Annotated in this window: 50 protein-coding genes (1 of these 50 only partly in view); 26 read left to right on the plus strand and 24 right to left on the minus strand. The window is 70.7% G+C overall.

Translation table 11 applies throughout. The annotated features are described in order from the left end of the window. The 3 genes in view from ACIPV1_RS17860 to ACIPV1_RS17870 are tightly spaced (each overlapping or abutting the next) and all read left to right on the plus strand, a layout consistent with a single transcriptional unit that may run on beyond the window. Positions 1-1,036, plus strand: partial view of an MFS transporter gene (locus ACIPV1_RS17860; RefSeq protein WP_123339283.1) — the 3' portion only. It extends 356 nt beyond the left edge of the window; only the last 1,036 of its 1,392 coding nucleotides appear in the window; the start codon falls outside the window, past its left edge; the stop codon is at positions 1,034-1,036. Continuing rightward, the gene (locus ACIPV1_RS17865) at positions 1,033-2,739 is read left to right on the plus strand and encodes a dihydroxyacetone kinase family protein (RefSeq protein ID WP_123937163.1); all 1,707 of its coding nucleotides are present in this window, start codon (positions 1,033-1,035) and stop codon (positions 2,737-2,739) included. Before ACIPV1_RS17860 ends, ACIPV1_RS17865 begins: the two co-directional genes overlap by 4 nt. Continuing rightward, the gene (locus ACIPV1_RS17870; protein ID WP_123937164.1) at positions 2,736-3,497 is read left to right on the plus strand and encodes a triose-phosphate isomerase family protein; all 762 of its coding nucleotides are present in this window, start codon (positions 2,736-2,738) and stop codon (positions 3,495-3,497) included. Before ACIPV1_RS17865 ends, ACIPV1_RS17870 begins: the two co-directional genes overlap by 4 nt. On the opposite strand, the gene ACIPV1_RS17875 is transcribed toward ACIPV1_RS17870, so the two are convergent. Continuing rightward, positions 3,490-4,332, minus strand: a complete 843-nt coding sequence (locus ACIPV1_RS17875; protein WP_159573904.1) for an NAD(P)H-binding protein — start codon at positions 4,330-4,332, stop codon at positions 3,490-3,492. The two genes, ACIPV1_RS17870 and ACIPV1_RS17875, sit on opposite strands and share 8 nt — an antisense overlap. A gap of 79 nt (positions 4,333-4,411) precedes the next feature. Here ACIPV1_RS17875 and ACIPV1_RS17880 point away from each other — a divergent pair, with 79 nt between their 5' ends. After that, positions 4,412-5,143, plus strand: a complete 732-nt coding sequence (locus ACIPV1_RS17880) for a TetR/AcrR family transcriptional regulator (RefSeq protein ID WP_260154498.1) — start codon at positions 4,412-4,414, stop codon at positions 5,141-5,143. Here the strand turns inward: ACIPV1_RS17880 and ACIPV1_RS17885 are convergent. The 3 genes from ACIPV1_RS17885 to ACIPV1_RS17895 form a co-directional block, all read right to left on the minus strand. Further along, positions 5,140-5,814 (minus strand): response regulator transcription factor, encoded by a 675-nt coding sequence (locus ACIPV1_RS17885; RefSeq protein ID WP_123937166.1) that lies wholly within the window; start codon positions 5,812-5,814, stop codon positions 5,140-5,142. The two genes, ACIPV1_RS17880 and ACIPV1_RS17885, sit on opposite strands and share 4 nt — an antisense overlap. Next, positions 5,811-7,022 (minus strand): sensor histidine kinase, encoded by a 1,212-nt coding sequence (locus ACIPV1_RS17890; RefSeq protein ID WP_402726953.1) that lies wholly within the window; start codon positions 7,020-7,022, stop codon positions 5,811-5,813. The genes ACIPV1_RS17885 and ACIPV1_RS17890 overlap by 4 nt, the downstream gene beginning before the upstream one ends. Before the next feature lie 343 nt (positions 7,023-7,365). Next, positions 7,366-8,136: an alpha/beta fold hydrolase gene (locus tag ACIPV1_RS17895; protein WP_123937168.1), complete on the minus strand. Its 771-nt coding sequence runs from the start codon at positions 8,134-8,136 to the stop codon at positions 7,366-7,368. 50 nt (positions 8,137-8,186) lie between these two features. Between ACIPV1_RS17895 and ACIPV1_RS17900 the strand changes: the two genes are divergently transcribed. Further along, a complete protein-coding gene (locus ACIPV1_RS17900) occupies positions 8,187-8,600 on the plus strand; it encodes a MarR family winged helix-turn-helix transcriptional regulator (RefSeq protein ID WP_123937169.1) in 414 nt (137 codons plus the stop codon). Between the two features lie 90 nt (positions 8,601-8,690). After that, positions 8,691-9,482 (plus strand): NAD(P)-dependent oxidoreductase, encoded by a 792-nt coding sequence (locus tag ACIPV1_RS17905; RefSeq protein WP_123937170.1) that lies wholly within the window; start codon positions 8,691-8,693, stop codon positions 9,480-9,482. 353 nt (positions 9,483-9,835) lie between these two features. On the opposite strand, the gene ACIPV1_RS17910 is transcribed toward ACIPV1_RS17905, so the two are convergent. From ACIPV1_RS17910 to ACIPV1_RS17920, 3 genes are all read right to left on the minus strand, one after another. Next, entirely contained in the window at positions 9,836-10,522 is a 687-nt protein-coding gene (locus ACIPV1_RS17910; protein WP_123292885.1) for an SDR family NAD(P)-dependent oxidoreductase, read from the minus strand. A 99-nt stretch (positions 10,523-10,621) separates the two neighbouring features. Beyond that, a complete protein-coding gene (locus tag ACIPV1_RS17915; RefSeq protein ID WP_123937171.1) occupies positions 10,622-10,942 on the minus strand; it encodes a DUF6355 family natural product biosynthesis protein in 321 nt (106 codons plus the stop codon). Between the two features lie 10 nt (positions 10,943-10,952). After that, entirely contained in the window at positions 10,953-11,324 is a 372-nt protein-coding gene (locus ACIPV1_RS17920; protein ID WP_402726954.1) for a DUF6355 family natural product biosynthesis protein, read from the minus strand. A 170-nt stretch (positions 11,325-11,494) separates the two neighbouring features. On the opposite strand from ACIPV1_RS17920, the gene ACIPV1_RS17925 reads away from it, so the two are divergent. Continuing rightward, on the plus strand, positions 11,495-11,701 hold the full coding sequence (locus ACIPV1_RS17925; RefSeq protein ID WP_402726955.1) for a hypothetical protein: 207 nt from the start codon (positions 11,495-11,497) through the stop codon (positions 11,699-11,701). Between the two features lie 57 nt (positions 11,702-11,758). On the opposite strand, the gene ACIPV1_RS17930 is transcribed toward ACIPV1_RS17925, so the two are convergent. Further along, positions 11,759-12,409, minus strand: coding sequence for a helix-turn-helix domain-containing protein (locus ACIPV1_RS17930; protein WP_235035995.1), 651 nt, complete (start codon positions 12,407-12,409; stop codon positions 11,759-11,761). Then, on the minus strand, positions 12,406-13,923 hold the full coding sequence (locus tag ACIPV1_RS17935; protein ID WP_123937173.1) for an APC family permease: 1,518 nt from the start codon (positions 13,921-13,923) through the stop codon (positions 12,406-12,408). Before ACIPV1_RS17935 ends, ACIPV1_RS17930 begins: the two co-directional genes overlap by 4 nt. A 234-nt stretch (positions 13,924-14,157) precedes the next feature. On the opposite strand from ACIPV1_RS17935, the gene ACIPV1_RS17940 reads away from it, so the two are divergent. The 6 genes from ACIPV1_RS17940 (at position 14,158) to ACIPV1_RS17965 (ending at position 20,466) form a co-directional block, all read left to right on the plus strand. After that, positions 14,158-15,651 (plus strand): APC family permease, encoded by a 1,494-nt coding sequence (locus ACIPV1_RS17940; protein ID WP_402726956.1) that lies wholly within the window; start codon positions 14,158-14,160, stop codon positions 15,649-15,651. A gap of 80 nt (positions 15,652-15,731) precedes the next feature. Beyond that, on the plus strand, positions 15,732-17,771 hold the full coding sequence (locus ACIPV1_RS17945) for a primary-amine oxidase (RefSeq protein ID WP_402726957.1): 2,040 nt from the start codon (positions 15,732-15,734) through the stop codon (positions 17,769-17,771). 1 nt (position 17,772) lies between these two features. Continuing rightward, positions 17,773-18,399, plus strand: coding sequence for a hypothetical protein (locus ACIPV1_RS17950; protein WP_402726958.1), 627 nt, complete (start codon positions 17,773-17,775; stop codon positions 18,397-18,399). 563 nt (positions 18,400-18,962) lie between these two features. Beyond that, on the plus strand, positions 18,963-19,145 hold the full coding sequence (locus ACIPV1_RS17955; RefSeq protein WP_123292879.1) for a hypothetical protein: 183 nt from the start codon (positions 18,963-18,965) through the stop codon (positions 19,143-19,145). An 18-nt stretch (positions 19,146-19,163) separates the two neighbouring features. After that, positions 19,164-19,700 carry a MarR family winged helix-turn-helix transcriptional regulator gene (locus tag ACIPV1_RS17960; protein WP_123292878.1) on the plus strand — a complete coding sequence of 179 codons (537 nt, stop codon included), beginning with the start codon at positions 19,164-19,166 and terminating at the stop codon, positions 19,698-19,700. Between the two features lie 151 nt (positions 19,701-19,851). Further along, positions 19,852-20,466, plus strand: coding sequence for a TetR/AcrR family transcriptional regulator (locus ACIPV1_RS17965; RefSeq protein ID WP_123937177.1), 615 nt, complete (start codon positions 19,852-19,854; stop codon positions 20,464-20,466). 133 nt (positions 20,467-20,599) lie between these two features. Here ACIPV1_RS17965 and ACIPV1_RS17970 read toward each other — a convergent pair whose 3' ends face one another. Further along, on the minus strand, positions 20,600-21,736 hold the full coding sequence (locus tag ACIPV1_RS17970) for a Gfo/Idh/MocA family protein (RefSeq protein WP_194647186.1): 1,137 nt from the start codon (positions 21,734-21,736) through the stop codon (positions 20,600-20,602). After that, on the minus strand, positions 21,712-22,512 hold the full coding sequence (locus ACIPV1_RS17975; protein ID WP_402726959.1) for a sugar phosphate isomerase/epimerase family protein: 801 nt from the start codon (positions 22,510-22,512) through the stop codon (positions 21,712-21,714). The genes ACIPV1_RS17970 and ACIPV1_RS17975 overlap by 25 nt, the downstream gene beginning before the upstream one ends. A gap of 255 nt (positions 22,513-22,767) precedes the next feature. Here ACIPV1_RS17975 and ACIPV1_RS17980 point away from each other — a divergent pair, with 255 nt between their 5' ends. The 5 genes from ACIPV1_RS17980 to ACIPV1_RS18000 all read left to right on the plus strand — a co-directional run bounded on the left by ACIPV1_RS17980 (position 22,768) and on the right by ACIPV1_RS18000 (position 27,860). Then, positions 22,768-24,066, plus strand: coding sequence for an MFS transporter (locus ACIPV1_RS17980; protein WP_123294465.1), 1,299 nt, complete (start codon positions 22,768-22,770; stop codon positions 24,064-24,066). A 4-nt stretch (positions 24,067-24,070) separates the two neighbouring features. Then, the gene (locus tag ACIPV1_RS17985; protein WP_131920713.1) at positions 24,071-25,303 is read left to right on the plus strand and encodes an MFS transporter; all 1,233 of its coding nucleotides are present in this window, start codon (positions 24,071-24,073) and stop codon (positions 25,301-25,303) included. 10 nt (positions 25,304-25,313) lie between these two features. Next, positions 25,314-26,636, plus strand: a complete 1,323-nt coding sequence (locus ACIPV1_RS17990) for a carboxylesterase family protein (RefSeq protein ID WP_402726960.1) — start codon at positions 25,314-25,316, stop codon at positions 26,634-26,636. 114 nt (positions 26,637-26,750) lie between these two features. Beyond that, entirely contained in the window at positions 26,751-27,341 is a 591-nt protein-coding gene (locus tag ACIPV1_RS17995) for a TetR/AcrR family transcriptional regulator (RefSeq protein WP_123937179.1), read from the plus strand. Positions 27,342-27,419: 78 nt separating this feature from the next. After that, on the plus strand, positions 27,420-27,860 hold the full coding sequence (locus tag ACIPV1_RS18000; RefSeq protein WP_402726961.1) for an NUDIX hydrolase: 441 nt from the start codon (positions 27,420-27,422) through the stop codon (positions 27,858-27,860). Between the two features lie 4 nt (positions 27,861-27,864). Here the strand turns inward: ACIPV1_RS18000 and ACIPV1_RS18005 are convergent, their stop codons facing one another. From ACIPV1_RS18005 to ACIPV1_RS18015, 3 genes are all read right to left on the minus strand, one after another. After that, positions 27,865-28,581, minus strand: a complete 717-nt coding sequence (locus ACIPV1_RS18005; RefSeq protein WP_123937180.1) for a hypothetical protein — start codon at positions 28,579-28,581, stop codon at positions 27,865-27,867. Beyond that, positions 28,578-28,766, minus strand: coding sequence for a hypothetical protein (locus ACIPV1_RS18010; RefSeq protein ID WP_123937181.1), 189 nt, complete (start codon positions 28,764-28,766; stop codon positions 28,578-28,580). Before ACIPV1_RS18010 ends, ACIPV1_RS18005 begins: the two co-directional genes overlap by 4 nt. Positions 28,767-28,842: 76 nt before the next feature. Then, on the minus strand, positions 28,843-29,211 hold the full coding sequence (locus tag ACIPV1_RS18015; RefSeq protein WP_123937182.1) for a VOC family protein: 369 nt from the start codon (positions 29,209-29,211) through the stop codon (positions 28,843-28,845). A gap of 54 nt (positions 29,212-29,265) precedes the next feature. Between ACIPV1_RS18015 and ACIPV1_RS18020 the strand changes: the two genes are divergently transcribed. Both ACIPV1_RS18020 and ACIPV1_RS18025 read left to right on the plus strand, forming a co-directional pair. Then, the gene (locus ACIPV1_RS18020) at positions 29,266-29,904 is read left to right on the plus strand and encodes a nucleoside/nucleotide kinase family protein (protein WP_123937183.1); all 639 of its coding nucleotides are present in this window, start codon (positions 29,266-29,268) and stop codon (positions 29,902-29,904) included. Positions 29,905-29,941: 37 nt separating this feature from the next. Then, positions 29,942-30,769 carry an SDR family oxidoreductase gene (locus tag ACIPV1_RS18025; RefSeq protein ID WP_123937184.1) on the plus strand — a complete coding sequence of 276 codons (828 nt, stop codon included), beginning with the start codon at positions 29,942-29,944 and terminating at the stop codon, positions 30,767-30,769. A gap of 120 nt (positions 30,770-30,889) precedes the next feature. Here ACIPV1_RS18025 and ACIPV1_RS18030 read toward each other — a convergent pair whose 3' ends face one another. From ACIPV1_RS18030 to ACIPV1_RS18045, 4 genes are all read right to left on the minus strand, one after another. Next, positions 30,890-32,230: a CynX/NimT family MFS transporter gene (locus ACIPV1_RS18030; RefSeq protein WP_311394732.1), complete on the minus strand. Its 1,341-nt coding sequence runs from the start codon at positions 32,228-32,230 to the stop codon at positions 30,890-30,892. Beyond that, a complete protein-coding gene (locus tag ACIPV1_RS18035) occupies positions 32,227-32,883 on the minus strand; it encodes an HAD hydrolase-like protein (protein WP_123937185.1) in 657 nt (218 codons plus the stop codon). The genes ACIPV1_RS18030 and ACIPV1_RS18035 overlap by 4 nt, the downstream gene beginning before the upstream one ends. A gap of 193 nt (positions 32,884-33,076) precedes the next feature. Beyond that, on the minus strand, positions 33,077-33,772 hold the full coding sequence (gene nucS, locus ACIPV1_RS18040) for an endonuclease NucS (protein WP_111083752.1): 696 nt from the start codon (positions 33,770-33,772) through the stop codon (positions 33,077-33,079). 9 nt (positions 33,773-33,781) lie between these two features. Continuing rightward, complete coding sequence (locus ACIPV1_RS18045; RefSeq protein ID WP_402726962.1) at positions 33,782-35,158, minus strand: MFS transporter; 1,377 nt, start codon at positions 35,156-35,158, stop codon at positions 33,782-33,784. 118 nt (positions 35,159-35,276) lie between these two features. Between ACIPV1_RS18045 and ACIPV1_RS18050 the strand changes: the two genes are divergently transcribed. Then, a complete protein-coding gene (locus tag ACIPV1_RS18050; RefSeq protein ID WP_402726963.1) occupies positions 35,277-36,404 on the plus strand; it encodes a LacI family DNA-binding transcriptional regulator in 1,128 nt (375 codons plus the stop codon). A 59-nt stretch (positions 36,405-36,463) separates the two neighbouring features. On the opposite strand, the gene ACIPV1_RS18055 is transcribed toward ACIPV1_RS18050, so the two are convergent. Both ACIPV1_RS18055 and ACIPV1_RS18060 read right to left on the minus strand, forming a co-directional pair. Then, a complete protein-coding gene (locus tag ACIPV1_RS18055; RefSeq protein ID WP_402726964.1) occupies positions 36,464-37,060 on the minus strand; it encodes a TetR/AcrR family transcriptional regulator C-terminal ligand-binding domain-containing protein in 597 nt (198 codons plus the stop codon). After that, complete coding sequence (locus ACIPV1_RS18060; RefSeq protein ID WP_402726965.1) at positions 37,057-38,148, minus strand: amidohydrolase family protein; 1,092 nt, start codon at positions 38,146-38,148, stop codon at positions 37,057-37,059. Before ACIPV1_RS18060 ends, ACIPV1_RS18055 begins: the two co-directional genes overlap by 4 nt. A 48-nt stretch (positions 38,149-38,196) precedes the next feature. Between ACIPV1_RS18060 and ACIPV1_RS18065 the strand changes: the two genes are divergently transcribed. Continuing rightward, entirely contained in the window at positions 38,197-39,135 is a 939-nt protein-coding gene (locus tag ACIPV1_RS18065) for an amidohydrolase family protein (RefSeq protein WP_402726966.1), read from the plus strand. On the opposite strand, the gene ACIPV1_RS18070 is transcribed toward ACIPV1_RS18065, so the two are convergent. Next, positions 39,101-39,739: a TetR family transcriptional regulator gene (locus ACIPV1_RS18070; RefSeq protein WP_123294477.1), complete on the minus strand. Its 639-nt coding sequence runs from the start codon at positions 39,737-39,739 to the stop codon at positions 39,101-39,103. The genes ACIPV1_RS18065 and ACIPV1_RS18070 overlap by 35 nt on opposite strands. A 116-nt stretch (positions 39,740-39,855) precedes the next feature. Between ACIPV1_RS18070 and ACIPV1_RS18075 the strand changes: the two genes are divergently transcribed. Both ACIPV1_RS18075 and ACIPV1_RS18080 read left to right on the plus strand, forming a co-directional pair. After that, complete coding sequence (locus ACIPV1_RS18075; protein ID WP_123294625.1) at positions 39,856-41,595, plus strand: CocE/NonD family hydrolase; 1,740 nt, start codon at positions 39,856-39,858, stop codon at positions 41,593-41,595. Beyond that, entirely contained in the window at positions 41,592-42,248 is a 657-nt protein-coding gene (locus ACIPV1_RS18080; RefSeq protein WP_123294478.1) for a hypothetical protein, read from the plus strand. The genes ACIPV1_RS18075 and ACIPV1_RS18080 overlap by 4 nt, the downstream gene beginning before the upstream one ends. A 106-nt stretch (positions 42,249-42,354) precedes the next feature. Here ACIPV1_RS18080 and ACIPV1_RS18085 read toward each other — a convergent pair whose 3' ends face one another. Then, positions 42,355-43,158, minus strand: a complete 804-nt coding sequence (locus tag ACIPV1_RS18085) for a MerR family transcriptional regulator (RefSeq protein ID WP_185094124.1) — start codon at positions 43,156-43,158, stop codon at positions 42,355-42,357. Next, positions 43,151-43,687, minus strand: coding sequence for a VOC family protein (locus ACIPV1_RS18090; RefSeq protein WP_123294480.1), 537 nt, complete (start codon positions 43,685-43,687; stop codon positions 43,151-43,153). The genes ACIPV1_RS18085 and ACIPV1_RS18090 overlap by 8 nt, the downstream gene beginning before the upstream one ends. A 245-nt stretch (positions 43,688-43,932) precedes the next feature. Here ACIPV1_RS18090 and ACIPV1_RS18095 point away from each other — a divergent pair, with 245 nt between their 5' ends. Both ACIPV1_RS18095 and ACIPV1_RS18100 read left to right on the plus strand, forming a co-directional pair. Continuing rightward, positions 43,933-44,487 (plus strand): hypothetical protein, encoded by a 555-nt coding sequence (locus ACIPV1_RS18095; protein ID WP_123291680.1) that lies wholly within the window; start codon positions 43,933-43,935, stop codon positions 44,485-44,487. A 23-nt stretch (positions 44,488-44,510) separates the two neighbouring features. Further along, on the plus strand, positions 44,511-44,969 hold the full coding sequence (locus ACIPV1_RS18100) for a hypothetical protein (RefSeq protein ID WP_402726967.1): 459 nt from the start codon (positions 44,511-44,513) through the stop codon (positions 44,967-44,969). On the opposite strand, the gene ACIPV1_RS18105 is transcribed toward ACIPV1_RS18100, so the two are convergent. Beyond that, positions 44,959-45,303: a hypothetical protein gene (locus ACIPV1_RS18105; RefSeq protein WP_402726968.1), complete on the minus strand. Its 345-nt coding sequence runs from the start codon at positions 45,301-45,303 to the stop codon at positions 44,959-44,961. The genes ACIPV1_RS18100 and ACIPV1_RS18105 overlap by 11 nt on opposite strands. Positions 45,304-45,639 lie beyond the last annotated feature (336 nt).

Below are 45,639 nucleotides of genomic sequence, written 5' to 3' on the forward strand. Positions count from 1 at the left end.
CGTCCTGCGCTTCATCCTCGGTGTGACCGAGGCGGGGCTGTTCCCGGGCGTGATCATGTACCTGTCGGAGTGGTTCCCGAACAAGGTGCGCGTGCGGATGTTCGCGATCTTCTACCTGGCGCAGCCGTTCTCGCAGATGATCGGTGCCCCGTTGTCCGGCGGTCTGCTGAGCTTCGGCGACCAGGCGACCCCGTTCCACGGCTGGCAGGTCATGTTCTTCGGCGAGGGGATCCTCGCGGTGCTCGCCGGCATCGCGGCCCTGGTGTTCCTGACGAACAGTCCGCAGCAGGCGAAGTGGCTCGAACCGGGCGAGAAGCAGTCGCTCACCGCGGCGATGGCACGCGAGGACACCGCCCGCAGCGCGGACGGCCCGACCGGCATCTGGAAGGCCATGGCGAGCGGCCGGGTCTGGTACTTCACGATCATCTACTTCTGCCTGCAGGTCGCCGTGTACGGCACGACGTTCTACCTGCCGCAGCAGGTCTCCTCGCTGCTCGGGCAGGACGTCGGGTGGCAGGTCGGCCTCGTGACCGCGATCCCGTGGCTCGTCGGACTCGTCGCCTGCTACCTGGTCGGGTCGAAGGCGGACTCCGTCGGTCGCCGTCGTCGCTGGGGCACCATGTTCTACATCACGACCGGGCTGTCGATCCTCGGGTCGGCGTGGGCCGGTGCGAACGGGCAACCGATCCTGGGCATCGTGTTCATCACGCTGGCGGTCGCGAGCTTCCTGGCCGTCGGCCCGATCACCTGGGCGTACCCGACGGCGTTCCTCACCGGGGCAGCCGCCGCGGCGGGCATCGGCCTGATCAACTCGCTCGGCAACCTCGGCGGGTTCGTCGCCCCGATCATGCGCACGGCGATCAACGAGGTGGTGCCGACCGACAGCGGTGCGTTCGGGATCGTCTCGCTCGGGGTCCTGGCGTTCGTCGCGGCCGTGATGATCTTCTGCACGAAGTTCTTCCGGGGGTCGAAGGCGGATGATCTCCTCGACACCTCGCATGTCCGCACCACGACGTCGAAGGAGACGAACGCGTGACCAGACTGTTCAACGACCCGGCGGACTTCGCCGACGAAGCGACCGACGGCTTCGTCGCCGCGAACGAGCGATGGGTGCGGAAGGTGCACGGCGGCGTCGCCCGCGCCACCACCAGCCCCGACGGCACGGTCGCCGTCGTGATCGGTGGCGGCTCCGGCCACTACCCGGCGTTCGGTGGCCTCGTCGGGCCGGGCCTGGCAGCCGGTGCCGCGATGGGCAACCTGTTCGCCAGTCCCAGCGCCCAGCAGGTCGCCGGTGTCGCGCGGGCGTCCGAGCACGGCGGCGGGGTGCTGCTGAGCTACGGCAACTACGCCGGTGACGTCCTGAACTTCGACGCCGCGGCCCGCACGCTCGAGGCCGACGGCATCCCGGTCCGGACCGTCCGCGTCACCGACGACGTGGTGAGTGCGCCCGCGGACCGCCCGCAGGAGCGGCGTGGCATCGCGGGCGACCTCTGCGTCTTCAAGGTCGCCGGTGCCGCCGCCGAGCAGGGCCGCAGCCTCGACGAGGTCACGGCCGTCGCCGAGCGCGCCAACGACCGCACGCGGTCGTTCGGCGTCGCGTTCTCCGGCTGCTCGCTGCCCGGCGCCGACGAACCCCTGTTCACGGTGCCCGAGGGGCGGATGGCCATCGGCATGGGCATCCACGGCGAACGTGGAATCGACGAGACCGACGTGCCGACGGCGTCCGAGCTGGCGTCGCTGCTGGTGACCCGACTGCTCGACGAACTGCCGGAGAGCGTGACACCCGACGGCGCGCGCGTCGTCCCGATCCTCAACGGGCTGGGCAGCGTCAAGTACGAGGAGCTCTTCGTCGTCTACCGCTCGGTGCAGCAGCGCCTGGCCGACGCAGGGGTGGTCATCGTCGAGCCCGAGGTCGGCGAACTCGTCACGAGCTTCGACATGGCCGGCGTCTCGCTCACCCTGTTCTGGCTTGACGCCGAACTCGAGGAACTCTGGGCAGCAGCCGCGGACACCCCCGCGTACCGCAAGGGCGGCGCCGTCCCGCGGGAACGCGTCGACCCCTCCACCGTGGAGGCGGACGCCGAGGGCGTCGCCATCGGCGCGGCGAGCGACGACTCGCGCGCAGTCGGCGAGCAGGCTGCGGCCGGCTTCGCCGCAGTCCGCACGCTCCTCGACGAGCACGCCGACGAGCTCGGCCGGATCGACGCCGTCGCGGGTGACGGCGACCACGGCATCGGCATGCAGCGCGGGGCGCACGCCGCAGAGGCCGCAGCCGCGGATGCAGTAACCGCCGGCGCAGGTGTCGGTTCCGTCTTGCGGATCGCTGCAGACGCCTGGTCCGACAAGGCCGGCGGCACGTCCGGTGCGATCTGGGGAGCCGCCCTGGAGGCACTGGGTCGCGTCCTCGGGGACGACGAGCGTCCGTCGGCCGCCACAGTCCAGAGCGCGGTGCACGCCGCCACCGAGGCGGTCCTCGCGTTCGGCGCGACCGTCGGCGACAAGACCATGGTCGACGCGCTCGTGCCGTTCGACGAGGTGCTCCGCACCCGGGTCGACGCGGGAGCGTCGCTCGCGGACGCCTGGGCCGACGCCGTCAGCGCCGCTCGCGAGGCCGCCGACGCCACCGCGTCGCTCGTGCCGAAGATGGGCCGCGCACGCACCCACGCCGAGCAGGCCGTCGGCACACCGGATCCCGGAGCGGTGTCGTTCGCGCTCATCGTGGAGACCCTCGCACCGTGATCACCATCGGGGTGTCGCTGAAGACGTACTTCTCGCACGCCCGGACCCTGGAGTGGTCGGGGGCCGTCGCCGAGATCGCCCGGAGGCACCCCGCGACGCGGTCGGGAGCGGCCTCGCTGTTCGTGGCGCCGACGTTCCCGGCGCTCGTGCCCGTGCGCGATGTGCTCTCCGGATCGGGGGTGCTCCTCGCCGCGCAGGACCTGTCGTGGGCCGACGAAGGAGCGTTCACCGGCGAGGTCTCCGGCGCCGAACTGCGGGAGATCGGGGTCGACCTGGTCGAGATCGGGCACGCCGAACGACGTTCCCTGTTCCACGAGGACGACGCGACCGTCACCGCGAAGGTGCACGCGGCCTTCCGCAACCACCTGCGCCCGCTCCTCTGTGTCGGGGAGACGACCCGGGCCTCCCGGTTGGCGGAAGCCGTGGCGGACGTGACCGCGCAGCTCGACCGTGGTGTCTCGACGGCCACCGCGGACGGTCTGGCCGGGGCGCTGACCGTCGCCTACGAACCGGTGTGGGCCATCGGCGCGCTAGCACCGGCGCCGGACGACCACATCGTCGCGGTGCTCGCGGGGATCGAGCAGCACCTCGCCACGCGGCCCGAGCTGCGCGGCAGCACCGTGCTGTACGGGGGCAGCGCCGGGCCCGGTCTGCTCACCCGTGGGCAGGGGCGGCTCGGCGGGTTGTTCCTCGGTCGGTTCGCGCACGACCCGGCTGCGGTCGAGGCGATCCTCGACGAGGTCGCAGCCCTCAGCTGAACTGGTCCTCGACCGCGCGCGGTGCACGTCCGAGCAGTTCACCGAGCAGGGGATCGGTGCCGGCGAACAGGCCCTGTGCTGCAGCCTCGTACATGCCGAGCAGGAACCCCACCATGTGCGGGTCCTGTCCGGCGGCGACCGCGCGAGCTCGCCACTCGTCCTCTCCGAGGGCCTCGAAGCCGATGGTCCGGCCGGTGCGCTCCGATGCGGAGCCGGCGAGGTCGGCGAAGGTCGGGGCCGCCGGCGCGGTGAGCGTCACCGGGCCGTCGAAGGGCTGCTCGGCGAGCAGGATGCGAGCGGCTGCCTCGGCGGCGTCCTCACGCGCGGTCCACGACACCGGGCCGTCGACGGGCACGGACACGGTGCCGGTGGTCTGCCACGGTCCCATCAGCCACGTGGTGCTGTGGGCGTAGAAACCGTTCCGCAGGCTCGTCCACGGCAGGCCGGACTCGCGGAGCAGGTCCTCGGTCGCGGCGTGGTGGGCCGCGGGGACGAACGGCGACCGGTGCGCTGCACCCTGGTGGCTCGTGTACAGGACGCGGCCGACGCCGGCGGTCACGGCCGCGGCCACGGCGGAACGGTGCAGCGCGACGGCGTCCGCACCCGGGTCGTTCGACGAGACGAGCAGGAGCTGGTCGGCACCGGCGAAGGCGCGGGCGAGCGTGTCGGGCTCGGCGTAGTCGCCGCGGCGGACCTCGACGCCCTGGTCGGCGAACCGCTGGCCCTTCGCCGGATCGCGGGTGACGACCACGAGTTCGCTCGGGTCGACCTGTCCGAGCAGGTGGTCGGTGGTGGCGCCGTTGAGTGCGCCCGTGGCGCCGGTGATGACGATCATGGGATCTCCGAATCAGTGGTAACGGCCAAGTTGTATCGACGGTAACACACTGATAGCAGTGATCCGTTATCGTTGTTCCGTGATCGACCAGGGAACCCAGCGCGAGGAGACACGAGCGCGCATCGTCGAGGTCGCCGGCTCGATGCTGCGGGAACTCGGCGCGGCAGCGGTGACCACCCGCGCAGTCGCCGACGGCGCAGGCGTGCAGGCACCGACGATCTACCGGCTGTTCGGCGACAAGGACGGGCTGCTCGAAGCGGTGGCTGAGCACGCGATGACGACCTTCGCTGCGGTGAAGGCGGACGCGGTGCGGGCAGCGCGTGACGGACGGACGGACCCCGTCGACGACCTGCGCGCCGGGTGGTCGATGACGATCGGGTTCGGGCTCGCCAACCCGCACCTGTTCGTGCTGTTGAGCGACCCCGAGCGTGGTCGGCGCTCAGCAGCGGCGCGGGCCGGCACGGCGTTGCTCGCCGAACGGATCCAGCGCGTGGCCGAGGCCGGGCGGCTCGCCGTGCCGGAACGACGTGCCGTGGAACTCGTGCACGCGGCCGGCACCGGCGCCGTCCTCGCTGTCCTGGCCGCCCCGGTGGACGAGCGGGACCCGTCGCTCGCCGACGACGTGCTCGACGCCGTGCTCGGCCGGATCCTCGTGCCGAGCGCGTCGACGACGGACGACGGCGGCGCGGGCGGCGACGCCGTGACGAGCGCCGCGATCACGCTCCGTGCTGCTGCACCCCGGCTGGATCGGCTGTCGGCTGCCGAGCGGACGATGCTCGCGGAGTGGCTCGATCGGATCGCGACCGGCTAGGACCCGTCGCGGTTGCCCGCCAGCCCGTGGTCGTGCGCGTAGACCACGAGCTGCACGCGGTCCCGCAGCGAGAGCTTGCCGAGGATGCTCGAGATCTGCGTCTTCACGGTCGACTCGGTGACGTACTCCTTCGTCGCGATCTCGGCGTTCGAGAGCCCGCGCGACGCCCAGCCGAACACCACCCGCTCCCGCTCGGTCAGCGCCTGGAACTCGGGCGGCTGCGGCGCCGGTGCCCTCGCGACGTCGGCCCCGAACAGCTGCGCGAGGTCGTTCGGGGCGATGACGGAGCTGCCCTCGTGGACCGCCCGGACCGCCGCGAACAGGAACGTCGGGGTGGCGTCCTTGAGCAGGAACCCGCTCGCACCGAGCCGGATCGCGGTCGCGGCGGCGGGGTCGAGGCCGAACGTGGTGAGCACGACGACCCGGGGGAGCGGGCCCTCGACGGCGCCGGAGAACAGCTGCCGGACGGTCTCGACGCCGTCCATGCCGGCCATCCGCATGTCGAGCAGCATCACGTCGGGTCGGAGCTCCCGGATACGGTCGAGGGCCTCGGCGCCGTCGGAGGCCTCGCCCACCACGTGCATGTCGTCCTGGGCGTCGAGCACCACGCGCAGACCGGCGCGGAACAGCGCCTGGTCGTCGGTGAGCAGGATCCTGATCGGTTCGGTCATCGGACGGGTCCCCCTTGGACGTCGAACGGGATGCGGGCGCGTGCGGCGAACACGTCGTCCAGCGCGGCGGCGTCGAAGGACCCGCCGAGTGCGGTGAGGCGGGTGTGCATGCCGTCGATCCCCCGGCCGGAGCCCCCGGTGGTGCCGTCACCCACGATGTTCTCGACCTCGAGCACGACGTCGGCGCTCCGCCAGGTCTCACGGACCACGACGGGCAGCCCCGGAGCGCCGTGCCGGAGCGCGTTGGTGAGCATCTCCTGCAGCACGCGCCGGGCCGCCGTGCCGGTGTCCGGGCGGAGCGGGACCGGGACGCCGCGCACCGTGCGGTCGACGTCGACTCCGGCGTCGCGGATGCCCTGCACGATCTCCTCGAGCGAGCCAGGATCGGTCGTCTCCCCGGAGCCGTCGATGTGCCCGAGGACCTGCCGGACCTCGAGCAGGGAGCTGCGGGCGGTGCTGGCGATGGTGGCACTGACCTCGCGGATGCGGGCCTCGTCGGCCAGGAACGGCACCGAGTCGGCCTGCGCGATGATCACCGCGAGCGAGTGGCCGACGACGTCGTGCACGTCACGGGCGATGTCGGCGCGGATGCGTTCGGACTCCGCGACGTCGATGGCACGGGTGGCGGTCGCCTCGGCTTCGCTGGCGACGGCCTCGGCGCGCGACGCGGCAGCCTCGGCATCGGCTCGACGGACGGATTCGCGGTCGCGCGACCGGAAGGCCCGGACGGCGACGCCGCCCGCCCACACCCCGAGGAGGGCGGCGACCGGTGCGGCCATCGCGAGGAACGCCTGGTCGCGGGGGCCGTTGAGCAGCACCAGGTACCGGAAGCCGGTGACGGCGAGGTAGAACGTCGCGCCGACGCCCGCGACGAGCGCGAGCACCCCGGAGAGGATGACCTCGGTCCGGGTCCCGACGACCGCCGCGGTGCCGATGACGACGAAGATGGCGAGGTCGACGAGTGACGGGCGCTCGCCGCCGCCGACCTGGATGATCCCGAGGACGACCACCATGAGCATCGCCGCCGACGGGGAGACCCGACGGAGGGCGATCGCGCCGGCGGCAGCGAGCACGGCGAAGAAGCTCGCGTGCTCGAGCTCGACCTCGAGCGGTAGCAGGAAGACGAACGCCGCCAGGACCGCCCACGCCACGTCGACGACGATCGAACGGGTGGCGAGCGGCCGGATGAACGTGCGCCGGTCCGTCACGGCTCGATCATCGCATGCCGCCCACGCCGGGCAGCGCGGACCGACGTCACGCGCCCGGGGTCATGGCGGCGAGTGCGATGACGGTCGTGGCGACGATCGCGGCGCAGAGCAGCAGCGTGGCGATCGTGTGTTTCGTCGAGGACTCCATGTCACCAGACTCGCGGTCCGGAGTCGCCGGGGCATCGGGCGCAGGGGCGAAGCGCTTCGTCCCTGCGGGTGAAGCGAGGGGCGAGCACCCGGTACTCGGCGTCGACGAAGACACCCGCAGTTGGGCGACAGGTCGTCCTGCACGGTCCCCGCGCGGAGCCGCGTTCCTTCCGGTGTGTGCCGCCGTGCGTGCTGGTCAGCTCAGGAAGGCGTCGATCGCGGCCCAGGTCGCTTCGGGTGCTTCGAGGTGCGGGAGGTGGCCGGCGGCCGGGATCTCGGCGTAGGTCGCACCCGGTACCGCCGCGGCGACTGTTCGCCCGTAGGCCGGAGTGACGACGCGATCGCTTGCGCCCCAGACGACGAGCGTCGGCACGTTGACCGCATGAAGTCGGCTGAGCAAGGTCGGGTCGCTCATCGCCGCGCCGGCGACCGCTGCCATCGTGCGACCGTTGGACTGCTGTACCGCTCGTTGCTCTTCGGTGGAGTCGGCGGGATCCGTGTACCCGCGCTCGGGGTCGTGCCACGCGACCTCGGCCAGGCCGCGAGCATCGAGGGCGAAGAAGTCGGCGATCGGCTCCCCGTCGACGATGGCGCCAACGGTGTCGATGACCACCACGGCCCCGATGAGGCCGGCGAACCGCTGGTCGGCTGCGGCCTGGACGGCCATCTCGAGCGCGATCCATCCGCCGATCGAGGACCCGACCACGACCACGTCGCGGTCGCCGTGTTCGGTGAGCCGCGCGAGGTACGCGTGGGCGAGCTCGGCAACGGAGGTGATCGACTCAGGGCGCGCGGTTCCGTCCCAGCCCGGGTGGGTCGGGGCGAGGGCGTGCATGGTCGCCGACAGGTGTCCGACGATCGGCGCCACGGTCCTCGGCCCGCCCCCACCGTGCAGGACGAGGGCGGTGCGAGCGGTCGAGCTACCGGCCTCGATGACCGGCAGGGATTCGGGGAGGGAGCTGTTCATGAACGTCCTGTCTAAACATGTTGATGTAAGCGTGTTGATACAGTATCACCATGGCGGCGGACCTCGAGGTACTCGGACAGATGATCAAACGCGCGCAGTACCGGAACCACCGGACGATGGACGCGGCGCTCAAGGACGTCGGCGTCTCCCTCGTGCAGTGGGATGCGCTCCGTGCCATCGATCGGTTGCCCGGCGCATCGGGCCACGAGCTGGCCGTCGCGACCTTCCAGAGCGACCAGGCATTCGGGACCCTCGCGACACGGCTGGTCGAACGAGGGCTCATCACCCGGTCGGCAGGGCGCGGACGGCGTCTCGAGCACGCGCTGAGTGATGCCGGTCGGACTGCGCTCCAGGACGGCCACTCGGTGGCGTCGAGCGTCCTCGATGTCCTCTTCGCTCCGCTCGACGGCGACCAGCGCAGCGATCTGCTCCACACGCTGCGCCTGCTCACCGAAGCGGACTGAACCGGAACGGCGGTGAGACGTCGCCCAGGCTTGGCCGCGACGAAGACCCGGACAAGGCCGCTCCGCTGGCGTCGCCAGTACGATCGCACGATGTCGAGCATCGCCGGAAGCCGTTGGGTCGTCACCGGTGCTGCCGGGAACATCGGGTCTGCGCTCCGGTCGGCGCTGTTGGAGCGCCATGCGGTCCTCGTCTCCACCGACATCCGTCCGATCACCTCCAGCAGCCCACAGGAGTCCGTCGCATCGGTCGACCTCGCCGACCTGGAGAACCTGGTGGAACTCTTCGCCGGAGCTGACGGTGTGGTCCATCTGGGCGGAATCGCGGACGAGGCCGACTTCCACGACCTGGCCGAGGCGAACATCGTCGGGACCTACCACGTGCTCGAGGCCGCCCGGCGGGCAGGGGTACGTCGGGTCGTGTACGCGAGCAGCAACCGCCTGACGGGCTCGTACGCCGCGGGTGACCACGTGTCGCCCGACATGCCGCCGCGACCTGACGGTTTCTACGGGGTGTCGAAGGCCGCGGGGGAAGCGCTCTGTCGGCTGTACGCGGACAAGTTCGGCATGAGCACCATCTCGTTGCGCATCGGCAGTTACGAGGAGCAGCCGTCTTCGGCTCGAGAGCAGCAGACGTGGCTCAGCCCCGCGGACGCGATCCGCGCCTTCGTCGCGGCGATGACGACCACCGAACACACGGCAGTGTTCTACGCCGTCTCCGCGAACACCGATGGATGGTGGGACCTCCAGCCAGGGGAAGCCGTCGGCTTCTTCCCGCGGGACGACGCGGCTGCGTGGAGCACGCGAGCGCCCCTTGCCCCGGACGTGCCGCAAGGTGGGAGGTACGCCACCCCCGAGTACTCGACCGACCGCATGCGCCGGTAGCGGATCGTCCATCCGACGCCTCACAGTGCCATCGACCGCTGTTCCGATCGACGCGAGAGGTTCCGAAGTCGGGACCGACGGCGCTCCGTCGGCAATCGAGGGTGGACCGCCGGGGCCATCGGATCCAGGAGCGGGCAAGAGGTTCTCGGTCGTTCATGATGAAGACGGGGAACGGCCCCCATTCGTCACGAACTCGGCGTGCCGGTCAGCGCTCCGTGGCACGGTACCGCCAGTCGTGCGCGAGCGGCACGTCGACGCAGCACGGACGGCCGCGGAGCTCGCCTTCGGAAGCCCACCTGCGGTGCACCGGTACTTCTGCAGGGAAGAGCAGATCCTGACACTCGTACTCGGGATCAGACGACGACGGATCCCCGCTGGCGGTGCGCGATCGAGACGGACTCGCCGGACACCGCGTTCAACGGCGACGACAGGAACGCGATGAGGTCCGCGATCTGCTGCGGGGTCGAGTCGCCGGGGCCCCCTGGACGGACCTCGGCGGACGGAGTGTCCGTCACGGTCCCGGGGTTGACGACGTTCACCGTGACCCCGGTGCCCGCCACGTCGTCGGCCAGGTTCTTCGCGATGACGCTCACCGCCGTGTTCCGGAGTGACGCCGTGATGTTGCCGGAGAAGTAGGCGTTCTGCCCGCTCACGACGACCACGCGGCCGAACCCGGCCTCGCGCTGGGCGGGGAGCACGGCGTTCGCGACGCGGAGGAACCCGAGCGCCTTGCCGTCGATCGCGTCGAGGACCTGCTCCGGGTCGGACTTCCGAGCCGGGTCGAGGGTGCTCGCGCTCGGGGCAGCGGTCACGACCAGCACGTCGATGCGCCCGTGCCGCTCGAGGACGGTGGCGATGCCCGCGTCCACGGAGTCCTGCGAGGCGGTGTCGATCGACACGCTGTCGTCGGAGTCGTCGGCGCTGCGGGACGCGACGACGACGGTCGCCCCCTCGGCCCGGAGGCGGTCGGCGACGGCGGCACCGATGTACCCCTTGCCTCCGACGACGAGTGCGACACGGTTCTTGAGTTCGAGGTCCACGCGCCCACGCTATGCCGGGACGGTGCAGTCTGCCCGCCCGTCGCGCACCGGAGCCCCCACCCGATGGCGGGCAGGGGCTCCGGTGTGCTCAGATCACGATCAGCAGTACTTGCCGGTCCACGAGGCACCGGTCAGGGCTCCGTAGTCCGGATTGGCGAACAACGTCGTCTCGCCGGCAGACAAGCACAGGCTCTTCGACGTGTACGTGTACTTGACGGTGATCTGGACCGGGTCCGACTTGCAGTTGTTGTAGGTGCCCTTCTCGTAGTGTCCGTCGTCCCCGCCGCCGATGTTCCCCGTCGTGATCGGGTAGAACCCGCACGGTGACGCGGCGTTCGCGGGACCGGCCACTGCCAGCGACCCGCCGAGCATCATGGTGGCGGCGAGTGCCGTGCCACCGATCTTCGTCCAGAGCTTCATCGCTCTCCCCCTAACAGCTTCCGACCTTGCTGGCCCCTGAGATCTGCTTGTCGTTCTCGGTGAATCCCAGTCGGACATCGCCGGGCTGGACGCAGTAGTTCTTGCTCTCGCCCTTCATCGTCACCTTGATCTTCACATTGCCGCTGCCGCAATTGCCGTAATGCGCGACCTGGCGCTGTCCACTGAACGGCGATATCGACCCCACCACCGGCACGTTGATCGCGAAGGTCGAGTCGTAGTCCTCGATCTCTTCGCTGTACCCGCAGACCATCGCGCTCGCCGGCGCTGCGGTGACGGTACTCACACCGACGACTCCGCCGAGTGCGAGTGCGGCGGCCGCACTCCCCAGTGCTGCCTTCCGGATTTTCTGATGCAGATGCATTCTTTCTCCCCTCTGCGGGACTGCGGTAGGCTGTCCGCGCAACGAATTGTGCATCGTGCCCCGAATTCCGTTCGTGGAATTCGGAACGACAACGAACTTACTCCTGAAGAATCATCACGCAAGCCCGCCTGGTGTGCATGCGGTGGGTATCGCAACGGAATGAGGTGGACATGGGCTCACGATCAGCTGGCAATGTCGCGACGATCATCGCCGCAGGGTGTTTGATACTGCTCCTCGTCGTCGTGTGGCTCCGCGGACAGCAGTCGATCGGAGACGCGTTCGCGATCCCGGTCGTGTCCGTGCTCGTTCTCGGGTTCGCCGGCTGCACGGTCTGGGCCGGTGTCGTCGCCTTGCGTCGACGCGGATCCGGGCGCTGAGTACCGTGCACTGCGGTTCGCGGCGGGCCGCAGCGACATCGGACGTGTGACCACGCCTCACCCGAGCAGCGGCTCGAGCCGCGTCACCGCCCGGCGCAGGTGCACCAACGCGTCCCCCGGCGACGACACCCGGGCCGCCGGCGCCGACAGGGTCAGCCCCGCCACGAGTTCACCGCGCTCGCCGCGGACGGGCAGCGCCAGGCACCCGAACCCCGCCGTGAACGCGCCGACCTGGTGGACCGGTCCGAGGCCCCCTTCGGCGTGCAACCGCCCCATCGCACTCGACCCGGGCGTCGCCCGCAGCGCGGCCTCGTCGAGCAGCGGGAAGTCCGGGTCGACGTCGATGTCGCGCACTCCGGCGGCGTCGTAGCGCGCCAGGTGCACGCCCGCCCGGACGGCGGAGCGGACGTCGGCGAGCACCGATCGCACGGCCCGGGGCAGCGGCGCGAGCGCCGGAGCGGGCGACACCCCGGCCAGGTCGGCGACCTTGTGGCCGAGGGCGAAGCCGCGCAGGTCCGGCAACCGGACGAGGTACTCGTCCTCGACGAGCAGCGTGATGAGCCGGTAGGTGGTGGCCCGCGGCATCCCGAGGGCCTCCGAGATCTGCTGGGCGGTGACGCCCGGTCCCGCGTGCGCGGCGGCCTCCAGCACCGCGAGGGCGTTCTGGATCGCCTTCGGCTGCCGTGCGCGGAGTCCGGGTTCGCTCACCGCACCTCCGCCTGGTGGCCGGTTCCGGCGGACGGACGGGAGGCCCCCAGCAGGTCCGCCTCGACCGGCACGTCGTACACGGCGTGGCTCCGACCCCGCCGCCAGGGTCGCCGACGCGTGGCCACCAGGAACGCGACCACCACCGCGGCGACCGTCCCGACGGCGAGGGCGACGGCCGGCCAACGGGACGACGCGCCCTCGACCCCGAGGTAGGTGAGCAGGACGGCGGTCAGCAGGACCCCGGTCGTGACGGCGACGACCGCGACCCCCGCCGTCAGCTCGCCGATGCGCCGCAGGAACACCGGGGCCGCGAAGCACGTCAGGGCGTACGCGGCGATGTACCCGAGGGCGGCGACGACGAGCTCCGCCTCCATCAGCGTCCACGTCGGGATCCCGCTCGCCAGGCCGAGGACCGGCAGCACCGTGAGCACGCCGCACGCGACCGCGCCGGCCACGAACGGGGTCCGGAAGCGCGGCGACGCCCGACCGAGCACCCGGGGCAGGACCCCCTCGCGGCCCATCGCGAACAGGACCCGCACGAGCGCCGTGGTCGAGGCGATCGCGCACGCCGCGAACGACGCCGCGATCCCGAGGTCGAGCGCCCACCCGATCCACTGCATGCCGAAGGCGTTCGCCAGCTCGTTCACGGGCGAGGCGCTCGACGCGAGGTCGGCGCCCACGGCGGCGAACCCCATCTGCTGGGCCGCAGCGCTGACCACGTAGAGGACGCCGGCGACCAGGACGGTCCACGAGATCGCGCGGGGGATCGCCTGGAACGGGCGCCGGGCCTCCACACCGAGCACCGACGCGCTCTCGAACCCGACGAACGCGGTCACGGCGAGGGCGGTGCCGACCGCGAACGACGCCGGCTGCGTCGGCCCGAGGGCGACGGCGGAGGCATCGGCCGGGTGCAGGCGCGCGACCAGCGCGACGATCAGGACCACGATGACCGCCACCGACAGCGACTCCACGAGCAGGGTCAGCCGGGTCGACAACCGGACCCCGAGCGCGATCACCGCGAAGACGGCCGCGCCCATGACCAGCACGACGACGATCGTGACCAGGGCGTCGTCGCCGGCGGCCGGCACGAAGCGGGACAGCAGGTAGTCGAGGTAGTAGCCGCTGCCGGTGAGCGAGAACATCGCGATGAAGCCGTACCCGAGCAGGAGTGCTGCGCCCGCGACGACCCCGGCGACCGGGCCGAGCCCGAGCGAGACGTAGGTGTAGAGCGACCCGGTGCCGGCGACGCGTCGGACGAACTGGTTCACCGTCCGCCCGACCAGGAACGACAGCGCCATCGCTGCCAGCAGCGACCACGTGGCACCCTGCCCGGCGACCGTCGCGACGAGGACCGGGATCGTGGTCGCTGCGGCGGACGGTGCCACGGCGGACACCGACTGCGCGAGCACGTCGACCGGGCCGATGCTCCTCCGCGACAACCCGTCGACGGGGGAGCGCGTGCCGACGCCGGGCACCCGTGGCGGGTCGGCGATGGCTCGGTCGAGCGCGGTCATGCGGCAACCGTAGGGCTGCGCCGTTGCGCCCGTGTCTCGGTGGTGTTTCGGCCGCGTCTCACGCAAATGAGACGCCTCCGACGAGCACGTCCCATTCGACGGCGACAGGGCTTCACGCCGGTGGAACGGCACCGCAACGGCGGCACGGGACCGTGGTCACACCCAGCACCACCCACCTGCGATCCCCACCCACTCCGTTCCACCCACCTCGCTCCACCCACCCGGAAGGCCACGATGTCCAGCATCACGAAGGACCCCGCGTCACTCGGAGCCGCACCCGCGCCGCAGCGGACCATGCGCGGCTCGCTCGGCGTCACCGCGATCGTGTTCATGGTCGTCGCGGCCGCCGCCCCGCTCACCGTCGTCGGCGGCGCCGCCCCGCTCGGCATGCTGCTCGGCAACGGCGTCGGGTTCCCGTCGCTGTACGCCGCGTCGGCCGTCGTGCTGCTGCTGTTCTCGGTGGGGTTGGCGGCGATGACCCGGCACGTGCCGCGGCCCGGCGCGTTCTTCACGTTCGTCGGGCACGGGCTCGGTCGTCCGGCCGGCGCGGGAGCCGCCACGCTGGCGCTCCTGACGTACACGACCATCCAGGTCAGCGTGCACGGGTACATCGGGTACCTGCTCGGGGTCACCGTCACGGGCCTCGGCGGGCCGGACATCCCCTGGTACGTCTGGTCGCTCGTCGTCGTGGCCCTGGTCGGGATGCTCGGCTACCGGCACATCGACATGTCGAGCAAGGTGCTCGGCGTGATGCTCGTCGGCGAGGTCGGCATCGTGCTCGTCCTGGTCGCGGCGATCGTGTTCCGCGGCGGGGCCGACGGCCTGTCCCTCGCACCGTTCGAGCCGACCCAGATCATGTCCGGGTCGCCCGGCGTCGGGCTGATGTTCGCCATCGCCGCGTTCATCGGGTTCGAGGCCACCGCGATCTTCCGCGACGAGGCGAAGGACCCGGAGCGGACCATCCCCCGTGCCACCTACACGGCCGTGATCGGCATCGGCGTCTTCTACACACTCGCGTCGTGGGGGCTCGTGATGGCGTGGGGCCCCGACGGCATCCTCGCCGAGGTCGCGAAGGACCCCGGATCGCTCATCCTCACCACCGCCGCGCAGTACATCGGCAGCGCCGGGGAAGCCGTGCTCAACGTGCTGCTGCTGACGAGCATGTTCGCCTGCGTCCTGTCGTTCCACAACGTCATCACCCGGTACCAGCACTCGATGGCGAACGCGTCGCTGCTGCCCGGCCGGCTCGGCGACGTGCACCGGAAGCACGCGTCGCCGCACACCTCGAGCCTGGTGCAGACCCTCACCGCCGCCGTGCTGATGGTGCTGTTCGCGGTGCTCGGCCTCGACCCGGTGCTGCAGGTGTTCAGCTGGTTCGCCGGCGTCGCCACCCTGGGCGTCGCGATCCTGATGGCCGCGACGAGCCTCGCCGTCATCGTGTACTTCCGCCGCAACCCCGGGGACCGGCGGGTCTGGAACACCATCGTGGCCCCCGTCCTCGGGTTCCTCGGGCTCGTCGCCGCCGCCGTCCTGATCTGGGTGAACTTCCCGACGCTCGTCGGCGACGTCGACGCCTCGGGCGCGAGCGTCTTCGGCGTCGTGAGCATCGTGCTCACCGGCCTGGTCGTGGTCGTCCCCGTCATCGGCGTGGTGCAGGCGGTGGTGCTGCGACGCCGCAGTCGGAGCCGCTACGAGCTGATGCTCGACCGTCTCGCCACCGAGAGCTGACCCGCCGGGCGCACCACGCGCCTCCCGGCCGAACCGACCCGACCCCACGCACGACGCAACGCGCAAGGAGCACCACGCACATGACGATCACCGACCCGACCACCGTGACCACCGACGCAGACACCACCGCGCACCCGCTCGGCAGCCTGACGCCCGACGAGTTCACCGCCGTCCGCGACCTCGTCACGGCGCAGCCGGACTGGACCGACACCACCCGCTTCGCCTACGTCGGCCTCGAGGAGCCGCACAAGCAGGAGGTCCTGGCGTGGCAGGCCGGCGACGGCCCCCTGCCGGACCGCACGGCCCGGGTGATGCTGCTCGACATGGCGACCGGTCGCTCCACCGACCGCGTCGTGTCGATCACCACCGGCACGGTGCTGCGGACCGACGTGCTCGACGGGTCCCGTGGCCAGCTGCCCGTCCTGATCGAGGAGTTCGACGCCGTCGGCGAGATCGCGAACGCGGACGAGCGCTGGGTCGCTGCCCTGGCGAAGCGCGGACTGTCCGCCGACGAGGTCAAGTGCGTGCCGCTGTCCGCCGGGTACTACGACTACCCGGAAGAGGTCGGTCGGCGCATCCTGCGCGTGCTCGCCTTCAAGCAGGACCACCCGGCCGACCACGTGTGGGCGCACCCCGTCGACGGCCTGTCGGCGTACGTCGACGCGGCGAACCGGGCCGTCACGCGGATCGTGGACGTGGCGGACATGCCCGTTCCGACCACCTCGGGGAACTTCGACGACCCCGCGATGCAGGGCGAACCGCTCGACCTCAAGCCGATCGTCATCACCCAGCCCGAGGGGCCGTCGTTCCGCGTCGACGGCGAGTTCGTCGAGTGGGCGAACTGGCGGTTCCAGGTCGGCTTCGACGCCCGCGAGGGACTCGTGCTCCGCCAGCTCTCGTGGCAGGACGGCGAGCGGCTGCGCCCGATCTTGTACCGGGCGTCGATCGACGAGATGCTCGTGCCGTACGGCGACCCGTCGCCCGTGCGGTTCTGGCAGAACTACTTCGACACCGGCGAGTACCTGTTCGGTCGCTTCACGAACTCGCTCGAACTCGGCTGCGACTGCGTCGGCGAGATCCAGTACTTCGACGCCGTCCTGGCCGACGAGCTCGGCAACCCGCAGACCATCCGCAACGGCATCTGCATGCACGAGGAGGACTTCGGCACGCTCTGGAAGCACGGCGACATCTACACCGGCTCGCAGGAGGTCCGTCGGTCCCGCCGCCTGGTGATCTCGTTCTTCACCACCGTCGGCAACTACGACTACGGCTTCTACTGGTACCTGTACCTGGACGGCACGATCGAGTGCGAGGCGAAGCTCACCGGCGTGCTCTTCACCAGCTCGTACCCGGGCCGTTCGGAGTCCGGCGACGACTACCCCTACGCCTCCGAGGTCGCCCCCGGCCTCGGGGCCCCGTACCACCAGCACCTGTTCTCGGCGCGACTCGACATGATGGTCGACGGGCTGTCGAACGCCGTGGACGAGGTCGACGCCGTGCGGGTGCCGGTCGGGCCGGGCAACGAGCACGGCAACGCGTTCACGAAGTCGGTGACCCGGATCGCGTCGGAGTCGTCGTCCGGCCGTCTCGCCGACGCGTCCAAGGCACGCACGTGGTTCGTCTCGAACACCGAGGAGCGCAACCACCTCGACCGCCCCACCGGCTACGTGCTGTACCCGCAGGACGCCCCGGTGCTGCTCGCCGACGACTCGTCCTCCGTCGCCGCCCGTGCCGAGTTCGCCCGCAAGCACCTCTACGTCACGCAGTACGACCCGGCGGAGCGCTTCGCCGCCGGCGACTTCGTGCACCAGAACCCCGGCGGCGACGGGGTCGCCCGCTACGTCCAGGGGGACCGACCGCTCGACGGCGAGGACATCGTGCTCTGGCACACCTTCGGCCCGACGCACTTCCCGCGGCCCGAGGACTGGCCCGTCATGCCGGTCGACTACGCCAAGTTCACGCTCAAGCCGTACGGGTTCTTCCCGCGGAACCCGGCGCTGAACGTGCCGGCGGCCATCGGGGCGTCCGCCGGGTCGCACTGCTCGCACCACGTCTCCGGCGCCGTCGGGGCCGCACACGACGCAGCCGAGCACCAGCACGACCACGGGCACGGACACTGACGTGACCGACCTGCTCGGGCTCGCCGCGATCGTGCCGGCGTCCGCCGGAGCCTGCTGCACGGTCGGGGCGTGGCGCCCCGGCCGTGCAGTCGACGTGGTGGCGGCAGTGGTGATGGTGGCCGCGATGGTGGACGGGGCCTTCGGTCCGCGCGTGCTGCCCGGGGTGCTCTGGTTCGTGGTGCTCGCGCTGCTGGCCGTGGTGGTCGCCGCGGTGCACCGGGTGCAGAGTGCGTCCGGTGCGTCCGGTGCGTCCGGTGCGTCCGGTGCGTCCGGTGCGTCCGGTTCGGACGGGAGGCCCGGGTCGGCTCCGGCGGTCCGGGTCGCGTCGGCGCACGGCCGGTTCGGGCGACTGCACGCGGCGCTCGGTCTGCTGGTGATGGGCGCGCTGGGCGTCGGCATGGCGCACGACCCCGGCATGTCCGGCATGGCGGGTGTCGGCGTGCACGGACACGGCGGCGCAGTCGCAATGACGTGGCAGGTCGTCCTCGGCGGCCTGACCGTCGGCTACCTGCTGCTCACCGCCCACATGGTGCGGGACGGCATCCGGCGTCGGACCCGCGCGCTCCCCGTCGTCGAGACGCTCGCCATGGGGATCGCGGTGGCGGTGATGGCCGCAGCGATGGCCTGACGGCTCCGGAAGGCATCCCGCGACGATGGAACCGCCGCGGGATGCCTCGAGCACCTAGCCCTTCCGCCCCAGGTCGTACAAGAACCGCGCCACGGTCACGAGCAAGCTCGCGATCCCCAACCACGGAACCTGACGCCTGCGGTCGGACTCGTTGTCCTTCGACATCGAGTCCTCCTCTCGGTGTCAGCCGGCCGACACGAAAGAGCGGAGAGCCAGGGATGCGTACGCGAGCGTGCCCGCGTACACTTGCTCCCGAGCGCTCAGCTCGGGAAGACTTGTTTCCCTGGCTTTCCACTCGGAGAGCTGATCGAAGCCCACCACCGTTGCTGCGGTGGTGGGCTTCAACTTTGCCCGGATGCACTCCCCGGCGAGAGTGGCATCTGATGTGCAGCGTATCGGAGGGTCTTCGACCGCAGGCCCCCGCCGCGAGCTGATGTGCGAAGCGAACGGTTCGGTGCGCGAAACGTACAGTTTACGAACCGTTCGTTGCGAAAAACGTTCACGTCGTGAAAGAGTTCGAGCGTCCGCAGGGGACGAACGGCCGCAGAAGGGCGGGATCAGACATGCACAGCACGTACTCCGGTATGCCTCGGGCGGCACGGATCGGTGGCAGCCACACCCGCATCGGTCTGACCGACCCGGCCGTCATCGACGCCTACGTCGAGCGCCGCATCGAGGACCCGTCGCTCCTCGCCGGTCGCGCCGAGCCGGCGTACGCCGACTTCTTCACCGTCCCCGCCGCGTAGCAAGGAGCGCATGATCACATGCCGTTGACCGTCGTCCGTCGAGAGCACGTCCACCTCTACGCCCACGAGCCCCGATCCGAGGCCGCGAAGACCGCCGTCGACGCCCTGCTGCGCCTCCAGCACGCCGAAGAGCAGCAGATCGAGTCCGCACGCATCGAGAGCGGGCTGAGCAAGAACGAGTCCCTGGCGATCCGGTACATGCTCCAGGCCCACCGCGACGGCCGCACCATGGGCCCCAAGGACCTCGCCGTCATGCTCACCGTGTCGAACGCCTCGGTCACGAAGCTCGTGGACGCGCTCGTCGACAAGGAACTCCTCGTCCGCACCGCGCACCCCACCGACCGTCGTGCGCAGGTCCTCGAACCCACCGACCTCGCCGCCGAGAAGATCGATGCCTCGTACGCCCGCTTCCACGAGGCCGTGGTCGGGGTCCTCGACCACCTGTCCGACGCCGACAACGCCGTCCTCGCGGAGTCGCTGACCAGGATCGTCGACGCGCTCGCCGACGGTGAGCCGGCACCGGTCGACGAGTACACCGTCGACGACCAGGACTGACGAGCCCGGGCTGCAGCGAGCCGGGCCGACGCGACCGGACCGACGCGACCGAGGCGGTCGACGCGACCACCCGTCGACGGGAGGCGCGGTACCGGATCGCTGCGGGCCTCCAGACGGTGGCGGAAAAACCTTCCAGCGGTAAGTTGGGTGCATGACGCACCCCGCCGACGACGACGCGGCCCCGCCGCGACGCGGCGGGTACCGCAAGGGAGCCGAGCGCCGGACCCAGATCCTCGACGAGATGATCCGCATGGTCGCGGAACAGGGCGTCGACGCATCGTCGTTGCGGTCCGTGGCCGAGGCCCTCGGGATCACCCACGCGGCGCTCCGCCACTACTTCCCCAGCCGTGACGAACTGCTGCTCGCCGTCTACCGCGAGCACGAGGTGCGCGAGCAGGGGGCGCCCGACCGGTTGAAGTCGGCGATCGGGGACATGCGCGACAGTGCCTCGCGCAACCGTGCGGTGCCGGGCCTGGTGCAGCTCTACACGACGCTCGCGGCCGACGCCGTGCAGGAGGGGCACCCGGCGACACGTGACTTCATGCGGGAGCGGTTCACCCGGCTCCGGGCCGACCTGGCCGCGTTGATCGCGGCGGACCAGGAAGCGGGGCGGATCCGCAGCGACCTGGACCCGGTCGACCTCGCTTCGCTGAGCATCGCGGCGTCCGACGGGCTGCAGGTGCAGTGGTTGCTCGACCCCGAGGCCGTCGACGGCGAGAAGGTGCTGCGGTTGCTCGAGCAGATCGTGCCCGCGCCGCCGGAGTGAGCGCGGCGCGTGCGTGCGCGTGGCGCGCGGCGCGTGGCGCGTGCGTTTCGTGAGCAGAAATGGTCGGGTCCCCGTTCGGGACCCGACCATTTCTGCTCACCAAGTGCGGCGCGGTGCGCGACGCACGACGTGACTACGCGTTCGCGGCCTCGGCGAGGACCGCGGCGGCGGGGTCGAAGTCCTCGGGGAGCGGCTGGATCGGGTCGATCGACGAGGTGATCTCGACGGACTGACCCGACTCGGCGGCGTCGCGGATGCCGAGCATGACGTCCAGCGCGTGCGACGCGACGGCACCGGAGGCGCGCTCCGGGCGGCCCTCGGCAATCGCGCGGGCCAGCTCGACGACACCCGTGCCACGGCCCCAGGTGGAGCCCTTGTGCTCGAGCGTGGTCGGCTCGTCCTTGCCGAGCGTCCACAGCGTGCTGTCACCGTCGAAGACGTTCGGGTCCGGCAGCACGATGGTGCCCTCGGAGCCGTTGATCTCGACGAAGCCGTTGCGGGGCAGTGCGTGCTGGAACGACAGGGTCGTCTGGGCCGACTGGCCGCCCTCGAACGAGATGAGCGCTGCGTGGTGCGTGGGCACCTCGACGGCGAACTCGGTGCCAGCGCGGGGGCCGGAACCGATCACGCGCGTCTCGCGGGACTTCGACGACACGGCCTGCACGCGCGAGGCGGCGCCGAAGGCGTGCAGGAGCGTCGTGACGTAGTACGGGCCGATGTCGAACAGCGGACCGGCGCCCTGGGCGTACAGGAACTCGGGGTCCGGGTGCCACTGGTCCGGTCCGGGCACGTGGAACATCGTCGTCGCGGTGAGCGGCGTGCCGATGTCGCCGCGGGCGATGGCGCGGATGGCGGTCTGGATGCCGGCACCGAGGACGGTGTCGGGGGCGCAGGCGTAGCGGACACCGGCGGCGGCAGCGGCTGCGAGCAGCTCCTGCGCGTCCGAGGCGTTCGTCGCGACCGGCTTCTCGCTCCAGGTGTGCTTGCCGGCAGCGATGATCTGCTGCCCGACCTTGGCGTGCTCGGCGGGGATCGTGATGTTCACCACGATCTGGATGTCGTCGCGGGCGAGGAGCTCCTCAACCGTGCCGGACGCGGGCACGCCGTACTTCTCGGCCTGGGACGCGGCGCGCTCGAGGATGAGGTCGGCGACCATCAGGACCTCGACGTCGGCGAACTGGGTCAGGTTCGTCAGGTACTGGTCCGAGATGTTCCCCGCACCGATGATGCCGACTCCGATGCGGCTCACTTGTCGTTGTCCTTCAGCCATGCGAGGGACTCGGTGATGCCCTGGAAGACGTCGCCCGAGTAGGCGTCGAACTCGACGACGCGGATGGCCTGCGGCGCCGCGGCGAGGATGCCCGCCACGTTCACGTCGCCCTGGCCCGCGGGGGTCTGGTTCTCGAACGCACGCTGCAGCGCCTCGGGCACGACGAGCGCGCTCTCCGACGAGGGCAGTGCGGTGAGGATGTCACCGTCGACCTTGCCGTCCTTGACGTGGATGGCGACGACGCGGTCGCCGAGCGCCCGAAGGACGGCGGGGGCGTCGGCGCCGCCGACGGTGGCCCAGAAGGTGTCGAGCTCGAGCACCGTCTCCGGGCTGATCTGCTCGACGAAGTGGTCGTAGACCGTGCGGCCGTCGACCTTGTTCGTGAACTCCCACTGGTGGTTGTGGTAGCCGAACTTCAGGCCGCGCGAGGCTGCCTCGGCGGTCAGGACGTTGACGCGCTCCGCGATCTTCGCGACGTCGTCGGCGGTCTGCCAGCGGTCGGTCGGGATGAACGGGTCGATGACCGTCTGGATGCCGAGGCGCTCGGCGGCGTCCCAGATCGGCGCGGTGTCGTCGGCGTCGATCACGGCGACGTGGCCGGACGGTGCCTTGAGGCCGGTCGCGGCGAAGGCACGCTCGAGGTCCGTGGCACGCTCGACGAACGCGTAGGGTTCGACGTCCTCGTACCCGATCTCGGCGACGCGGGCGATGGCCTTGTCGAGGTCTTCGGCGATGGCGTCTCGCAGCGAGTACAGCTGCACAGAAGTGGTGGGCATTGCAGAGGCTCCTTCGGTCCTGTCTGGGGGTCGCGACTCCCAGGTGTCGAAGCACCGGGTGTCGCAGTCCGTCGAGGAGCGATGCTCCACGGCGAGATCGATGACGACGCTACCCCAAAAACCACCCGGTGTGTAGTTTTTGCGTCCTCCCGTGTCGCACGTCAGTACATGAACGACACCTGTCGATGTATGCTCAGCCAGTCAAAACCGTGCACAAGACGGTTTTGGCCACCAGCATCGACTCGAGGAGGCGTCATGAGCACACCCGAACCCGGCAGCCCGGCACTGTTGCACCCCGAAGAGGGCATCACCCAGCCGATCAGCACCGTGAAGGTGGGCATCGGCTACCAGATCGCCCTGTTCCTCGGGCAGTTCGGCCTCTTCGTCGCACTCATGGCACCGGTCTACGTCAGCATGCAGCTCAAGGCGCAGGCCCTGGTCGGCGACGACGCGGCGAACGTCATCGGCTCGGTGCTGCCGATCGGCGCGTTCGGTGCGCTCATCATGAACCCCCTCGCCGGCGCGCTGTCCGACCGCACCCGCACCCGTTGGGGTCGTCGTCGGCCCTGGCTGCTGAGCGGTGTCGTCGTCTTCGCGATCGCCCTCGCCTGGATCGCCTACTCGCCCGACGTCCTGAACCTGACGCTGGCCTGGCTCCTCGCCCAGCTCGCCGCCAACGCGACGCTGGCCACCCTGCTCGCGAGCTTCGCCGACAACGTCCCCCAGCTGCAGCGCGGCCGTTCGTCGAGCATCATCGCCCTCGCGCAGAACATCGCCGTGCTCGCCGGCACCTACCTGTCGGTGTTCTTCGTCGCGAACCTGCCGGTGCTGTTCATCGCACCCGGCATCCTGGCGATCATCCTCGTCGCGGTGTACGCCGTGGTCGCCCGTGACGACCTGCCGACGTACAAGCTGAAGAAGTTCACGTTCCTGAACCTCATCGCCTCGTTCTGGACGAACCCGATCAAGAACCCGGACTTCGCGTTCGCCTGGTGGTCGCGCTTCCTGATCATCTTCGCCACCTTCATGTTCACGACCTACCGCCTGCTCTACATGGAGAAGCACCTCGGCATCGAGGACGCGAAGGAGGCCACCGCGGCCGTCGCCTTCGGTGTGCTGCTCTACACGATCGCGCTCCTGGTCAGCGCGGCGCTGTCCGGCTGGGCGTCCGACAAGATCGGCCGTCGCAAGGTCTTCGTCGGCGGTTCGACGGCGATGTTCGCCGTCGGCCTGGTCGTGCTCGCGCACGCCGACACCGTGAACGGCTTCTACGTGGCCGAGGTCATCATGGGCTTCGCGTACGGGATCTACTCGGCCATCGACACGGCGCTCGTCGTCGACGTGCTGCCGAACGCCGACCGCCCCGGCAAGGACCTCGGGGTCATCAACATCGCCAACGCGCTGCCGCAGTCGCTCGCTCCGGCCGTCGCACTGTTCTTCCTGAAGATCGGGTCGGGCGACGCCGCCGACAACTACACGCTCATGTGCTGGGCCGCCGGCGCGATCGCCATCATCGGTGCCCTTGTGGTGATCCCCATCAAGCGGGTTCGATAGCCGGATGCACACCTCCGGGGTCGACGTGGACCGCAGCCAGCTCGCCGGGTGGCGGAACGCGATCATCGTCGCGTTCGCCATCGGCGGGATCAGCCTGGCCGGCTGGGGTCCCCGGCTCCCGGAGCTCCGCGTCGAACTCGGTGTCGACATCGGCACCATCGGTCTCATGCTCGGCGGTGTCACGATCGGCTCGATCGGCGGCCTGCTCAGCGCCGCCCCGCTGCTCCGGCGCCTGGGCGGCCGACGCGCCCTGACGGCGGTCGCCGTCCTGGTCCCCGCCGCACTGGCACTCATCGGCATCGCTGCTGCGCTGCACTCCGTGCCGCTGGCGAGCGTCGGGTTCGTCGTCGCCGGTGCCGGGATCGGCGCGCTCGACGTCATGGCGAACGTCGAGGGCACGGCGATCGAGGCGCTCGCCGGTCGCACGCTGCTCCCGTTGATGCACGCCGCCTGGTCGGGAGGCGCGGCCCTCGGCGCCGGGATCGCCGCCCTCTGCGCATGGCTGGGCATCACCCCCTCGGCCCAGTTGATCGGTGAGGCTGTCGTCATCCTGGTGGTCGGCGTGATCGCCATGCGTGCGATCCCGGACGGCACGCGCGCCGAGGAACACGACACGACGCTCACCCCGCGGCAGCGCCTGCGGCAGTGGGCGCGCGGCTGGGCGGACGTCCGACTGCTGCTGATCGGCGTCGTGATGCTCGGCGTCGAACTCGGCGAGGGGTCGGCGAACAACTGGCTCGCCCTGGCGGCCACCGACGGACACGGCCAGACGGCGACGGTCGGCGCACTCTTCTTCACCGTGTTCGCGGTCTCCGAGGCCGCGACGCGCGTCTTCGCCGGCCCCGTCGTCGATCGGCTCGGACGGGTCCGGACGGTCCGCTGGACGACCGCGCTCGGCATCCTCGGCGCCGTCCTGTTCATCGTCGGCACGACCTGGTGGCTCACGCTCATCGGCGTGGTCCTCTGGGCGGTCGGCGTCTCGATGGGGTTCCCGCTCGGCATGTCGGCAGCGGCGCAGAGCGGCCCGAACCCGGCTGCCCGGGTCAGCGTCGTCGCGTCGATCGGGTACTTCGCGAACTTCGCCGGCCCGCCCGTCATCGGCGCGATCGCCGAGCAGGTCGGCGCGCTCAGCGCGCTCTGGTTGATCGCCGTGCTCTTCGTGGCCGCCTTCGCCGCATCCGGGTCGCTGCGTCCGGTCGCCGAACCGACCCACGAGCGGGTCAGCGACCCTCGGTAGCGTGGAGCCCATGCTCGACGCGACGCCTGCCCCGTTCGACACCCCGGCCGGCCGGATCGTCGGGACGGTGGACGGCGACGTCGTCCGCGCGCTCGGGATCCCGTACGCGCGGGCTGACCGGTTCGCGCCGCCCGAGCCGATGACGCCCTTCGCGAGCGAACTCCACGCGTCGACGCCGTCCCCCGTGGCGCCGCAGCCGCACGCGCAGTTCGTCGACCAGCTGCTCGGCGAGGTCGAGGACATCACCGTCGACGAGCACTGCCAGCGCCTGTCGATCACGCTGCCCGCCGACGTGACGCCCGACGAGCGCCTGCCCGTGATGGTCTGGATCCACGGCGGCTCGTACGTCATCGGCGGCGGCGACCTGCCGATCTACGACGCTCGCGACCTCGTGACCGAGCAGCGCGTGATCGTGGTGTCGGTGACCTTCCGGCTCGGGGTCCTCGGGTTCCTGGGCGACGGGGCGTCGATCCCGGCGAACCTCGGACTGCTCGACCTGCTCGAGTCGCTCCGCTGGGTGCAGGCGAACATCGCCGCGTTCGGTGGCGACCCCGACCTCGTCACGGTGTTCGGGCAGTCGGCCGGCGGCGACGCAGCAGCCCACCTGATGATCAGCGACGGCGCGGCCGGGCTGTTCCGCCGGGCGATCATCCAGAGCGCACCGCTCGGGCTGTCGCGCGGTCGGTCCCGGATGAACCGCGCGATGATCCGGGCCGTCGGTGCCGTGCACGCCGACACCCCGCTCGACGACCTGCTCGAACGGCAGGCTCTCGGCACCCGGGCGGCCGCGTCGTACGGACTCGCGGGCGGGATGCCGTTCGGCACCCAGTACGGGTTCGCCCCGTTGCCCGCCGAACGCGACCTCGACGACGCCTGGAGCCGAGTCGCTCCCGACGTCGACGTCCTGATCGGTTCCGCGACGGACGAGACCGGCATGTACGTGCCGTTGGTCCGCGGTCTGTCGCGGGTCGCTCGGTCACGGATCCTGCGCCCGGCGCTCCGCTGGTGGGTGGTCCGTCCGCTCTCCGACGTCATCTACGGCCGCGACGTCCGACGCTTCACCGCGCGGCATCGTCGAGCCGGCGGGCGGGCGACGTCCTACCGGCTCGTCCGTGGCGTGACGACCGCGCCGACCGGCGCCGTCCACATGAGCGACCTGCCGCTGTTGCTCGGCGGCCGCGAGGCCTGGGCCGGCACCCGCTTCGTCCCCGAGCGCGACTGGCCCGAGGTCGAGCGGCGCGGCCGGTCCTTCCGTGCGATCTGGGCCGAGTTCGCCCGGACCGGCGCCGTCACCGCCCCGGACGACGAGACGCTGACCTTCGACCGGCCCTGACCTTCGACCGGCCCTGACCTTCGACCGGCTCTGACGTTCGACCGGCACTGGCCGTCTTCGCGCCCCCTGAACTGGCGGTCGCGTGGTCGCCCCCGGGACCGGACAATCGTCAGCATGCCCACGCCCGACGCCGATCTCCGTGCACGCATCGTGTCCGGCGCGATCGAGGCGTACCGCGCGACGGACTTCCACCGGGTCGGACCGGACGAGGTCGCCGAGCACGCCGAGGTGCCGGTCGCCGAGGTCAGCCGAGCGTTCCCGATGTGGGAACTCCTCGTCGTCGCGGTCATCGACCGGTGGAACAACGGCAGCCGGCTCGCGCTGTGGCCCGTCGCCGAACGGGACGGTGCCGTCGCGTACCTGCGTGCCCGGCTCGAGGCCGGCGTCACGGACCCGGCCCTCGTCCGGCTCCGGATCGCCGTGCTCAGCGCCGCGTCGAACCCCGGCCACCCCGCAGCCGGGTGGTTCCGCACCCAGTACACCCGGGCGTTCGAGGACCTCACCCTCGCCCTGGTCCGTGACGTCGTCGCTGCCCGCGAGCCACGGGGCGCCTCGCCCCGGCACGCCGCCGAGCAGCTCATGGCACTGTTCGAGGGGCTGCAGCTGCAGGCGATGGTCCGCGACGACGCCGAGCCACTGAGCGGCTTCGACCGCGCCGTCGCCCGGATGCGGGTCGGCTGGGCAGCAGCGCGCGTCGACGCCTGAGGACTCCGAGCGGGAGCACGGACGGGAGGCACGGCGCGGCTTGCGTGCGTCGGCTCGCGCACCTGGCATGGTCGGCCCATGGAGTACACCGACTACGACACCCGGCTCGCCGCGTACGGCGTGATCACGGACGGTGACCGGGTGCTCCTGGCGAAGCTGCGCTTTCCCGAAGCCGGCACGTGGACGTTGCCGGGCGGTGGCGTCGAGTTCGACGAGACCGTCGAGCAGGCCGTCGTGCGCGAGGTCCGCGAGGAGACCGGGTACGAGTCCGAGGTCGGCGCCCTGCTCGGCGTCCGGCAGCACGTCGTCCCCGCCGAGCGCCGGATCCACGCCAACGGTCGCCCGATGAAGGCCGTGCAGGTCGTGTTCCGCGCGACGGTCGTCGGCGGCACACTGCGCGACGAGATCGACGGGTCGACCGACGAGTCGCGCTGGCTGCCCATCGCCGAGCTCCCGCACCACCGGCACGGGCTGCTCGTACCCGTCGCACTGGCGTGGGCGGGTGCGCTCACGCGCTGACCCCTCATCCGGCGGCCAGCGTCGCGAACTGTGCCGGGATCTCAGCGGGTGCTGGCGGCTGGACGGACCACCCGAGTGCGCGGAGTGCCCCGGCGGTCTCGGCGGGGAACTGACGAGCAGTCGCGGCCGCTTCGCCTCGGCGCCATTGCTTCCGGAACTCGTGCACCGCTGACCGCCAGGTCGGGAGCGAATCGACGCCGCACTCGACGATGACGAACTCGACCACGTCGGCGAGACTCGGTCGGAAGTGCGGGCCGCCGAGCGGGAAGTGCAGCGAGGACAACCGAGCAGCGTCCCGACGCCCTGATCCGTTGTCGCCCGCCCTGGCCAGCAATGCACTGAACGCGCCGCGCTCGGCGTGCAGGTGCCAGTGCGACTGCGGGGTGGCGGTCAACGCTTCTTGGAACTCGAAACGGACCAGCGGCTGGCGCTCGTCCGCAAGGAGCAAACTGAACCGGCTCTCGTTCACCGCGAGCGCGCGGCAGTGGTCGAGCCACCGGAAGCGGATCGACACCGAGATGTCGGCCGTGTGGACGCCTCCGACAGTCAGGCGGAGTGGGGGAGTCCTTCGTGCTTCGGCGGTCGGTTGCACGACGATCGTTCCGCTCGCGACATCGAGATCGGAGGTGACCCGCACTCCGTGTCCGGGCAGGGAACCGTCCAGGAGTTCCTGCGTGAGCTCCATCTGCTGCTGGGCCGCGGACTCCGCGTTGCCGGTCATCGCTCGCCCAGCAGGAAGGAGATGCTGTCGAGCCAGTCCTGAGCCAGGTACTCGTCGGTGAAGAGATCGCGCCACTGCTCGGTCGGCGCGAACTCTCGTTCATCGAGGTCCCACTGCGCCCGGACCCGCGCGCGTTCGATGAGGAGTTCCTCGCGGGTCCAGTGTCGTCCCACTACAGCGGTCATGGCCGTCCTCTCGTCGGTGTGGGACGACGGTAGGGCGGTCAGTGGGGCCGGCGCGAGCTTTCTGAATACAACATGTTCACTCGGCGACGACGCTCAGGACGTTGCCCGACGGGTCGGTGAACCAGGCGATGAGCGGCCCGCCCTTGCGGTTCACGCCCTTCTCGTCGGTCATCCCCTCGTACTGCAGGAACGTGATGCCCTTCGCGGTGAGCTCGTCCACCGCGGTGTCGACGTCCGGCACGGGGAAGTTCAGCACCGTGAAGGCCGCGGGTTCGTGCGCAGGGCCCTTCGGGTAGACGAGGACACCGTGGCCGTCGCCGAGCTGCAGGAAGAGCATGCCGTGGTCCTCGGAGACCTCGACCCCCAGGACGTCCTGGTAGAACTCCTTCGCCTCCGGGACGTCCCGTACCGAGAACCCGCTGAACGCCTTCGTCGCATCGACCATGCCGCCAGTGAACCACCCCGGTCCGGTGTCGGCGCGCTCTGCCAGGATGGGGCCGTGAGCCACCCGGACAGCAGCGTCGACGACGCCGTCGAGCGTGCGGTCGAGCTGGCCTCGGCGGGGCCCCGGGCAGTGCTCGGCATCGCGGGTGCTCCCGGTGCCGGCAAGTCGACCCTGGCCCGCCGCGTGGTCGCCGCCGTCGACGAGCGACTCGGGGCCGGCACGGCGGTGCAGGTGCCGATGGACGGCTTCCACCTGTCGAACGCGGCGCTCGACGCCCTCGGCCGGCACGACCGCAAGGGTGCCGTCGACACGTTCGACGCCGACGGCTACGTCGCTCTGGTCCGACGACTCGTCGTTGCCGACACCACCGTGTGGGCGCCGGACTTCGACCGCCGCATCGACGAGCCCGTCGCCGGCAGCATCGCCGTCCCGCCGACCGCCCGGCTCGTGGTCTCCGAGGGGAACTACCTGCTCGACGATGCCGAACCGTGGGCAGCGCTCGGCGACCTGTTCACCGAGACCTGGTTCTGCGCCGTCGACGACGGGGTGCGGGTCGACCGCCTGGTCGGTCGGCACATGCGTCACGGACGCGACCACGACGCCGCGCGTGCCTGGGCGGTGGAGGTCGACGGCGTGAACGCGGCGAGGGTCGCGCCCACGGTGATCCGTGCCTCCATGACGGTGCGGACGTGACCAGCAGACCGACGCGACACCGATCGAAGGAGCGACCATGACCATCGCCATCACCGGAGCGACCGGCAACATCGGGGGCGCCGTCGCACGCGCGCTCGCCGCGGACGACGTGCCGTTCCGGATGATCGTGCGCGACGCAGCGCGCGCGCCGGAGCTGCCCGGCGCCGAGGTCGCGGTCGCGACGTTCGCCGACGCCAGCCGGGCGGCGCTCGAGGGGGTCGACGTGCTCCTGATGGTGTCGGCGGCCGAGGCCGAGGACCGGCTCGACCAGCACCGCACCTTCGTCGCAGCAGCTGCCGAAGCCGGTGTGCGGCACGTCGTCTACACGTCGTTCCTCGGCGCGGCCGAGGACGCGACCTTCACCCTCGGGCGCGACCACTGGGCGACCGAGCAGGCGATCCGCGCGACCGACACGGCGTACACGTTCCTGCGGGACAGCTTCTACCTGGACTTCGTCGAGGACCTGGTCGGCGAGGACGGCGTGATCCGCGGGCCGGCAGGCGACGGCGCCATGGCGGCGGTCGCCCGTGCGGACGTCGCACGGGTCGCGACCACCGTGCTGCAGGACCCGGGTGCGCACGTGGACCGCACGTACGAGCTGACCGGGCCGGCGGCGTTCACGCTCGCCGAAGCCGCCGCGGTGGTGACCGAGGTGCGTGGCCGGACGGTGACGTACCACCCGGAGACGCTGGACGAGGCGTACGCGTCTCGTGCGCAGTGGAACCCCGAGCCGTGGCAGGCCGACGCGTGGGTGAGCACCTACACGGCGATCGCCGAGGGGGCTCTCGCGCACGTGTCCGGCGACGTCGAGCGGATCACGGGCCGGCGCCCGATGTCGCTCCGCGAGGTGCTCGCCGCGCGGTAGTGGGCGCGGGCGGGGCGCGGGCGGGACTTCGTGAGCAGAAATGGTCGGGTCAGGTGCGGCGACCCGACCATTTCTGCTCACGAAGCGCCCCGCAGCGCAGCGCAGCGGGCGCGGCGCCGCTCAGGACACGCGGCGCGCGGCGAGCGTGCCGACGACCCCGAGCGTCAGCACCGACACGAGCACGACGAGCAGCGGTGCCGTCCAGTCCCCGGTCGCACCGTGCAGCGCGCCCGCGACGAGCGGCCCGGCCGAGCCGATCAGGTACCCGCCGCCCTGCACGAACGCGGACATCCGACGGGCATCGGCGTCGCTCGACACGATCCGCACGATCACGATGAAGATCACGGTGATGCCGCCGCCCTGGGCCGCGCCGCCGAGCACCGACCACAGCAGCCAGAGCTGCGGGGCGAACAGCAGCCCGAGCGGCATCGCCAGCCACAGGAACGCGACGAGCGCGATGATCGCCCGCGGCCGCCACTTCGCCGCGAGCAGCGGGACCCCGAGCGCACCGACCACGGCCAGGATCTGGAACACTGACGAGCTCGCCCCGGACGACGCCTTCGAGAACCCGATCTCGTCGTGCAGCAGGGTCGGGATCCAGGCGGTCAGGGCGTAGTACGAGAACGCCTGGCCGCCGAAGGCCAGCGTGAGCCCCCACGTGATGAGTCGTCGTGCGGGACGGACCGGCTCGGCGGCGGTGGCAGCAGCGGCCGCCGCGGCCCGGTCGGCGCGGATCGTCCGGATCGCCCCGGTGTCGAGCACCTGGTCGATCGGACCGGTGATCGGCAGGGGCTCGTCGTCGTCGGAGCGCACCGGGCGGCGCCACGCGGCCCGGGCACCCACTGCGTACGTCCACGCGAACCCGGCGATGACCGCGAAGACCGCCCACACGGCGATGGCGATCGGCCAGCCCCACAGCGCCGCCAGGGGAGCGGTCGCGAGCGACGTGATCATCGACCCGACGTTGAGCGCCGACGTGTAGACGCCGGTGACCAGGCCGACGCGCTCCGGTGAGGTGTCCCGCCGGATGACGACGGGGATCACCACGTTGCCGATCGTGATGCCGATGCCGATCACCGCGGTGCCGATGAGCAGTGCGGCGGACGACGGCATCGAACGCACCACGGTGCCGGCGAGCACGATGACGAGCGACAGGGACACCGCACGCTCGGGGTCGGCCTTCGCGATGACCCAGCTGGCGAACGGCGTCGCCAGGGCGAAGCAGAGCACGGGGATCGTCGTCAGCAGCCCGGCGATCGTGGACGTCAGGCCGAGGTCGAGCCGGACGTCGCCGATGACCGGGGCCGTCGCGACGATCGGCCCGCGGAAGTTCAGTGCGATGAGGACGATGGCGGCGGGCAGTACCCACGCGGCGGCACGCAGCCCCTGCCGCGTCGCGCCGGTCCGGCCGTGCCCGCTCGTCGCGTCGGTCCCGCCGGTCGCGTCGGTCCCGTCCGTCACGGCAGCAGGATCGGGAGCAGGTCCAGCGGGGTGGCGGCCGTGGCGATGGTGCCCTCGGCCTCGGCGGGGGAGCCGTACCCCCACTCGGCGAAGACCACCGGGACGCCGTGCACCGTGGCGCCCTCGACGTCGTGCACCCGGTCGCCGATGAGCACCGGACGGCTGATGTCGAACCCGCGGGCGTCGAGGCGGCGCAGCGCTTCCTCGACGACGTCGGCCTTGCTCGACCGGACCTCGTCGTCGCTGGCGCCCGTGATGATGTCGATGTCCCCGGTGAGCCCGTAGTGCTCGAGGATGTACGTCGCCGGCGTCTCGGGCTTGCTCGTCGCGGTCGAGATCGGCAGCCCCGCGTCGTGCAGCGCGCGGAGCACGACGTCGATGCCGGGGAACATCGTCGAGTCGAGGGCGCCGTGCGAGAAGTAGTGCTCGCGGTACACGGCGAGGGTGTGCTCCGCCTGCGCCTCGTCCATGCCCATCGCGACCCGGAACGTGTCCATGATCGGCGGGCCGACGAACGACATCAGGGTGTCGTGGTCGGGCACCGGGACGCCCACGGTGCGGAAGGTGTGCGTCAGGCTCTCGAGGATGCCCGGCGCGGAGTCGCTGATGGTGCCGTCGAGGTCGAACAGGATGGCGGAGAACGGGCTGGTCATGTCCTGCCCACCCTACCGGCGGCGGTCGACGGGACCATCCTGGTGCCGCGCGCGACGGGGCGGACGTGCACCGGGCCTCCCGGTCGGGCGGCGGCCGTCGGGCGGAACCTGGTTCCGGACACAGCACCACGCGATTCCGCGGTTCCGTGTCCGGAACCTGGTTCCGGCGGGAGACCCACCAACGCGACCGCGCTCAGAACAGGCGGGTGTGCCCGCCCTCGATGCCGCGCATCGCGTCGTAGTCGAGCACGAGGACGCGGATGCCGCGGTCCTCGGCGAGGGTGCGCGCCTGCGGTGCCACCGTCTGCGCCGCCAGCACGCCCTGCACCGGCCGCAGGTGCGGATCGCGGTTCATGAGTTCGAGGTAGCGCGTGAGCTGCTCGACCGCGTCGATGTTGGCGTTCCGCTTCATCTCGACCGCGACGCTCGCCCCGGCGTCGTCGCGGGCCAGGATGTCGACCGGCCCGATGGCGGTCATGTACTCGCGGCGGACCAGCGTGTGGCCGTCTCCGAGCAGTTCGATCTGCTCCGCGAGGAGCTGCTGCAGGTGCGCCTCGACCCCGTCCTTCACCAGGCCCGGGTCGACGCCGAGGTCGTGGGTCTGGTCCGCGATGACCTCGTGGATGGACACGATCAGGCGGTCCTGGGTCTTCTTCTGCGTCACCGTCCAGACCTCGGTGATGCCACCGACGGTCTGCTCCTCGTCCGGCTCGCTCATCTCGATCGAGCACGGCGGGCTCATCCAGTTCAGCGGCTTGTAGCTGCCACCGTCGGAGTGCACGAGCAGCGAGCCGTCCGCCTTGAGCATGAGCAGACGGGTCGCGAGCGGCAGGTGGGCTGAGAGCCGGCCCGCGTAGTCGACGGAGCAGCGGGCGATGACGAGACGCACCCGGGAAGCCTAACGGGCGTCGCGTCCCGACCCGGACGGCGCGCTCGTCGCGTCAGCAGTGCTGGTTGCGTCGGCAGCGCTCGTCGTGTTGGCAGCGCTCGTCGCGTTGTCGGCGCTGCCGGCCGGGAGGCGCGGCTCGCCCCCGCCGTGTCCGTCGCCGCCCCCGCGGGTCGGCCTGGCGGCGGCGCCGGTCTCACGGGCGGCACCCGACGCGAGTCCCGCCGCGATGATGAACACGAAGACGACCAGGAGCGCACCGAGCAGTCCGACGTGCTCGCCGAGGAACCCGATGAGCGGAGGACCGGCCAGGAACGCCACGTACCCGATGGTCGCGACGGCGCTGACCTTGGCGGCGGCCGTGCGGGGGTCGTCGGCAGCGGCCGACATGCCCATCGGGAAGCCGAGGCTGGCACCGAGGCCCCAGAGCACGACGCCCACGATCGCGAGCGGCACGTTGTCGATGAAGATGAGCATGCCGAGGCCGACCACCGCGACGGCGGCGCTGATCCGCAGGATCGGGACGCGCCCGAACTTGTCGATGAGGGGGCTGCCGGCGACCCGGCCGACGGTCATCGCGGCGAGGAACACCGTGAGCACGCCGGCGCCGGCGGCGTTGTCGAGCCCGTGGCCGTCGATCATCGCGAGTGGCAGCCAGTCGTTCGCGGAGCCCTCGGCCAGGGCCATGCCGAGCACGATCACGCCGATCAGGATCGTGGACGGCTGCGCCCAGACCTGCATGCGGGTGAGTGGCGTCGCGACCGGGCTGGTGTCGGTGGAGACCTGCTCGGCGAAGCGGTGCTCGTCCTGGAACTTCGTGACGGCGACGAGCATCGCGGCGCTCGTGATGACGACCAGCACGATGAAGTGCACGGAGACCGGGATCTCGAGCCGCTCGGCCAGGGCACCGAGCCCGGCGCCGGCCAGTGTGCCGAGGGAGAACGCTGCGTGGAACAGCGGCATGATCGTGCGCCCGCCGGCCTTCTCGGCAGCGGCGCCGGAGACGTTCATCGACACGTCGCACAGGCCGTTGCCGAACCCGAAGGCGATCAGGGCGATCCAGATGGCGGCGAAGCCCCAGCCGAGCGTGACCGCGATGCCAGCGAAGACCATGCCGAGCGCCAGGCAGGCGGCGGCGATCTGGATCCCGCGCCGCGCGCCGAGCTTGGCGACGATGTGGCCGGCGAAGGTCAGGCCACCGATCGAACCGACGGCCATGCCCAGGACGAGCAGGCCCATCTCGAACGTGCTCGCGCCGAGGGAGTCGCGGACGCTCGGGATCCGGCCGAGCCACGTCGCGATGTCGAGCCCGGACAGGGTGAACACCACGAACACCGCGATGATCCAGGCCCTGGTGGTCGGAACGGTGCGGGTGGACGGCGTCGTCATGGTGGTCCCATCGTGCTTCGTTGCTGGTGGTCGTGGTGCGGGTCGCGCTGCGCGTTTTGTTCTGGGTCGGCCGCTATCGAATCGATTCGACCGCTTGTTCCCGCTACGCTAACCGGCGATGGACGAACCGGCAACAGCACTCGGCGCGTCGCCTTCCCGCGGCGGCGGCACCCGTCCGTCGCGCCCGACGCTGGCCGCGGTCGCCCGTGCCGCCGGTGTCGCGCCGTCGACGGCCTCGCTCGCGTTCAGCGGCAGCGGCCCGGTGTCCGAGGACGCCAAGGCCCGAGTCCTCGCCGCCGCTGCCGAGCTCGGCTACGGCGGCCCCGACCCCCGTGCGCGTTCGCTCCGCCGAGGCCGTTCCGGCGTCATCGGTGTCGTGATGGACGAGCGCTTGAGCGACGCCTTCCGCGATCCGGTGAACGTCCTGACGCTCGACGGCATCGCCGAGGTGGCCGGGGCTGCGGGGGCTTCGCTCTTGCTGGTCCGGAGTCCGCTCGACGATGAGCAGGGTGCCGGCCCGCTGGTGGATGCCCCGATGGACGCCGTCGTGCTCGTGGGGTGCAACGTCCGGATCGACCCGGCCGTGGCGGTGCTGCGGCGTCGACAGATCCCCGTCGTCGCGATCGAGGCGGACGAGATCGAGGGTGCCGTGCCCGTCCAGCTCGACAACCGGGATGCCTCGCGCCGTGCTGCTGCGTACCTGCAGGACCTCGGGCACGCCGACGTCACGGTGGTGACGCTGCCGCTCGACGCTGCTCGTCGGCGGGGACCGATCGACGACGACCGGTTCGCCTCGGGCATCGCGTTCACGACGCTCGAACGGCTCCGGGGCGTGCGCGAGGTCTACCCCTCCGCCGTGGCGGTCGAGACGGCGGGGAGCTCGGTGGAAGAAGGACGCCTGGCCGGCGTGGAACTCTTCGCTGCCGATGGCCCTCGCCCCACCGCCGTCATCGCCCAGAGCGACCTGATCGCCGTGGGGGTGATCTCGGCCGCGCTCGACGCCGGGCTGCGGGTGCCCGAGGACGTCAGCGTCGTCGGGTTCGACGGCATCACGGTGGACGACAGCCTGCTGCACCGCACGCCGATCCGGCACCTGACCACGCTCGTGCAGCCGTTCGTGCAGAAGGGCCAGGCTGCCGCTCGTGCTGCCCTGGCCATGCTCGAGGGGGCGGAGCCGCAGCCGGCGTCGTTCGTCTCGGAGTTGCGCGTGGGGGACACGACGGGGCCGCCGCCGGCTGTGCGCTGATCCCACCCGTCCGGATTCCGCCACACCCCTACGAGTCGGTCAGCGCGACCTCGCGACGATCACCGCCACCGGGCGGGAAGTACGACGTCATCGACGACCTCGACGATGTCGTCGCGGGACAGCGGGCCAGTGGTGAGGTGACGGGCGAGCACGAGTGCGGCGCCAGCGCTGACGCGTGATGGGCTGACAGCGCTCGAGGGGATCTCGCCACGGGCCGCGGCGCGTCCGAATGCTTCGGTCACGAGGCGTTGGCGCGGCTCGATGAGCAGTGCGACGATGCGCTGCCACATCTCGGGTCGTCGCTCTCGCTCCAGGAGAAGTGGTGCGAGGACCCGTCCGACGGGGGTGGTGAGCCCGTCGGCGAGATCGGACAGGAACGCGATGAGTTCGTCGCGGAGGTCACCGACCGGCTGGAGTCGGGTCCCCCCGGGGTGATCGCTCCGCTCCGCGGTGTCTTCGGTCCAGGCGAGGGCGGCGAGGACGAGCTGCTCCGGATCGGTCCAGCGCCGGTAGAGCGAGGCCTTGCCCGCACCGGCTGCCGCGGCGACGTTCTCGAAGGTGAGGCCCGCCATGCCGTGGTCAGCCAGCTGTTCGAGTGTGGCGGCGAAGATCGCGTGCTCGAGGTCAGCACCGCGCCGCCGGACGGGAGCGTTCACGAGATGAGTGTCCCACCGACCCACACAGCGCCCGGCTGAGCGAGGACGGCTGGGTCGACGAGGGGATCGCCGGTCGTGAGCAGGAGGTCCGCACGCAGCCCCACTTCCACACGCCCGCGGTCGTGCAGACCGAATGCCGCCGCTGCCCCGTCCGTGGCAGCGGTCAGTACCGCGCCGTTCGTCATCCCGGTGTCCCGCAAGAGGAGCATCTCCTCGTGGAGGGCCTCGCCGTGGCGAACCGGCGCGAACGGGGTCTCGTTCGCGTCCGTGCCGGCGACGACTGGCACACCGGCGGTGTGCATCCGGCGCACACTCTCGACGGCGTTCTCGAATGCGGCGTCGGCACGGTCCCCGAGCCGCGCGCGCGCCATCGCGCGCATCATGACGAGGGTCGGTGACGCGATGGTGCCCTGGTCGACCATCCGACGGACGGTCTCGCCCGGCAGCGGCCGGTCGAGCGGTGCGTGCGTGAGGATGTCGACCCCGGCGTCGAGCCCGCGGACGAACGACGCGGCGGTCACGACGTGGGCCACGGTCCGGAGCCCCCGGCGGCGTGCACCGTCGACCAGGGCCGTGATCGTTGCGACGTCGAGCGCGGGGACGTCGGTGGCGTCGGGGTCCTCGATGATGATCTTCACCAGGTCCGACCCGTTCGCGGCCCGCCAGTCCAGGTACCGCTCGGCATCGGCTGCGCTGCTCACGCCGCTCGCGTCCGGGAAGCCCATCCGAGCGATCTGGGTGCTGCCCGGCGCCGAGGCAGCCGAGCCCGCGCTGAGGAGCCCCGGGGCCCCTGGTGCTCGTCGCTGCTCGTCGACGAGGGAGTCCGGGTGTGTCCCGAGGTCAACCATCGTCGTGACGCCGGCTCGGACTGCGGACGACAGCGCCGCCGGGGAGCCCAGGTGGACGTGCGTGTCGATCAGGCCCGGAACGAGGAACTGCCCCGTTCCGTCGACGACCGGACCGCCGGCTGGAGCGACGGTCCCCGCGGGACGGACCGTGCTGATGTGCTCGTCGAACTCGACGTCGACAGCCTCGGTTGTGGTCACCCCGCCGGAGCTGGTGCGGACGTTGCGAATGGTCGTGGTCATGCGGTCTACGATACAGAATCGTTCACTACATGCAACGAGGAGCCATCGATGTCCGAACTGATCGACGTCCACGCACACTTCGTCACCGCGGACTACGTCGCAGCGGCCCGAGCAGCCGGGTACGAACAGCCGGACGGCATGCCCGCCTGGCCGAGCTGGTCGCTCGCCGGCCAGCTCGGTGACATGGACCGCCGCGGGATCGCCCGAGCGGTCCTGTCCGTCTCGTCGCCCGGAGTGCACTTCGGGGACGACGACCGAGCCGCGGAGCTCGCGCGGACACTCAACGACGAAGCCGCCGCGATCGCGGCCGCGCACCCGGACCGGTTCTCGTACTTCGCGTCCCTCCCGGTGCCGGATGTCGACAGTGCGGTCCTGGAGGCCCGGCGCACGTTGCAGGGACCGGGTGCGGTCGGCGTCGTCCTCGAGTCCAACGCGCACGGCCAGTACCTGGGAGATCCCGCGTTGGAGCCGCTCTGGGCCGAGCTCGACGCCCGCGGCGCGGCCGTCTTCGTGCACCCGACCTCGCCCGTCGGGTGGGAGCACACCGCCCTCGGGCGTCCTCGCCCGATGCTGGAGTTCATGTTCGACAGCACCAGGAGCATCGTCGACCTGGTGCTCGCCGGCGTCCTCGACCGGTACCCGGACCTGCGCGTCATCGTGCCGCACTCGGGCGCGACTCTGCCGGTCCTCTCCGACCGGATCGCCCTGTTCCAGCAGTTGTTCGGCGCCACCGCCGGCACGATGCCCTGGAAGGACGCGATGCGGCGGCTCTGGTTCGACACGGCAGGCACGCCGTTCCCACTCGACGTGCCAGTCCTCGCCGAGGTCGCCGGGACGGACCGGCTGCTCTACGGCAGCGACTCGTGCTGGACGCCGACGCAGGGCGTGGACGCGCAGATCGCCGCGCTCGACGATGCCGAGCCGCCGCACGACGCGACGAGTTGGCGGGAACTCACGACCCGGAACGCTCGGCGTCTGCTCGACTGACTCCGGCGAGGACGCTCTGGATCGCGGGTCCGGCGATCGCGACGACGGTGTCGTGGTCGGCTGCGAGCACGGCAGGGACCCCGAAGACCTGCCGGCTCGTGATGATCCCGACGAGCATGGCCGCGGCGAGCCCGGCCCGGAGCGCACGGTCCTCGTGATCGGCGCCGGAGGCTCCGTGCACGAGGCGGGCCTGGATGAAGTCCCGCAGCTGCGCCGTCGCGTCCTCGTTGACCATCGCACCTCGGAGCATCGCCATCAGCGGTTCCGACTCCTCCGGGGCGCCTTCCCAGGCCTGTAGGAACGCCCGGACGACACGCTCGCCGAGATGCTCGTCCGGACCCTCGAAGGCCGTGTCGAAGCGCCGGAGCGCGGACGGGGACACGGCCATCACCGCTGCGAACAGGTCGGCCTTCGACCCGAAGAACTGCATCACCTGCGAAGGGTCGACGCCGGCGTCCGCCGCCACGGCCCGGATCGTCGTGCCGGCGAAACCGTCGCTGGCGAACCGCGCACTCGCCGCCGCGAGGACCGTCGTGCGGGTGCTGGCCGCCCCGGGACGGCGACCCACGCGGGAGGTCGTCGCTGCTTCCGTCGTTCCGTCCATGCCCGCAATCTACTCCGCCGACGGGTTTCTCAACACGCGTTGAGTTCTTGCCGGATCGGACGTACGCTCGCCTCGACGACGAGCCCACGGAGGACTCCCGCACGAAGGAGAACACGATGACCGACCAGAGGATGACCGTCCCCTCCACCCCGCTGCCCGCTCCGCGCACGGGTGTGCTCACCCCCTTCGAGCCCGGCACCCGAACCCTCGAGGCCGGGTTCCGGATCGCGCCGCAGTTCAAGCCGCTGCCCGTCGACACGGTGTTCGACAAGGACGTCGCGATGCAGCTGCGCGACGGCACGACCATCCACGTCGACGTGTTCCGCCCGGTCGGCACCGAGCCGGTGCCGGTGATCGTGGCATGGAGCCCGTACGGCAAGGCGCAGGGCACGTCGCTCAGCGTGATGGGGGTGTTCGGGCTCGTCGGGCTGCCGAACAGCACGGTGTCCGGACTCGAGAAGTTCGAGGCACCGGACCCGGCGTACTGGGTCGAGCACGGCTACGCGATCTGCAACGTCGACATCCGCGGCGTGGTCGACTCCGAGGGCGACAGCGTGCTCTGGGACCGGCAGGAGGGCCGCGACGCGTACGACGTCATCGAGTGGCTGGCCGAGCAAGAATGGTGCGACGGCAAGGTCGGCATGAGCGGCACGAGCTACCTCGCCGTGTCGCAGTGGTTCACCGCCGCCGAGCAGCCCCCGCACCTCGTCGCGATCAACCCGTGGGAGGGCGTCAGCGACGTCTACCGCGACCTCGTGAAGCGCGGCGGCATGCCCGACACCGGGTTCGCGCAGCAGCTGCAGGACGGCAGCTTCTTCGGGAAGGGCCAGAAGGAGGACATCCTCGCCGAGGTCGACGCCCACCCGCTGATGACCGACCTGTGGGAGCAGAAGATCCCTGACTTCTCGCAGATCGAGGTGCCGGCGTACGTCGTCGCGAGCTACTCGAACACCCTGCACACCGCCGGGACCTTCCGCGCCTGGCGTCGGATCGCCAGCGACGAGAAGTGGCTCCGGATCCACAACACCCAGGAGTGGCCGGACTACTACGACCCGGCGAACGTCGAGGACCTCCGCCGGTTCTTCGACCACTTCCTCAAGGGCGCCGACAACGGGTGGGAGACCACTCCGACCGTCCGGTACTCGGTCCTCGACCTGCAGGGCGGAGACGAGGTCGCCGTGCCGGCTGAGTCGTTCCCGCCGCAGGACGCCGCTTCGACGAAGTACTTCCTCGACGCCCGGACGCGAACGCTGACCACGGCCGCGCCCGAGGCACCTGCAGAAGCGTCCTACGCCGTCGACGCGAACCCGGACGCCGTCTCGTTCCTGACCCGCTTCGACGAGGAGACCGTCCTGGTCGGGTACCCGAAGGCGCACCTGTTCGTCGAGGCCCGGGGCGCCGACGACATGGACCTGTTCGTCCTCGTCCAGAAGCTCGACCGCTGGGGAACGCCGCTGCAGGCGTTCACCGTGCCGAACCAGTCGGCGATGGCGCACGACCTCACCGACCACGGCGCGACGATCCTGCGTTACAAGGGCTCCGACGGACGCCTCCGCGTGTCCGCCCGGCACCTCGACGAGGCGCTGTCGACCGACGACGTCCCCGCGCACTCGTTCGACCGCGTCGAGAAGCTCGCTGCCGGGCAGGTCGCCGAGATCGAGATCGACCTGTTCCCGGTCGGCCTGCGCTTCCACGCGGGCGAGCAGCTGCGGTTCATCGTGAGCTCCCGCAACCTGCTCGGCACGCTCATGCCGGCGATCCGCGAGTACGTCGGCGCGAACACCGGGCGGCACGTCGTGCACACCGGCGGCGACCAGGCCTCGTACCTCCAGCTCCCCGTCCGGGCCGCACGGTGACCGGCGCGACCGTCCGCCTGGCCGGCGAGGACACCGACTCGACCATCGACGGGTTCGAGCTGTTCTCCGCCCGCCGGGCGCTCGCGCTCCTGAAACGGAAGCTCGGCCGGGTCCAGCTGCTCGAGCTGCTCGAGGACGAGATCGCTGCGGGTGACGCGTTCCTCCGCGCCCACCTCGGACGCTCCGGCGGCGAGCAGGCAACCGGCACGACCACGCTCCGTGCACGGGGCATCAGTGCCGCGCAGTTCGGTGCGTGGCTCGGCGCCGCGTTCGCCCGCGAGGACGTCATGCTCGCCGGACACCCGGAGCACTACGGGATCCACGCCGAGCCGGGGCGCAACGTGAACATCGTCGAGACCCTCGACGAGTACGTCTGCTCGTTCTTCATGCGCCCCTGGGACGACAGTGCCGTCGTCGAGCAGGAGCTGCCCGCCGCAGAAGCGACTGCCGGTCGCCGGTCGCACATGCTGTTGGCGGACGGGACGGTGATCGGCTCGATCGCGAACTCCTTCGACGAGGAGCAGGACGGCTTCACCGCACGTCTGTCCGTCACCTTGCCGGCGACCTGCGCCCCGGCGGTGATCGAGCAGCACCTCGAGCACTTCGCCGTCGAGTTCCGCACCTGGATCCGCCGAGCCGCCAACGAGCGGTGACCACTCGAAGGCCGGCGATCCGCACGAGACGTTGGCTCAGGGCAGCGTTCGCTCCCACGTCGACGTCGACGTCGGCCGCTCCGCGCGCGACCGTGAGCTGCGAGTCCTACTGCCAGGTGGCGGTGTCGGGGTCGATGCCGCGGGCGCGTGCGCCGGCGTCGATGATGCGACGCAACCATGAGGCGAGCCCGGCTCGGATGCCGTCGTAGTGTGCGGCGTACCCCGGATCGGCTTCGTACATGCGGCCGAGGACGACCTGCATCTGCCGGGTGATCGGGAAGTAGGCGGAGAACACCTCGCGGTGCTGTTCAACGAGAGCGTCCGCGGCCGGGCTGCCGGGTTCGACACCAGCATCCATGGCGTCGGCAAGGGCCTGATCAAGCGCCGCAGACGCATCGGCGACGGCCTGCCAGTCGTCCACGGTGCGTGACGCCGAGCGTTCGGCGTAGTGCCGCCACTCCGGCGTATCGCCGTAGAGTTGCCGCGCCTCAGCCGGCCACTGCGGATTCCATCCAGGCCCGAACGTCGCGGTCTGCTCCTCATTGGTCATGAGCAGCCCGTGCTCGTGGGCGTCGGCCATCCGGGCCAGGTCATCGCCCAGCGCGCTGAGATGCTCGATCCGCGCCGCAAGCTGGGACTGCTGGGCGCGCAGCGCAATGACAACGGCCGCACTCGGATCGTCGAGAACGTTCCGAATGGCTTCCAGGTCGAGCCCCAGCTCGCGGTAGACGACGATGCGCCGCAGCCGCTCGAGGTCGTCTTCGGCATAGAGCCGGTACCCGGCAGCTGACCGTGACGACGGCCTCGCAAGGGCGATCTCGTCCCAGTGATGCAACGTCCGGACCGTCACGCCCAGGCGCGCCGCGGCCTGACCAACAGTCAGGTCCACGGCGTCGCTGTCATCAGGCATGCGCTCCATTCTTCTCGCCGTCGGCGTCAGGTGCGGTGATGCCGATCGCTTCGAGGTTCTTGGCGGTCTGGCTGGTCGGCTCGAAGGGTTTCGCGGCAGTGAAGACGACTCGCACCTTCTCCGGCGTGATCACCTCGACATCGCGGGTGCCCCAGGGCGTGTCCCGCGGCTCGCTCACCACGCCCGCGTCGTGGGCTCGGCACGCGGTGACGAGGGTGTCGATCTGGTTCAGGACGCACGCGAAGCTGAAGCTCACCGCCGGCGCCTGATCCGGAGCGGACGCGGTTGGGACCAGCAGGACGTCCTGAAAGGCCCACCGGCGCAGGTGCACGAGCTGGCCCGGCACGCTGAACAGGTCGAAGAAGCCCAGGCCGCGGGTCCAGAAGTCGACGGAAGCGGCCAGGTCGGTTGTCGGGATCGTCACGAACGACGGCATCCCGTAGATCCCGTGGAACGGCTCAGGCGCGACCACGTCAGGGCCGGGGGCGGGGACCGGGCTCATCTCAAAGGCGTTGTAGTAGCTGCTCATGGGTCCACGTTCGGCCCTCACGCGGCGTGAGGGTCAAATCGGGGAACTCTGGGACCAACCTGTTGGCCCGGTTCACCGAGTTGGCGGCCCGCGTCCGGAGAACGATCGACTACCGGACTCCGTCTGGTCCCGCCTTCGACTCTCTGGTCACTCGGGGTGACCGAAGATCGACAGGGGGATCCAGATGATGCCAATCATCGCAGCCCTCCAGCGAGAACACGCACGACTTCGCCTGCCTCATCACCATGTCCTCCGAAGAGGCGGCGAACCTCGCGCCACAGTCGAACGCCCGTGCCGACAGCGTCGGCTGCTATAACAGCACCCCCGTGCGCACGATCTGGGCTCCATCGTCGAGCGACATCGTCTACGGCGTGATCTACGGACAGGCGAACGACCCGACCAACGGCTCCTGGAGCAACTGCATCGACCTCACGTTCACCATCGGACTGCAGACCGACAAGCACATCTTCGGCCTGTCCGCTTTCTCCGTCCTCCGCAACTACAACGTGGACCTCAGCGGTGGCATCACTCTTGAGCAGATGGAAGGACTCCTGCCCAGCCGGACGGTGGACTCCACGGGCTACTCGAACCTCTCCGGCGACGGCTTCAACTTCACCGGCTCGATGGGCGGAACACACAACGGCACCTACATCTTCAAGCTCGGCAACATGAAGATCCAGGACTACGAGCGTGCGCACACGTTCAACCTCAACCTCGACCTCTCCACGTACCGTTTCCTGTGCACCCCGGGAGACAGCTGCCGGTACCCGGACGGCAAGGAAGCGCCGGTCTTCGGCTGAAACACCTAAGAGGAGGAGCGCACGTGAACAACCGCATCGAGGCAATTCGTGAAGCCATCAGAGCAGACACCGACCGTAGCGTCACCGCGACAGTCCTCATGCAGGACTTCAACGGTGTCGACGAGTGGAGTGTGAAGACCGACCTCCGGGACGCCAGCTGGACCGCCATCCACGTTGCAACGCAACGCACCATCGTCTCCGACGGCTACAACGAGCGCATCGGTGAGGGGCACAGCAAGCGCCCCCATCCGGTCGCGAGCCTCATCTATCCCGACAGCATGTTCATCTGGGGTGGTGATCAGTCCGACTGGCATCCGACCGACGCAGAAGACGGGGACGGCTTCACCGTGCTCGTCCTTCGACACCGATTGGACCGTTCTCTCCTTGCTTCCATCACCTACGACCAAGAGCTGAATCTCTTTAGCAGGTTCGACTCGCCAACCCGCCTCATCCACCTTCGAGACGCCGCAGTCAGCCGGTGACAGGTACGTACGCCGTCACCCTTTCGTTGGGCGATGACGAGGGCATGAGGTCGTCCTTCTTCCCACGGATGAGGAAGATCGCCAGGAGCGATGCGATGACCATGGCGATGCCGGAGGCGAGGAACGCGGCTGAGTATTCGTCGGTGAACGCAGTCAGCTGGTCACCACCGGCGGCGAGGGTGTGCTCGACGGCGCTGGCGTAGAAGACGGTAAACACGGCCAGGCCGATCGATCCGCCGATGTGGAAGGTCGAGTTGACGGTCGCGGAAGCGACGCCGGCATCCTCGGGCTGCACACCGGTGAGGGCGAGGTTTTGCAGCGGCACGAAGAGCATCGCCAGTCCAATCCCGAGGAGCACGAGCGCAGGGAGGCTGAACTAGGACCAGCCAGTAAATAGCCGGCAGGCCAACGAATCGAGGGGTGCGATGGACCTGTCTCGGTAGACAATCCTCAATCGAGACGGGCTCCGACAAAATACACGACCCTCGAACAGGTTACATTTCCCACAACAAATATTACGATGCGGTAACGGGGTACGGGATCCCCATCCGTTCAGCGGAGGGCGCCGAATAGCTTGCACAGACCGGGAAACACCCGGAGCGCTCACCAGCCGCACATTGCTGGTTCTCCACCCTGCACCAGGGTGTGTTCGGCGCGCACACAGCAGCCG

The sequence above is a fragment of the Curtobacterium sp. NPDC089991 genome, from assembly GCF_044748425.1.
Classification (GTDB): Bacteria; Actinomycetota; Actinomycetes; order Actinomycetales; family Microbacteriaceae; genus Curtobacterium.

Excerpts from the sequence above, each read along its gene's own strand:
- ACIPV1_RS17895 (WP_123937168.1), bottom strand. The coding sequence starts at position 8,136 with ATGAACAGCTCCCTCCCCGAATCCCTGCCGGTCATCGAGGCCGGTAGC.
- ACIPV1_RS17925 (WP_402726955.1), top strand. The coding sequence starts at position 11,495 with ATGGGCTCACGATCAGCTGGCAATGTCGCGACGATCATCGCCGCAGGG.
- ACIPV1_RS17985 (WP_131920713.1), top strand. The coding sequence starts at position 24,071 with ATGCACACCTCCGGGGTCGACGTGGACCGCAGCCAGCTCGCCGGGTGG.
- ACIPV1_RS17915 (WP_123937171.1), bottom strand. The coding sequence starts at position 10,942 with ATGAAGCTCTGGACGAAGATCGGTGGCACGGCACTCGCCGCCACCATG.
- ACIPV1_RS17940 (WP_402726956.1), top strand. The coding sequence starts at position 14,158 with ATGTCCAGCATCACGAAGGACCCCGCGTCACTCGGAGCCGCACCCGCG.
- ACIPV1_RS18065 (WP_402726966.1), top strand. The coding sequence starts at position 38,197 with ATGTCCGAACTGATCGACGTCCACGCACACTTCGTCACCGCGGACTAC.
- ACIPV1_RS17955 (WP_123292879.1), top strand. The coding sequence starts at position 18,963 with ATGCACAGCACGTACTCCGGTATGCCTCGGGCGGCACGGATCGGTGGC.
- ACIPV1_RS17920 (WP_402726954.1), bottom strand. The coding sequence starts at position 11,324 with ATGCATCTGCATCAGAAAATCCGGAAGGCAGCACTGGGGAGTGCGGCC.
- ACIPV1_RS18015 (WP_123937182.1), bottom strand. The coding sequence starts at position 29,211 with ATGGTCGATGCGACGAAGGCGTTCAGCGGGTTCTCGGTACGGGACGTC.
- ACIPV1_RS17975 (WP_402726959.1), bottom strand. The coding sequence starts at position 22,512 with ATGCCCACCACTTCTGTGCAGCTGTACTCGCTGCGAGACGCCATCGCC.
- ACIPV1_RS18090 (WP_123294480.1), bottom strand. The coding sequence starts at position 43,687 with ATGAGCAGCTACTACAACGCCTTTGAGATGAGCCCGGTCCCCGCCCCC.
- ACIPV1_RS18035 (WP_123937185.1), bottom strand. The coding sequence starts at position 32,883 with ATGACCAGCCCGTTCTCCGCCATCCTGTTCGACCTCGACGGCACCATC.
- ACIPV1_RS17980 (WP_123294465.1), top strand. The coding sequence starts at position 22,768 with ATGAGCACACCCGAACCCGGCAGCCCGGCACTGTTGCACCCCGAAGAG.
- ACIPV1_RS18000 (WP_402726961.1), top strand. The coding sequence starts at position 27,420 with ATGGAGTACACCGACTACGACACCCGGCTCGCCGCGTACGGCGTGATC.
- ACIPV1_RS18050 (WP_402726963.1), top strand. The coding sequence starts at position 35,277 with ATGGACGAACCGGCAACAGCACTCGGCGCGTCGCCTTCCCGCGGCGGC.
- ACIPV1_RS17875 (WP_159573904.1), bottom strand. The coding sequence starts at position 4,332 with ATGATCGTCATCACCGGCGCCACGGGCGCACTCAACGGCGCCACCACC.
- ACIPV1_RS18105 (WP_402726968.1), bottom strand. The coding sequence starts at position 45,303 with ATGCTCTTCGTGCCGCTGCAAAACCTCGCCCTCACCGGTGTGCAGCCC.
- ACIPV1_RS18005 (WP_123937180.1), bottom strand. The coding sequence starts at position 28,581 with ATGACCGGCAACGCGGAGTCCGCGGCCCAGCAGCAGATGGAGCTCACG.
- ACIPV1_RS18075 (WP_123294625.1), top strand. The coding sequence starts at position 39,856 with ATGACCGACCAGAGGATGACCGTCCCCTCCACCCCGCTGCCCGCTCCG.
- ACIPV1_RS17995 (WP_123937179.1), top strand. The coding sequence starts at position 26,751 with ATGCCCACGCCCGACGCCGATCTCCGTGCACGCATCGTGTCCGGCGCG.
- ACIPV1_RS17990 (WP_402726960.1), top strand. The coding sequence starts at position 25,314 with ATGCTCGACGCGACGCCTGCCCCGTTCGACACCCCGGCCGGCCGGATC.
- ACIPV1_RS17945 (WP_402726957.1), top strand. The coding sequence starts at position 15,732 with ATGACGATCACCGACCCGACCACCGTGACCACCGACGCAGACACCACC.
- ACIPV1_RS18010 (WP_123937181.1), bottom strand. The coding sequence starts at position 28,766 with ATGACCGCTGTAGTGGGACGACACTGGACCCGCGAGGAACTCCTCATC.
- ACIPV1_RS17900 (WP_123937169.1), top strand. The coding sequence starts at position 8,187 with ATGGCGGCGGACCTCGAGGTACTCGGACAGATGATCAAACGCGCGCAG.
- ACIPV1_RS17905 (WP_123937170.1), top strand. The coding sequence starts at position 8,691 with ATGTCGAGCATCGCCGGAAGCCGTTGGGTCGTCACCGGTGCTGCCGGG.
- ACIPV1_RS17935 (WP_123937173.1), bottom strand. The coding sequence starts at position 13,923 with ATGACCGCGCTCGACCGAGCCATCGCCGACCCGCCACGGGTGCCCGGC.
- ACIPV1_RS18095 (WP_123291680.1), top strand. The coding sequence starts at position 43,933 with ATGTCCTCCGAAGAGGCGGCGAACCTCGCGCCACAGTCGAACGCCCGT.
- ACIPV1_RS18025 (WP_123937184.1), top strand. The coding sequence starts at position 29,942 with ATGACCATCGCCATCACCGGAGCGACCGGCAACATCGGGGGCGCCGTC.
- ACIPV1_RS18070 (WP_123294477.1), bottom strand. The coding sequence starts at position 39,739 with ATGGACGGAACGACGGAAGCAGCGACGACCTCCCGCGTGGGTCGCCGT.
- ACIPV1_RS17960 (WP_123292878.1), top strand. The coding sequence starts at position 19,164 with ATGCCGTTGACCGTCGTCCGTCGAGAGCACGTCCACCTCTACGCCCAC.
- ACIPV1_RS17965 (WP_123937177.1), top strand. The coding sequence starts at position 19,852 with ATGACGCACCCCGCCGACGACGACGCGGCCCCGCCGCGACGCGGCGGG.
- ACIPV1_RS17970 (WP_194647186.1), bottom strand. The coding sequence starts at position 21,736 with ATGGCTGAAGGACAACGACAAGTGAGCCGCATCGGAGTCGGCATCATC.
- ACIPV1_RS18085 (WP_185094124.1), bottom strand. The coding sequence starts at position 43,158 with ATGCCTGATGACAGCGACGCCGTGGACCTGACTGTTGGTCAGGCCGCG.
- ACIPV1_RS18045 (WP_402726962.1), bottom strand. The coding sequence starts at position 35,158 with ATGACGACGCCGTCCACCCGCACCGTTCCGACCACCAGGGCCTGGATC.
- ACIPV1_RS18060 (WP_402726965.1), bottom strand. The coding sequence starts at position 38,148 with ATGACCACGACCATTCGCAACGTCCGCACCAGCTCCGGCGGGGTGACC.
- ACIPV1_RS17885 (WP_123937166.1), bottom strand. The coding sequence starts at position 5,814 with ATGACCGAACCGATCAGGATCCTGCTCACCGACGACCAGGCGCTGTTC.